The 52,960-nt window shown below is 43.0% G+C and carries 45 protein-coding genes; 33 read left to right on the forward strand and 12 right to left on the reverse strand.

Features of this window, described 5'->3' with window-relative positions; genetic code table 11:
- The first annotated feature begins 493 nt into the window (after window positions 1-493).
- The 3 genes from glyQ to INT03_RS08065 all read left to right on the forward strand — a co-directional run bounded on the left by glyQ (window position 494) and on the right by INT03_RS08065 (window position 4,137).
- Window positions 494-1,483 (forward strand): glycine--tRNA ligase subunit alpha, encoded by a 990-nt coding sequence (glyQ, locus tag INT03_RS08055; protein ID WP_193008671.1) that lies wholly within the window; start codon window positions 494-496, stop codon window positions 1,481-1,483.
- Between the two features lie 9 nt (window positions 1,484-1,492).
- Entirely contained in the window at window positions 1,493-3,586 is a 2,094-nt protein-coding gene (glyS, locus tag INT03_RS08060; RefSeq protein WP_193008540.1) for a glycine--tRNA ligase subunit beta, read from the forward strand.
- A gap of 254 nt (window positions 3,587-3,840) precedes the next feature.
- A complete protein-coding gene (locus tag INT03_RS08065) occupies window positions 3,841-4,137 on the forward strand; it encodes a hypothetical protein (RefSeq protein WP_228244528.1) in 297 nt (98 codons plus the stop codon).
- Window positions 4,138-4,219: 82 nt separating this feature from the next.
- On the opposite strand, the gene INT03_RS08070 is transcribed toward INT03_RS08065, so the two are convergent.
- Together INT03_RS08070 and INT03_RS08075 are read right to left on the reverse strand one after the other, a co-directional pair.
- On the reverse strand, window positions 4,220-4,651 hold the full coding sequence (locus INT03_RS08070; RefSeq protein ID WP_055124735.1) for a cell division protein ZapA: 432 nt from the start codon (window positions 4,649-4,651) through the stop codon (window positions 4,220-4,222).
- A gap of 109 nt (window positions 4,652-4,760) precedes the next feature.
- A complete protein-coding gene (locus INT03_RS08075) occupies window positions 4,761-5,201 on the reverse strand; it encodes a hypothetical protein (RefSeq protein WP_055124734.1) in 441 nt (146 codons plus the stop codon).
- A gap of 246 nt (window positions 5,202-5,447) precedes the next feature.
- On the opposite strand from INT03_RS08075, the gene INT03_RS08080 reads away from it, so the two are divergent.
- The 5 genes from INT03_RS08080 (at window position 5,448) to INT03_RS08100 (ending at window position 10,793) form a co-directional block, all read left to right on the forward strand.
- On the forward strand, window positions 5,448-6,101 hold the full coding sequence (locus tag INT03_RS08080) for a UPF0149 family protein (protein ID WP_193008541.1): 654 nt from the start codon (window positions 5,448-5,450) through the stop codon (window positions 6,099-6,101).
- 299 nt (window positions 6,102-6,400) lie between these two features.
- Complete coding sequence (locus INT03_RS08085; protein WP_193008542.1) at window positions 6,401-6,883, forward strand: nucleoside deaminase; 483 nt, start codon at window positions 6,401-6,403, stop codon at window positions 6,881-6,883.
- A gap of 135 nt (window positions 6,884-7,018) precedes the next feature.
- Entirely contained in the window at window positions 7,019-8,251 is a 1,233-nt protein-coding gene (gene argE, locus INT03_RS08090; protein ID WP_193008543.1) for an acetylornithine deacetylase, read from the forward strand.
- 133 nt (window positions 8,252-8,384) lie between these two features.
- Complete coding sequence (locus INT03_RS08095; RefSeq protein WP_193008544.1) at window positions 8,385-9,119, forward strand: LysE family translocator; 735 nt, start codon at window positions 8,385-8,387, stop codon at window positions 9,117-9,119.
- A gap of 363 nt (window positions 9,120-9,482) precedes the next feature.
- The gene (locus INT03_RS08100; protein WP_193008545.1) at window positions 9,483-10,793 is read left to right on the forward strand and encodes a DUF711 family protein; all 1,311 of its coding nucleotides are present in this window, start codon (window positions 9,483-9,485) and stop codon (window positions 10,791-10,793) included.
- A gap of 178 nt (window positions 10,794-10,971) precedes the next feature.
- Here the strand turns inward: INT03_RS08100 and miaB are convergent, their stop codons facing one another.
- Window positions 10,972-12,462 carry a tRNA (N6-isopentenyl adenosine(37)-C2)-methylthiotransferase MiaB gene (miaB, locus tag INT03_RS08105; RefSeq protein WP_193008546.1) on the reverse strand — a complete coding sequence of 497 codons (1,491 nt, stop codon included), beginning with the start codon at window positions 12,460-12,462 and terminating at the stop codon, window positions 10,972-10,974.
- Window positions 12,463-12,848: 386 nt separating this feature from the next.
- On the opposite strand from miaB, the gene INT03_RS08110 reads away from it, so the two are divergent.
- The 4 genes from INT03_RS08110 (at window position 12,849) to INT03_RS08125 (ending at window position 17,997) form a co-directional block, all read left to right on the forward strand.
- Complete coding sequence (locus INT03_RS08110) at window positions 12,849-14,987, forward strand: lytic transglycosylase domain-containing protein (RefSeq protein WP_193008547.1); 2,139 nt, start codon at window positions 12,849-12,851, stop codon at window positions 14,985-14,987.
- A 539-nt stretch (window positions 14,988-15,526) separates the two neighbouring features.
- The gene (locus INT03_RS08115) at window positions 15,527-16,168 is read left to right on the forward strand and encodes a hypothetical protein (RefSeq protein WP_193008548.1); all 642 of its coding nucleotides are present in this window, start codon (window positions 15,527-15,529) and stop codon (window positions 16,166-16,168) included.
- 372 nt (window positions 16,169-16,540) lie between these two features.
- Window positions 16,541-17,530 (forward strand): malate dehydrogenase, encoded by a 990-nt coding sequence (locus INT03_RS08120; protein ID WP_193008549.1) that lies wholly within the window; start codon window positions 16,541-16,543, stop codon window positions 17,528-17,530.
- A gap of 227 nt (window positions 17,531-17,757) precedes the next feature.
- Window positions 17,758-17,997 (forward strand): DUF2789 domain-containing protein, encoded by a 240-nt coding sequence (locus INT03_RS08125; protein WP_193008550.1) that lies wholly within the window; start codon window positions 17,758-17,760, stop codon window positions 17,995-17,997.
- A 98-nt stretch (window positions 17,998-18,095) separates the two neighbouring features.
- On the opposite strand, the gene ribF is transcribed toward INT03_RS08125, so the two are convergent.
- Window positions 18,096-19,136: a riboflavin biosynthesis protein RibF gene (gene ribF / locus INT03_RS08130; protein WP_193008551.1), complete on the reverse strand. Its 1,041-nt coding sequence runs from the start codon at window positions 19,134-19,136 to the stop codon at window positions 18,096-18,098.
- 263 nt (window positions 19,137-19,399) lie between these two features.
- On the opposite strand from ribF, the gene INT03_RS08135 reads away from it, so the two are divergent.
- Entirely contained in the window at window positions 19,400-19,999 is a 600-nt protein-coding gene (locus tag INT03_RS08135) for a GNAT family N-acetyltransferase (RefSeq protein ID WP_193008552.1), read from the forward strand.
- Window positions 20,000-20,111: 112 nt separating this feature from the next.
- Here INT03_RS08135 and INT03_RS08140 read toward each other — a convergent pair whose 3' ends face one another.
- The 3 genes from INT03_RS08140 to ampD all read right to left on the reverse strand — a co-directional run bounded on the left by INT03_RS08140 (window position 20,112) and on the right by ampD (window position 23,167).
- Window positions 20,112-20,723, reverse strand: a complete 612-nt coding sequence (locus INT03_RS08140; protein WP_193008553.1) for a hypothetical protein — start codon at window positions 20,721-20,723, stop codon at window positions 20,112-20,114.
- Window positions 20,724-20,834: 111 nt separating this feature from the next.
- Window positions 20,835-22,385, reverse strand: a complete 1,551-nt coding sequence (murJ, locus tag INT03_RS08145) for a murein biosynthesis integral membrane protein MurJ (RefSeq protein ID WP_193008554.1) — start codon at window positions 22,383-22,385, stop codon at window positions 20,835-20,837.
- A gap of 194 nt (window positions 22,386-22,579) precedes the next feature.
- Entirely contained in the window at window positions 22,580-23,167 is a 588-nt protein-coding gene (ampD, locus tag INT03_RS08150) for a 1,6-anhydro-N-acetylmuramyl-L-alanine amidase AmpD (protein WP_193008555.1), read from the reverse strand.
- Window positions 23,168-23,440: 273 nt separating this feature from the next.
- Here ampD and INT03_RS08155 point away from each other — a divergent pair, with 273 nt between their 5' ends.
- The 12 genes from INT03_RS08155 (at window position 23,441) to lpxC (ending at window position 38,893) form a co-directional block, all read left to right on the forward strand.
- Entirely contained in the window at window positions 23,441-25,543 is a 2,103-nt protein-coding gene (locus INT03_RS08155) for a DUF4105 domain-containing protein (RefSeq protein WP_193008556.1), read from the forward strand.
- 83 nt (window positions 25,544-25,626) lie between these two features.
- Window positions 25,627-26,472 (forward strand): SDR family oxidoreductase, encoded by an 846-nt coding sequence (locus INT03_RS08160; protein WP_193008557.1) that lies wholly within the window; start codon window positions 25,627-25,629, stop codon window positions 26,470-26,472.
- A 63-nt stretch (window positions 26,473-26,535) separates the two neighbouring features.
- The gene (locus tag INT03_RS08165; RefSeq protein WP_193008558.1) at window positions 26,536-27,534 is read left to right on the forward strand and encodes a hypothetical protein; all 999 of its coding nucleotides are present in this window, start codon (window positions 26,536-26,538) and stop codon (window positions 27,532-27,534) included.
- 61 nt (window positions 27,535-27,595) lie between these two features.
- Window positions 27,596-28,318 (forward strand): orotate phosphoribosyltransferase, encoded by a 723-nt coding sequence (pyrE, locus tag INT03_RS08170; RefSeq protein WP_404643255.1) that lies wholly within the window; start codon window positions 27,596-27,598, stop codon window positions 28,316-28,318.
- Window positions 28,319-28,376: 58 nt separating this feature from the next.
- Window positions 28,377-29,360: a glutathione synthase gene (gene gshB / locus INT03_RS08175; RefSeq protein ID WP_193008559.1), complete on the forward strand. Its 984-nt coding sequence runs from the start codon at window positions 28,377-28,379 to the stop codon at window positions 29,358-29,360.
- Between the two features lie 338 nt (window positions 29,361-29,698).
- Complete coding sequence (gene murG / locus INT03_RS08180) at window positions 29,699-30,784, forward strand: undecaprenyldiphospho-muramoylpentapeptide beta-N-acetylglucosaminyltransferase (RefSeq protein ID WP_193008560.1); 1,086 nt, start codon at window positions 29,699-29,701, stop codon at window positions 30,782-30,784.
- An 83-nt stretch (window positions 30,785-30,867) separates the two neighbouring features.
- The gene (gene murC / locus INT03_RS08185) at window positions 30,868-32,307 is read left to right on the forward strand and encodes a UDP-N-acetylmuramate--L-alanine ligase (RefSeq protein WP_193008561.1); all 1,440 of its coding nucleotides are present in this window, start codon (window positions 30,868-30,870) and stop codon (window positions 32,305-32,307) included.
- A gap of 26 nt (window positions 32,308-32,333) precedes the next feature.
- Complete coding sequence (locus tag INT03_RS08190; protein WP_193008562.1) at window positions 32,334-33,338, forward strand: D-alanine--D-alanine ligase; 1,005 nt, start codon at window positions 32,334-32,336, stop codon at window positions 33,336-33,338.
- Window positions 33,339-33,902: 564 nt separating this feature from the next.
- The gene (locus INT03_RS08195) at window positions 33,903-34,697 is read left to right on the forward strand and encodes a cell division protein FtsQ/DivIB (RefSeq protein WP_193008563.1); all 795 of its coding nucleotides are present in this window, start codon (window positions 33,903-33,905) and stop codon (window positions 34,695-34,697) included.
- Between the two features lie 171 nt (window positions 34,698-34,868).
- Window positions 34,869-36,161, forward strand: a complete 1,293-nt coding sequence (ftsA, locus tag INT03_RS08200) for a cell division protein FtsA (RefSeq protein ID WP_198329470.1) — start codon at window positions 34,869-34,871, stop codon at window positions 36,159-36,161.
- Window positions 36,162-36,396: 235 nt separating this feature from the next.
- Window positions 36,397-37,602 (forward strand): cell division protein FtsZ, encoded by a 1,206-nt coding sequence (ftsZ, locus tag INT03_RS08205; protein WP_045454113.1) that lies wholly within the window; start codon window positions 36,397-36,399, stop codon window positions 37,600-37,602.
- A 373-nt stretch (window positions 37,603-37,975) separates the two neighbouring features.
- Window positions 37,976-38,893, forward strand: coding sequence for a UDP-3-O-acyl-N-acetylglucosamine deacetylase (lpxC, locus tag INT03_RS08210; protein ID WP_055124715.1), 918 nt, complete (start codon window positions 37,976-37,978; stop codon window positions 38,891-38,893).
- A gap of 298 nt (window positions 38,894-39,191) precedes the next feature.
- Here lpxC and INT03_RS08215 read toward each other — a convergent pair whose 3' ends face one another.
- The gene (locus INT03_RS08215; RefSeq protein ID WP_193008564.1) at window positions 39,192-39,707 is read right to left on the reverse strand and encodes a hypothetical protein; all 516 of its coding nucleotides are present in this window, start codon (window positions 39,705-39,707) and stop codon (window positions 39,192-39,194) included.
- 262 nt (window positions 39,708-39,969) lie between these two features.
- Between INT03_RS08215 and INT03_RS08220 the strand changes: the two genes are divergently transcribed.
- On the forward strand, window positions 39,970-40,698 hold the full coding sequence (locus tag INT03_RS08220) for a CHAP domain-containing protein (protein WP_045444182.1): 729 nt from the start codon (window positions 39,970-39,972) through the stop codon (window positions 40,696-40,698).
- A gap of 113 nt (window positions 40,699-40,811) precedes the next feature.
- On the opposite strand, the gene INT03_RS08225 is transcribed toward INT03_RS08220, so the two are convergent.
- Together INT03_RS08225 and INT03_RS08230 are read right to left on the reverse strand one after the other, a co-directional pair.
- On the reverse strand, window positions 40,812-41,540 hold the full coding sequence (locus INT03_RS08225) for a hypothetical protein (RefSeq protein WP_193008565.1): 729 nt from the start codon (window positions 41,538-41,540) through the stop codon (window positions 40,812-40,814).
- A 228-nt stretch (window positions 41,541-41,768) separates the two neighbouring features.
- Window positions 41,769-42,077: a YhbY family RNA-binding protein gene (locus INT03_RS08230; protein ID WP_045444184.1), complete on the reverse strand. Its 309-nt coding sequence runs from the start codon at window positions 42,075-42,077 to the stop codon at window positions 41,769-41,771.
- A 343-nt stretch (window positions 42,078-42,420) separates the two neighbouring features.
- On the opposite strand from INT03_RS08230, the gene INT03_RS08235 reads away from it, so the two are divergent.
- From INT03_RS08235 to INT03_RS08265, 7 genes are all read left to right on the forward strand, one after another.
- A complete protein-coding gene (locus INT03_RS08235; RefSeq protein WP_193008566.1) occupies window positions 42,421-43,053 on the forward strand; it encodes an RlmE family RNA methyltransferase in 633 nt (210 codons plus the stop codon).
- A 400-nt stretch (window positions 43,054-43,453) separates the two neighbouring features.
- On the forward strand, window positions 43,454-45,349 hold the full coding sequence (gene ftsH, locus INT03_RS08240; RefSeq protein WP_055124711.1) for an ATP-dependent zinc metalloprotease FtsH: 1,896 nt from the start codon (window positions 43,454-43,456) through the stop codon (window positions 45,347-45,349).
- 187 nt (window positions 45,350-45,536) lie between these two features.
- A complete protein-coding gene (folP, locus tag INT03_RS08245) occupies window positions 45,537-46,433 on the forward strand; it encodes a dihydropteroate synthase (RefSeq protein ID WP_193008567.1) in 897 nt (298 codons plus the stop codon).
- Window positions 46,434-46,462: 29 nt separating this feature from the next.
- Complete coding sequence (locus INT03_RS08250; protein ID WP_045444191.1) at window positions 46,463-46,744, forward strand: succinate dehydrogenase assembly factor 2; 282 nt, start codon at window positions 46,463-46,465, stop codon at window positions 46,742-46,744.
- A gap of 93 nt (window positions 46,745-46,837) precedes the next feature.
- Window positions 46,838-47,281: a protein YgfX gene (locus tag INT03_RS08255; RefSeq protein WP_193008568.1), complete on the forward strand. Its 444-nt coding sequence runs from the start codon at window positions 46,838-46,840 to the stop codon at window positions 47,279-47,281.
- Window positions 47,282-47,583: 302 nt separating this feature from the next.
- A complete protein-coding gene (locus INT03_RS08260) occupies window positions 47,584-48,327 on the forward strand; it encodes a YidB family protein (protein WP_193008569.1) in 744 nt (247 codons plus the stop codon).
- Window positions 48,328-48,634: 307 nt separating this feature from the next.
- Window positions 48,635-50,092, forward strand: a complete 1,458-nt coding sequence (locus tag INT03_RS08265) for an anion permease (RefSeq protein WP_193008570.1) — start codon at window positions 48,635-48,637, stop codon at window positions 50,090-50,092.
- Window positions 50,093-50,156: 64 nt separating this feature from the next.
- Here the strand turns inward: INT03_RS08265 and INT03_RS08270 are convergent, their stop codons facing one another.
- Together INT03_RS08270 and recA are read right to left on the reverse strand one after the other, a co-directional pair.
- On the reverse strand, window positions 50,157-51,275 hold the full coding sequence (locus tag INT03_RS08270) for a regulatory protein RecX (protein WP_193008571.1): 1,119 nt from the start codon (window positions 51,273-51,275) through the stop codon (window positions 50,157-50,159).
- 57 nt (window positions 51,276-51,332) lie between these two features.
- Window positions 51,333-52,385 carry a recombinase RecA gene (gene recA / locus INT03_RS08275; protein WP_055124705.1) on the reverse strand — a complete coding sequence of 351 codons (1,053 nt, stop codon included), beginning with the start codon at window positions 52,383-52,385 and terminating at the stop codon, window positions 51,333-51,335.
- Between the last annotated feature and the right edge of the window lie 575 nt (window positions 52,386-52,960).

Consider the following 52,960-nt stretch of genomic DNA (forward strand, 5'->3'; position numbering starts at 1 on the left):
AGATTCGGGTGCGTTGCACTTCGATGTTGAATCCAAGCAGCTTAATAGCAGTATTGTTTTGATAGAAATAATATAGAGATTAGCTCAGATAGATTTTTACCAAAAAAAAGAATAGCAGTTCGACTAAAAAACAAAAAGCCTGACTCATCAGGATACCAAAGACATACCTTTCCTCCTGCCCAGATGCTCGCGCATTTGGGTATTTTTTTATCTGCTACTTTTGTGCCTCCTATATTGCAGCAGTTTGATTATAAATGAGCCTTATAACGACTGGTTTAGGTCTGCAGCATAAATTTAATTGATGTAAATATAGATAAAATGGTCAATTTTTAGTAAGGTGAGCAGGCAAATAGAGTCGTTGCCGAATAGGCTATACGAGTGCTATCAAAACTTTATTTATAAATATCCATTCCACAGTGGCTTTACTATGAAAACCCAAACTATGACATCCCAAGCGACAACTCCGATGATAGAAAATACAGACCCTCAACCGATGACGTTTCAGGATTTAATCCTAACCCTACAGAATTATTGGGCCGATAAGGGCTGCGTTATTTTGCAGCCTTATGATATGGAAGTCGGCGCGGGTACTTTTCACACCGCGACATTTTTACGCTCGTTAGGTCCTGAGCGTTGGAATGCTGCCTATGTGCAGCCATCACGTCGTCCAACCGATGGTCGCTACGGTGATAACCCCAACCGCTTGCAGCATTATTATCAGTTTCAAGTGGTGCTAAAGCCAAATCCACCCAATATCCAAGAGCTGTATTTGGACTCGCTAAGAGCCATTGGTATTGATCCATTGGTGCACGATGTGCGTTTTGTTGAAGATAACTGGGAGTCGCCAACGCTGGGTGCGTGGGGACTAGGCTGGGAGATTTGGCTCAACGGTATGGAAGTGACGCAATTTACGTACTTCCAGCAAGTAGGCGGTCTTGAGTGCTTCCCAGTGACCGGCGAGATTACGTACGGTCTTGAGCGCTTGGCAATGTATGTGCAAGGCGTCGATAGCGTTTATGATTTGGTCTGGGCAGATGGTGAATTTGGTCGTGTCACGTATGGCGATGTCTTCCATCAAAACGAAGTGGAACAGTCTACTTATAACTTTGAGCACGCCGATGTGCCGATGATGGGTCAGATGTTTGATTTTTATGAGCAGCAAGCAGATAAATTGGTTGCCGAAGGTTTGCCATTACCTGCCTATGAGATGGTACTAAAAGCCTCACATGCTTTTAATTTACTTGATGCTCGTGGTGCGATTTCAGTGACCGAACGTCAGCGTTTTATCCTACGTGTGCGTACGCTTGCCCGTAAGGTTGCCATTGGTTACGTCGAAGCACGCGCTAAGTTAGGCTTTCCATTAGCGGATGAGGCGCATCGTCAAGACGCGCTTGATAAGTATCTGCCAAAAGAAGAAGCCGCTGAGAATACAGAAATCAATCAAGCTATTGATAACAACCAATCTACTAATAACAATAAATAGGAGCATCCCATGAGTACTATTCTATTTGAACTGGGGTGTGAAGAGCTACCTCCAAAAAGCCTAAAACCTCTACGTGATGCGCTACAAGCAAGCGTGATAGCGCAGTTAACTGAAGCTGATATTACCTTTGATAGTATCAAAGCCTTTGCCGCACCGCGTCGTTTGGCGCTTCAAATTCAGGGCATTAGCGATAAGCAGCCGGATCGTAGCGAGCAAAAGCGCGGTCCTGCGATTAAAGCCGCGTTTGATGCGGAAGGTAATCCAACACGTGCAGCGATGGGTTTTGCGAAAGGCTTAGGTATTGAAGCCAGTGAGCTGATAACGATTAACACCGACAAAGGTGATTATGTCGGTTATGAGCAAGTCATTCATGGTCAAGCAACTACTGAACTGTTAGCTACCATTTTTCAGACTGCACTAGACAATCTACCGATTGCTAAGCGTATGCGCTCAGGTGCCAGCCGCAATGAATTTGTGCGTCCAGTCCAGTGGGCGGTATTGATGCAAGATAGTGCTGTCATTGATGCCATTATCCAAGGTCATCAGACGGGCACACAAACCCGTGGTCATCGCTTCCATAGTCCTGATTATCACGAGATTGCGCACGCCAATGACTACGAAGAATTACTAGGCAGTTTAAAAGTCGTGGCTGATTTTGATAAGCGTCAAATGCTGATCAAAAACCAAGTCAAAGCGCTAGCAGATGAAGTTAATGCTGATGCTATCGTGCCGCAAGATTTGTTGGATGAAGTCACCGCATTGGTTGATTTTCCCATTGCACTGCGAGCAAGCTTTGAGCCGCGTTTTTTACAAGTGCCGCAAGAAGCGCTTATCTCTACCATGCAAGCGGATCAAAAGTATTTTTGCTTAACTGATAAAGCAGGCAAGTTGCAGCCTTACTTTATTTTTATTACCAACATTGAGTCAAAAGATCCCAATCAAATTATCGAAGGTAATGAGAAAGTCGTACGTCCACGTTTGGCCGATGCCGAGTTTTTCTTCTTACAAGATCAAAAACAGCCATTATTTGCGTTGACAGAAAGCCTCAAAACTCGTGTCTTCCAAGACAAGCTGGGTACGATTTGGGAAAAATCTGAGCGTATTGCCAAGCTTGCCGCCTTTATTGCCGCCTTGATGCAACAGCAGGGTCAGCAGATTGATATCGATGAAACGGTGCGTGCGGGTATTTTGTCAAAAGCTGATTTGGCAAGCTCATTGGTCGGTGAATATCCTGAATTACAAGGCATCGCAGGCACTTATTATGCGCGTCTGAATAATGAGCCAGAAGCAGTCGCGGCAAGTTTAGAAGAGCAATATTTGCCCAAGTTCAGCGGTGACGTATTACCACAGACGCCAATTGGCATTTGCTTAGCATTAGCCGACCGTTTAGATACGCTTGTTGGTATTTTTGCCATTGACCAAGCGCCGACAGGGTCAAAAGATCCGTTCAGTTTACGTCGTTCAGCCATCGGTATCTTGCGTATTTTGATCGAAAAGCAATTGCCAATTAATCTGGTTGCGCTCGTTGAACAAGCAATCAAAGGCTATAGTGACGCTGAAGGCAGCAAGATTGAAAAAATGGGTGATACGTTTACTCAGGTCATGGCATTCTTAAACTCGCGCTATCGGGCGATGTATACCGAACAGGGCGTGAGCGTCGATACCATTCAGGCAGTGCAAGCGATTAACCCGCATATGCCGCTCGATTTTGATCAGCGTATTCGCGCGGTACAAGCCTTTAGCGAATTGTCACAAGCTTCAATGCTTGCTGATTCAAACAAGCGTGTCGCCAATATATTGGCTAAGTCAGAAGTGAGTGTCGCTGATACTGTGGATGAAGCGCTATTGTCTGAATCTGCCGAGCAAAGTTTATATGCAAGTGTGCTGCAAGCGCAGACGGCGGTTAAACCGCTGCTAGAACAAGCTGATTACACACAAGTATTGCAAACGCTTGCTAGCTTAGATGAGCCGCTGACGCAATTCTTTGATAATGTGATGGTCAACAGTGAAGACGCCGCCCTTAAAAACAACCGCTTAGCGCTGCTTAAGCAAGTACGCGCACTGTTTTTAACCGTCGCTGATATCAGTGAGTTGCAGCTATAGTTTCACTAATATAGATCGCTCACTTTATTATTTTCTATTTAATATAAAAACTGGCCCGCTATGGCCAGTTTTTTACGCCATATCATGGCATTTATTGATAAATTATCATGATAAATGGATGGACAATTAACTCGCTAAAGCATAGCACTATCGTCAGTATTGATGGTTAAGTTATACTGTTCAGACGTATTGAATAATCCGCCAAACGGCTTTTATCATTCATAGCGCTTACTCATATTTAAAGGAGCACTGCCGTGTTTGCTGTTATCATTATCATCATCGTTATTTGGATAGTAATGTGGGGGTTTTATAAATTTATGTACCCGCGTGCGCCCAAAAGCATGATGCCAAAAAAAGGGGATGTGATTACACCGCGTCAGTGCAATTTTTGTGGCAACAGCTTAGCTGAATACCGCGGCGTCCTTGAAACCAAGCCCAACTTGGCTGCAAATAGTGAGAGTGCCATTGGCGAAAACCAAACATTGTTTTTTTGCAATTATGAGCATCAAGCAGATTTTCATGCAGGTAAGGTTTATAACCCTGACGTATAAATAATTAGATTATGGCTTGGGCATAAAAAAGTGCTTGGCTCATCAGAGCGAAGCGCTTATTGTTTCGTCGCGTAATATGCGCTTATAAAACAGACTGTGCGTCTTTCATAATTTTATTTAATAGCGCTTCAGATTGTTTGTCTTGCTGTAGTCGATCTTCATCGCTTCTTTGATTGGTGTGTATTTTTTCATACAAATTCAAGCAGCACAATACTAAGATACTTTCTTGACTGAGGCTTGGCGCATCTCGTTTGAGATCTAGTGCATGGTTATTGATATACGAGACAGCTGAGAGCAGCTCTTCTTGTTCGTGTACTGGGCAATAAATAGGATAAGTGACACCCGCAATTGCAATATCAACCTTTTTGATTTGTGGTTCAGGGATAGTGGTTTTCACAGTAGCACTCGACGTATTTGAACCAGTTGCAGCGACTGGTTGTGGTTTAGAAGAAATATTCTGCTGTTGGCCATTTTGTGGCTTTTTTTCTATAGAGTTTTTGTGGTCATCGGTCATGATAAATCCTACAATGTCTGGTCAGTAAAATGAGTAATATAAAATATTACCGTTTTGATTTTGTCGGTTTCATTAGCAAGTAGTAATGATCGCTCATTGCCATCACTGATCAGCCTTCTACTTGATCGATGTGGGTTAAGCGTTTTAATACAACTTGTGTACGCTCTGCTGCCAATTGATTCTTTTTCTGCAGCTCACTGTTTTGCTGTTTAATATCGCTATATTGCTGCTTTAATTCATTGTTTTGTTGCTGTAGCTGGCTGTTTTGTTGTTGCAATTGGCTGACCTGTTTTTGCAGTTTGTCTTGCTCTTCGCCTATCATATGATGCGCTTCAGCCAAGCTTTGATAGCGCTTGTCGAGATCGTTCAATTGTTTTTTGGCACCGTCGCGTTCGCTATGACTAGTGTTGAGCTTGGTCGTTAATGCTGCAAGCTCTTGAGGGTCGCTAACAGGATGCTGTTTGAGGCTGCTAAGTTCAGCACTGACAAGCTGATACTGTTTTTTGATGTCGAGTATCATTTTTTCTAATATTCTAAGTTGATCATACATAGTCAGTTTTTATCCTTAACAAGTAAGCGTGAATGAATTTTGTTCTCTGCGTTTAATAATGCCATAGGTGACCGCATAATATCTATATCAACAAAGTAATTACCTATATTAGGTGTTGTTTGTTTATTTTTATTAGCCATGGTTTGATTGATAATATCAAGCGATGTCTCACACCTATTTTATTCGTCTATTTTTATTTTTTAAGCAATATTTTTTAAGCAATAATCAATCACTAGGATCTTTATTATGAATGACAATATATCTGGCTGGAATACATGGCTGACTGCTTTTGATGACTGGACTGACGTGTCTATCAGCGAAGTGCACGGCTTGATGACAGGGCTGATGACGGCCTGTAATGCGCCTGATGAGCAAGTATGGGCTAAGGTATTTGAGGAGCTCAGTTTTGCGCCGTTACCTGACGAGGCATTGACACTGTTAACAGAAGAAGCGGAAGACACTGTTTTTCAGCTTAAAGACAAAGACGATGCTTATTCTTACACGCCATTAGTACCAGATGATGAACATGATTTGTACGAGCGCGTGATGGCATTGAAACAGTGGGCAAATGGTTTTATGACGGGCTTTGGGATTACCGACTGTGGTCTCAGTGGTGACGAAAATGAGATGCTGTCTGATTTGGCTAAAATCGGTGGTATTCGCTTAGAAGATGATGAAAACTTTGAAGGTGGCGAAGAGTCTTATCTGCATATTTATGAGTTTGCGCGCATGGTGCCAGTGAGCTTTGCCACCCGCAAGCGTAAACCTGTTAAAGATATTGCCCTGATTGCTGGACTGGCTATCGGTGCCAAAACCACCAAAGAGCTGCAGGCAGAAGGCAAGTTACCAAAGCCAATGCCGCCAGTCGTTGATGCGATGAATCAAAACCGTCCTTCATAATAAAGACGCTATCGTAAGAAGCAATCTGTCGTAAAAGCCAACTTATCATCCATGCTAGGGCGTACCCCTAATCTAAGCGAAAACTACTAAATGGGTTAAAAATAGTTAAATCTTGCAAAACTACGTCAAATAGCTGGTTAATATCCCGATATTATCTGCGCTATTTTCCTGATTCGGCTATCATTTATCTCATTTTTATCACCATTTTCAAAATGAGAACACGCCCGAGTATTTTCTAAAAAGATATGAGAGATTTTAAGAGTCATTACTGGCGCTTAGATAATAGAAGGGAGATTATGATGATCACCGACAATGATATGATGTGTTTGCGCCGCTGCGTAGAGCTTGCTACTGAAGCGCTAGAGGCGGGCGATGAGCCATTTGGTAGCGTATTGGTCGACGACGATGGTCATGTGCTGCATGAAGATCGTAACCGAGCCAATACGGTCGATGCTACTTATCATCCTGAAATTGCCGTTGCAAAATGGGCAGCAGCAAATATGACAGCGGAGGCGCGCGCTAACGCTGTGGTTTATACCTCGGGCGAGCATTGTGCCATGTGTTCGGCCGCGCATGCGTGGGCAGGGCTTGGTCGTATCGTTTATGTCAGCTCATCAAAACAGTTGGATGAATGGATGCAGGAGATGGGCGTAAAATCCTCATCACCGATCAATTCATTAAGTATTCAAGAAGTGGCTCCGAACATACCAGTACAAGGTCCGATTGCAGGCTTAGATGCAGAAGTAAAGGCGCTGCAACAGCGCGCATTTCAAAGATGCTAACGCTTTCTATTTTTACCATTCCAGAAATTACAGTAGCGAAAAACGAGTGCGAGTACTACATCTAGTAGGCTTGGAAAATTTAACATCGCTAACCGTATTTCTAAAATCGGTATTATATCGTGATAAGGATATTTCATGACTTCGAACAATAATAATCAGCTCAAAAATACGTCTTACCCTGCGCATAGTATCGATTGGCTTACACGCTTGATTGCTTTTGATACGGTCAGTCGCCATTCAAATTTAGCCTTGATTGAAGATGTGCAAGCGTACTGTGAACAATTAGGTTTGATAGTAGATTTGACTTTTAATGAAGCCAAAAACAAGGCCAATCTATTCGTTACTGTGCCAGTAGGCAAAAACTTTGATGAAGTAAATCATGGTCTGGTGCTGTCTGGTCATACCGATGTGGTGCCAGTTGATGGTCAAGACTGGGCGTCAGATCCATTCACTGCGACGATACGTGGCGATAAGCTATACGGGCGCGGTGCGTGTGATATGAAAGGTTTTATCGCTTGTGCATTGACGTTATTACCACGCGCTGTGCAATTATCAAATAGCGGTCAGTTACGTCGTCCACTGCATTTGGCATTGTCATTCGATGAAGAAGTGGGCTGTTTGGGTGCGCCATTGATACTGGCAGATTTGAAAGCTCGTGGTATCACACCTGATTATTGTATCGTCGGTGAGCCAACCAATATGACGATGGTTGTGGCACATAAAGGCATTGCCGTTTATCGTTGCCGCGTCCATGGTAAGTCTGCGCATTCGTCATTGACCGCCCAAGGTGTCAATGCTATCAGCTATGCCAGTCGTTTGATTGGTTATGTTGATGAGTTGGCAGAAGAATTGAGCCATCGTGATGGTGCTCTTGAAGATGGGGACGCGCTATTCGATGTGCCTTATTCCACATTGTCTGTAGGCACGATTCGAGGTGGTACCGCGACCAATATTGTGCCTAATCTATGCGAGTTTACCTTTGACTATCGTAACCTGCCGCATATGACGCAAGAGGATATTCTTGCACCGATTCAAGCGAAAGTGGCAGAATTAAATGCCCAGATGCAAGCACGTGCTGCCGATACTGGCATTGAGCTGATGCAAGAAGAAAGCGTACCGGCAATGACTGATAACGACAGTGCTGAATTGCAATCGTTAATAGCCGCTCTGACTGGAGATAAAGAGCGTCATAAAGTGGCTTATGCAACTGAGGGCGGGCAATTTACCAATGCTGGCATCCCAACGATTATCTGCGGTCCCGGTAGTATTGAGCAAGCACATAAAGCCGATGAATATGTCGAGCTGAGTGAAATTGAGCGCTGTGATGGTTTTTTACAGAAATTGCTAAACAGCTGCACAAGTAAATAATATATAAAAATACCAGACATAAGTATATAATGTGAGTAAGTATAAATAATACCGCCTAAATGGCGGTATTATTTTTTGGTAATGTAGCGACTCGTGTGAGAGCTGCTGATATACACATAGTAGGGGTTGGTCGATGTCTTGGCATCTGTTTGCAGTATTCTTTGCAAGTACGTTTTTTATTTCAGCGACCCCAGGTCCCAATATGCTGCTCGCGTTTCAGTATGGCATGAACTATGGCGTAAAGCGCACATTGTGGACGCTGGCAGGACTGAGCCTTGGGTTGTTTATTTTGCTGCTATCGACACTACTTGGACTCGATGTGATCAGTCGCCAGTCGCCTTGGTTGTTGACAGTCATTAAAGCAGTGGGTGCGGCGTATTTAATCTATCTGGGTATTAGCTCTTGGCGCGATGTAGGCGATGGCAGCTTGATGAGTGATGCTCGTGAAATGAGCGAAGAAGTCGCGGCTGAATATTCTATTTCTGGCAGTGAAGATACAGCTGGTACACCGCAGCCACGTTCGCTCTCAAGCGCAGCGGTGAGAATCTCGCCAAGCAATGTAACCTTGTTCCGTACAGGTGTTTGGGTATCGCTATCTAACCCCAAAGCCATCTTATTTTTTGCAGCTTTCTTCCCCAAATTTATCAATTTTAGTGCGCCGTTATGGCCGCAGTATATTATGCTGACTTGTGGGCTGTTTTTGAGCGAGACGATTTGGCAGCTGATTTATACCATTGGCGGTAAAAAGCTGGCTAGTTGGCTTGATGTTGGTGAGCGTTTGGCATGGCTCAATCGCGGATGCGGGGTGATATTTATTTTAATTGCCGCGGCGTTATTGGCTGAGGTTTTAAATGGTTTTTTGGTTTAAACGTCTTTGTCAGCAATTTAGCAAGCATTGTACTTATATACTACAGCTCCTTATTAAAAACTGATAATTAGAGAGGTTTTATATAAAGGATATTTCGTAAAAAACAAAATTGTAATGCAGTTTTTTACGATTCGCAAGGTTTAGATAACCAACTTATAGGGATTTATACCAAGAAAGTATCTATCTCAAGTCGATGAGTTACATTTTATCGGTACTGTCCACATGAGCTTGAAAAAATAACTCATTCTAAGGCTAACACTCTATGTATAATCGTAAAATAAAATTAGCATCGAGTAGTATATCGATAAATGTCCAGTTATTATAAGTTATTTTTTTGACTTAGATTAATAAACGGAGAAAACCATGAATGATAGTCCTGATACTAACCAACCATTCAGTTTAGAGACGCTGCTAGACTTTGATATGCAAGAAAAATTAAAAGATAAAAATCTTTGCAAAGTACGCACAGTAACTACATTTATCAATTTAGATTTGGACATGACAACATGGCATGCTGTGTTGGAAGAGGCTATTAAGCACTGTGAAAAAATAGTCGCAGGTTTAGATAATGAAGGCTATACCGTACAATCAATACGTATAGTAACCAACCCGTTTGGTGAGTATCTAGATACTTCAAAGGTGTTAACTGCTGCCACTGGATTGGCTACCATCACTGATATTTTAGCGACGCTCAATAAAGGTAAAAATGGTCTGCGGGTTCGCTTTGCAATAGGAGAGGCTAAGACAGCACAAGAAATTAGCATTTTGCCCGAGCTTATTGCTCAATATGGCGATTTGTGCAATGCTTGTGTGAATGTCACCGCTAATGATATCGGTATCTTAGATAATGCATTGATTGAGCAATGTGCGAGCGCGGTACAAAATATTGCTAAACTCACACCTAGAGGGGAAGGTAATTTCAACTTTACGGTAAATTTTAACTGTGATGAATTTATTCCTTACTTTCCAGCGAGCTATCATAGCGGTGAGGTGAATAAAGGCTTCGTTATTGGTCTTGAAACGCCTGATTTATTGGTAAAAACTTTGCAGCAGGTACGTAAGCAATCCAGCTTTGATTCTGCTAGTTATCAGCAACGTCAGCGCATTGCCTTTGATGCTTTGAGCGTAGCATTACAGTATCATATCGATAATGTCGATAGCTGCGTGAAACGACTTAACGCAGCCTCAGGGTGGAATTATCTAGGTATGGACACTTCACCCGCACCTTCTAAAGATTGTCATTCAATGGTTAAGGTTTACAAACTGCTTGGCGTTCCTTATTTTGGCGCTTCGGGTACGGTTGAAATATCGGCTTTATTAACGAAAGTTTTTAAATCTATTACAGGTATCGATATTATTGGGTTTTCAGGATTGATGTTGGCAGTCACTGAGGATAAAGGATTAGCGCAAGCCACTATCGATAATGAGTTTGACATACCTATGTTATTAACCAATAGCGCTGTCTGCGGCATTGGTCTTGATACAGTTCCTATTCCGGGGGATACACCTATCGATAAACTATGTGCCTTGATGCGAGATACGGGCACTATGGCTTATCGATTAAACAAACCTTTGACGGTCAGAGTGTTTCCGATACTAGAGCTTAAGGCTGGTGATATGACTCAATTTCAGAGTAGAGACTTATGTAATTGCGCTGTATTAGCTGTGCCTTGAATTTAAGCACTAGTATTTATGATTTGTAACATCTATCTCGTTGAATCAGGGGGTTACGTTTTATTGGTACTCTTTACATGAGACTGAAAAAATAAACTCACCTACAAAGCCAAATAAAAAGCCGCTCCCTACTTAAATAGAGAGCGGTTTTTTCATTTATACAGTTTTTTATAAAGGGTTAAGCCAAAACCTCAACCAGCTCGCCTTTTACCATATGCGGACTGACAAAATCAGTCACACGTACACTGACGATTTTACCCAGTAGCTCATCTACTTTATCAACGTCAAAAGGGAACATCACGGTACGGGTATTGTCCGCCGTGCCGATTAAGCAGTCAGGGTGACGATTGGCCACTTGCTCAACCAAGACGCGAGTCGTAGTGCCGACCATTTCATGGGTTTTGGCAAGGGTTGAATCGATAATAACCTGTTGAAATTCTGCCAAGCGTGCCTTTTTAGTTGCGAAACTCACATCATCAGGCAATTCTGCCGCCGGCGTACCCGGACGCTTAGAATAGATAAAGCTGTAAGAATGATCGAAATTCAACTCTTTTGCCAAGTTCAAGGTATCTAGGAAATCTTGATCCGTCTCACCAGGGAAGCCAATGATAAAGTCGCTCGATAAGTGAATATCAGGACGAATGGCTTTGAGCTTATTAATCTGATTGATATAAACATCGATTGTATGGTTGCGCTTCATCGCTGCCAAGATAGCATTTGAGCCACTTTGAACAGGCAGATGCAAGTGAGAAACCAGCTCTGGCAATTGTGCATAGGCATCAATAATGTCATCAGTGAACTCTAGCGGATGGCTGGTCGTATAGCGAATACGCTCAACACCATCGACATGCGAGACATAATGTAACAGCTCAGCGAAACGGCAAATACTGCCATCGTCTTTTTCACCGCGATAGCCGTTGACGTTTTGACCCAATAGGTTGATTTCACGCACGCCTTGCGCCGCTAAGCTATCAATCTCAGCCAATACGTCATCGAGTGGGCGTGACAATTCTTCACCGCGGGTATAAGGCACCACGCAAAATGAGCAATACTTTGAGCAACCTTCCATGATAGAGACAAAGGCTTTAAAGCCTTCTACTCTTGGCTCAGGTAAAAAGTCGAATTTTTCAATACTTGGGAAGGATACGTCAACTGTGCCGATGCGATTTTTTGGTGCGATTTCACGCTGCTCATGTGATTGATCATACAGCTCTGGCAAACGGTGTAATGTCTGCGGGCCAAATACCATATCAACATAAGGCGCGCGCTTTTGAATGTTATCGCCTTCTTGTGAGGCAACACAGCCACCGACACCGATCACAAGATCAGGACGCTTTTCTTTTAGTTTGCGCCAGCGACCCAATTCTGAAAATACCTTTTCTTGCGCTTTTTCGCGGATAGAGCAGGTATTCATCAGCAGCACATCGGCTTCATCGATATCATGCGTGACTTCCATACCATGGGAATCACCGAGCACATCCAGCATTTTGCCAGAATCATAGACGTTCATCTGACAGCCCTGCGTAGTGACAAAGACTTTCTTAGTCGCTGTTTTGACAGGTGCTTGGGCTGAACTTGATTCTTTGAGTGCAGTGACAGCAGGCGCAGTAGCGGTTGTTTCAGCGACAGCAGTGTCATCGATGCGGGGATTAAATACAGTAACACTCATAAGGATAAGTCCATGATTGACTAAAATATAGCGTGATAGGTGATTAACGGGTGGCGTATTTTATCACAACCCTATGACAATGTGAAAAATTAGCAGCGTCAATTGTTGGTCGTTATGATAAATTATTTATAACAGTATCAATTATTTACTGCTGCTAGTAACGCGTTTGGCAAAAATTATGGCTTGCTATCACTTCTATGTTACACCGTGCTATCGTATTTATTAACAAAAGGTAAAGGTGATGGTTGAAAGTGCAACGAGTATAGTATGATGAATGCGACCATATTAGCGCGATTAATTAAATCGCGATTTACGCCGTTTTGGCATTGTTATGCTAAATATATTATTTAGCCAAATCATTTGGACACATTACAAAGAGAGTCAGTATGACAAAGCCGCAGGTTGCTCATAGCATCAAGGATAGAGAATCTATTAAGCAAAATGAAGATGCAAAACGATTGAAAGCAAGGACGCTACGAGTCAGTGCGTTAAGTTTGGCGACAGCAATGAGTGCGCTAGGATTGTCACAGGTGGCTTGTGCTGAGCTGACGTGGGGCGAAGAGGACAGTTATCAGCAAGAAGGCAGCTATCAACAAAACAGTGGCTATCAGTCAGACAATGGTGTGAGCTCATTTACAGCAGCGGCAATTGCGGCAGAACGCGGTGATGTCAGTGCCTTATACAATTATGAGCAAGCGATGAGCGGCGGTTTGTTTGCCATGTATCCCACTTATTGGCGGATGAATTTAGATCTTAATTCGCAAAGTTCGGCGGCAGTATCACAGTTTGTGCGTCAATATCCAAATACGGTAATGGCAGAAAAGCTGGTGGCCGATTTTGCTGAGACCAAAGCAGGCTCCAATGATTACGCCTCAGTACGCCAAGTTGCGAATTTGATTACCAATGCGGATGCCAGTGAGCGCTGTGCGGTTGCGCTTGGGTTCAATAATGGCGGCGATACTATGCGGGCTATGGCAGCCAAGTCTGAAGTTTGGTTGACGACCAAAAAGCAGCCAGCCTTGTGTGACCAGCTCGCGATGGAGATGAATAATAACGCGCTGATTAGCAATGAGGATCGTGCGGCTCGGCTCAAGCGTATGCTACGTAAAGGCAAAACGGGTGACATTATGGCATTGTCATCACGTTTAGGAACGCCCATTGCTTATTCAGCATTGAGTGAGATTCAACTGAATCCGTCTGCTTTTTTTAGCCGTTTTAGTCGAGAACCTGCCAGTCAAAACAATCAATACCTATATCTATATGCTATGGGACGCGTTGCTGACAAGTCTTACCGTGAAGCTGCATTACAGTTAGATTTTGATGTTAAGCAAGACAATCAGCGTTCAGTTAAATTGTTGAATGCGGAGACTCGTCGCTATGCGTATCGCATCCTTGGGGTGCAACGTATGAATCATAATACGGATGATGGTTTTAATGCTGAGGCGGTTGACTGGTTCCGCAATAGCCTAGACGAAGATTTTAATTTTGAAGAAGCCGAAGATTATGCCATGGCAGCGATTCGCTTTAGCCGCTGGGATGATGTGGTCGAAGCCATCTCAAAAATGGAGGCTGAAACCCAAAAAAGTGACCAGTGGCAATATTGGCTGGCTCGCGCTTACGAGCAATCAAGCGATGCAAACAAGCGTAATACTGCTAAAAAAATGTATCAAAACTTGGCAAAAAATAATGACTATTATGGCTTAATGGCAAAGGATAAAGTGGGTCAGCGCTTTGATGCCAGTCGTTTGGGTGGTAATAACTTACCGAATGTCAGTACCGCTGATCGCGCACGTGTCATGCAAGATGCCAACTTTGCACGTGCTTTTGCTCTATATAATGCTGACGCCAGCCGTGCCTATGCCAATCGTGAATGGAACTGGGCAGTAAAGCAGGCGCGCGACAAGCGTGATGATAACTTGATTATTGCCGCTGCTCGTCAAGCCTATGATATGGGCTGGCTCGACCGAGCAATTTATGCCGTTGATAATACTGATAGAGTAGACAGCTTAGCGTTATCACATCCGATGCCGCATCAAGATGCAGTCGTACGTTATAGTCAGTCTGCTGGTATCGATCCTGCTTGGGCTTATGGCATTATGCGTCAAGAAAGTCGTTTTGTTGCATCAGCACGCTCAAACGTTGGTGCCAGTGGTTTGATGCAGGTGATGCCTGACACAGCAAAATATATTGCTCGAAATTTAGGTGAGACCTATAGCGCCAGCCGTGCCAATAGTGGCGATACCAATATTCGTTATGGCACGTGGTATATGGGTGATATTTTCGGTAAGCTAAACCGTCAACCTGTGTTGGCAACGGCTGGTTATAATGCGGGTCCGAACAATGCCAAGCGTTGGCAACCAGTATATGGTTCGCTCGCAGCCGACCAGTACGTCGAGTCGATTGCCTTTCCTGAAACCCGTAATTACGTCAAGCACGTGATGGAAAATGCCACCATTTATAGCAGTCTATTAGGTCGTAGTCAGCCTATTAGCCAGCGCATGGGCACGATACCTGCCGCGTTCTAAAATGCTAATGTATAAACCAAAAAAACCATTCGTGAGCAATCATTAATGGTTTTTTCATGTCACTTTATGTCACTTTTGATCGTGCAATCAAAACTAGTTTTGTCTTGACGCGATGCCTAATTCGACGCCCAACCTCGCTGATGATGACATGCTAACGTTGCGATATTTTTGTACTATTGATGCTATCATTAGCTTATGTTTACGTTTCTGCTATAGATTAAAAAAAACGTTTTGCTACCATTGCATCAATTAGTGTCTTTTATACGTGCTTATAATAAGTGCTTATCAATCAACGCACACATTTTTGTTAGCTCTATTCTTAGTTTTATCAGTGTTTATACGTCGAACACTATTAGCTAAACGATAGCCCATGTTTTTATCATTGCTAGATGCCTTCAGCCCCTATGATCAAAAAATATTTCAATCTGTCCCTGTTATTAAAAGTTAGGCATCAGTCATCTATTCAGCAGATGCAGGTGCGCTCGCTATCTACTCTGACGCCAGATTTAAACCAATCAAGCTCGATAACTAATACATCTATGGATAAACTAAATAAGACGCTAAGTATCGGTGCATTAGTGATATTGCAAGGCGTTATGATGATGCCGGTACATGCCGCGAGCGCTGTTAAGAGCGGACAGCGTGTGTTGATGATTGAGATGACGCCAGCATTGTGTAGCATACAGCCGACACGTGCCCGCATGCGTCAATGCTTGGAAGGTTATTCGTTGACAGTATCAGGTCTGGATATGGGCTATGGTGAGCGCTGCGGACGCGGTAGTGAGCCACGTCTGACACCGTTACAGTTAAAAGTCGTCAACCGTATTATGCCTGATACGACAGTACGTAGCCAAGCTTGGCAGCGTTATGGGGCGTGTAGTCCACTTAGTGCCAGTAGTTATTTTCGCCAGATTACCAATTACGCTGGCGCATTAAAGCTGCCTAATGAGCTTAATACGGGTAATAGCTATACAGTTTCTAAATCTCGATTTATCAGTCAAATGACCCAGCTTAACAGTGGCATGTCCTCAAACAGTATTGATTTGATTTGCCAAGCGGGCAGTCGTCGTCAATCAACATTGACAGATATCCATATTTGTTATGAAGGGAGCGAATTTGGCACATGTCATAATGTTGTGAATAATTGTGGCAGTAAATTCGTCATTTCAGGTGGGAAATAGTTTTTTTAGCCCATTTAAATGCTTATTGTTTGAATTGAGGACACGCCCTAATAATACTCGCTTATTTTAAGTGTTGTATCCACTGTATACAACGCTTCTCAATGCTGTTATCAGCTGCCTTTTATTGCTTTCTAGCACTTTATCCGTATAGGTTTACAGTAGATATAAAAATCCTCCCGTATAAAATGTAACAATATAATCGGTGGTCGGCGTCTTATTGTCTCTAGACGATTTGCTGAACGAAGTGCTACACTAGCTCTCGGTTTATGACTGCTATATTCAGTAGGCAAGTCGCTATTTACAACGATAGTCATCCATTAGAACCATCAATCAGAATCATGAATTATCTAATCTATAATTAGGGAGTATTCAATGTCAATGAAACAGCCTTTACGTGTTGCCGTCACTGGTGCCGCTGGTAATATCAGCTATGCTATGTTATTTCGTATTGCATCTGGCGAGATGCTAGGTAAAGATCAGCCAGTTATTTTGCAATTGCTTGAAATCGCTCCAGCACTTGACGCCCTAAAGGGTGTGGTCATGGAATTAGAAGATTGTGCATTCCCTTTATTAGCAGGTATTGTGCAGACTGATGATGCGACGGTTGCATTCAAAGATGTTGACTATGCTCTGCTAGTCGGTTCACGTCCTCGTGGTCCAGGTATGGAACGTAAAGATTTGCTAGAAGCCAACGCTGCGATTTTCTCAGCACAAGGTAAAGCATTGAATGACGTTGCAAGCCGTGACGTAAAAGTATTGGTTGTCGGTAACCCTGCCAACACCAACGCCCTTATCGCTCAGCGTAATGCACCAGATCTTGATCCACGTAACTTCACTGCGATGACTCGTCTAGATCATAACCGTGCCATGGCACAGTTGGCTGGCAAAACTGACAGCACAGTAAATGACGTGAAAAAAATGATCATCTGGGGCAACCATTCATCAACGCAGTATCCTGATCTGACTGCTGCTACTGTCAACGGTAAGCCTGCATTAGATTTGGTTGATCGCGAATGGTACGAAGCGACTTATATCCCAGAAGTACAACAACGTGGCGCTGCAATCATTAAAGCACGCGGTGCATCATCTGCCGCTTCTGCTGCCAACGCGGCCATTGCACACGTACGTACGTGGGCATTGGGTACTGATGAGAATGATTGGGTATCGATGGGCGTTTATTCAAACGGCGAATACGGTATCGCAAAAGGTTTAATCTACTCATTCCCATGCACGTGCACTAACGGCGATTGGTCTATCGTAGATGGCGTTGATGTGTCATCAAATTTCTCTAAAGAGAAAATGGCAGCGACTGAGCAAGAGCTTAGCGAAGAGCGTGATGCAGTAGCACACCTGCTTCCATAAGCCGCCAATGTCACAATGTCATCATGTCATAAAACTGTTATATAGAAATTGATCTAAAAAAGCCCTCTAATGTAGAGGGTTTTTTTGTGTCTTGTCTGCCTATCCAAATACAATTGATAACGTTAGATACACGTTGATTAACAGCTATTAAAATAAAGCTTGCTACAATAAATGTGTCAATTTAGATAATAAACACAAAGACACTCGTACCATTTAAGGAGAAAAACATGTTGGGTGAACCAGAATACAATATGAATGAATTATTTGCACAGTTGGGACTTGATAGCTCAGATGCAGCGATTGACAGTTTTATTGAAAATAATCAGTTGGATAAAGAAGAGAAGTTGATAGAAGCGAGAATTTGGACAGACAATCAGCGTGCTTTTCTACAAGAAGAATGGGAAAAAGATGCGGAATGGGTAGAGGTCATCGATGACTTAAACGTACGTATGCATCCAGATGCTTAGAAAAACCCCATTAAATAAAAACCCACTAACGTTATAAACGCTGTGGGTTTTTTTATAAATTATAGATATCGAGGGTCGCATTTAAGCTTAATAGCAACCTAAATGGGCTGCTGCTCTCGCCACTCAATTAATGCTTTTACATCATTATGGATGCCTGTTTTTAATGCTTCTAAGCCATCATAATGTCGTTCACCATGTAAATAATGCAAAAATCGAACCTGTAAAGTTAATCCATATAAATCGGCATTTAATTCTGGAAAATGAACTTCCAAACGCCAATCATGTTGTTTATCGACAGAGGGTCTAGTGCCGATATTGGCTGTCCCAAAGAGGCTATTGGAACGTAATCCTGAGATACCTGATTTGCCATCTATAGCAAGTGCCGATAAGCCATCAGCAATCACTTGCCCATCCTCGTCGAGGCTAACGACATCAACAGCAAAGATACCATGCAGGGCAGGCTTTAAACGCTGTAGGTCAATATTCGCAGTAGGAAAGTCCATGGTGCGACCTATTTTATCACCACCAACGACCATTCCTGTAATCGCATAATCGCGACCAAGTAGCACATTAGCAGCGTCAATATCACCAGCCAATAGTAAGTCTCGAACGCGAGTAGAGCTGATACGTGCCGCTTTACCACTATCATCGATGACGGTATGTAGGTTGGTTACATCTAAGCCATAATTCCGTAAAAACTGACTGTCGCCAGTACGGTCATGACCAAATTTGAAGTCATCACCCAACACCAACGCTTTGACATTTAAGCGCAGGGCTAAAAGATCCGCAAATGCTTGGGCGGATAGCGAGCGAAATTCTGCATCAAATCCTGCCACAATCAAGGTCTCAACGCCATATTCTGCTAACAAAGCTTGTTTTTCAGCGAGATTGGTGAGGCGAGCAGGCGCAGTGGCTGGCGCAAAAAATTCACGAGGCTGTGGCTCAAATATCATGACAGCAGAACCAAGATTTTGTGCATGCGCAATATCACGGACTTGTTCAAGCATCGCTTGATGACCAAGATGGACACCATCGAAGTTACCGATAGTGAGCACACAGGGCACTAAATCTACTGGACTAGTATTTGCAGTCAAATTACTTGGCGAGGCAATCAGTTGCTCAAGAAAATAGGTGTTCATAAATTTTCAGCTATGATAGATAAAACCAGATAAAAAACACACCCGTACCAAAATCAATGTGTTTAAAATCAGCCATTATAAAGTAAAATGACCATACTAACATCCTATAGTCTACTGACAATAAAAGTATGGCGCTATCCGCTCTGTCATCTTAAAATACCGTGATGTTTGTCCACATGCTTTTGTAATAACCCTCTGTATAGAAGGATCATCTTGCAACAATTATCACTCATAGACTATTAATTAATAATTACGGAGAACTTATGCCCGTTGCTGCCTTGAATGCTGTACCAACTGTTTTGTTAGAACACTATCTCACTGATGAGTTTGTCGTGCAGCGTGCAAGTAGAGACGACTTGTCAGAGATTTTGGTGATTTATAATCAGACTATTGCAGGTAAACAAGCCACTGCCAATCTCACCCCAGTGACCTGTGAAGAGCGTGCAGATTGGTTTGATGAGCATATAAACAGTCCGACGCGTCCTATTTATGTCGTAAAAGCGATGCATAAGACCACGCAGAATGCAGCGAAAACAGAGACAGCAACAATCGTCGCTTGGGGTAGCTTTAGCGATTTATATGCACGACCGGCTTATCATATCAGCACTGAGATTAGTATCTACTTGCATCAGGATTATCACGGTCAAGGATTGGGCAGTTTATTGACATGCTGGATGTTGACACAAGCGCCAAGCCTAGGCATTCATAATGTGATCGCGCTTATTTTTGCGCACAATCAGCCAAGCTTAGGATTGTTCCGTAAGCTTGGTTTTGAGCAATGGGGATATATGCCAAAAGTGTGTGATATGCAAGGCTTTATCGCTGATGTTGTGATGCTTGGCAAGCCGGTGTCGTCAGATTAATATTAAATTTAAATTTAAATTGGTATCAAATAAAATTATTGAAGATAGTTCAAGTGACTTAAGCTAAAATAACTTAAGCTAAAGTGATTTTAAATGAGGACAGCAAAGCGTCTTACCCTAGGATTTTCCATTGACCTTCAATTTTTTGCAGCTCATAAGTCAACGGTGCAGGCGCACTTTGTCCTTTTAGCATCAGCTCCCCAATGATGGTGGCACGGGTTTTATCATCACTGTATTTAGTATCGGTGATAGTGACGCCATCGACGGTTTGCTGAAAGGCATACTGGGTTTTAGCCAGCTCTTCTTCGAAGTTTGCCATATCTACTTTATAATATTTAGCGGCTTCCTTTACCTCGCCATAATACAGGCTATCTAATGCTCGTTTGACAGTATCTTCCGGTGTACCAGCTTGGGTTGTATTGGTTACGAGGCTTTTTTGCTTGGTCGCAGAGGTAACTGGGTCAATATCATCACTATCAATAGCCGTTTCATCGTTACCACTGTCAGCCGCCTGCTCACTTTCCACAGCTAATGTTTGATTAGTAGTATCGTTTTCAGCATCAATGCTTTTATCAGAACTGCCTTCAGCGATGGCTGCCGTATCTTCGGCACTATTAGCTGTCTTATCGTTATCGCTACAAGCACTTAAAAGCAGTCCAGTACTAAGGACACCAGCAGTCAGGATAGTTGGTAAGCGTAGCAAGGTTACTCGTTTGGTTATCATTATTAGCCCTCAGATTTCATTTATTCGTTAATGGTTAATTATGGCAACTATCCGCGTCATTCACTATCCATTCTCTTACTAAGCTTGTTTTGGTTTCGTAAGTGAAGCTGCTTAACCATGCTTTAGCTGGCGCGGACGGAAACCAGTGGCTAGTAATACCACGCCATAAACCAGTGCTCCCACGGTACACATAATGAGCAAAGCGGCGATACGTCGCCATTGAGCCTCATCGCTAGGGAAATAAGGCAGCATGACATAAAGTACGCCAATCATAGCGCTAGTCGCAATCGCAAACTGGGTGAATAGTTTTTTCCAATGACTGCCAAAGCGGAAAATATTACGTTTATGTAAGAAATAATATAATAAGCCTGCGTTAACAAAGGCCGCGCCCGTGGTTGCTAATGCCAAGCCGCCATGTAGTGGAATCTCTAAGAAATAAAATATACCGATAAAAATGACACTAAAAATCATATTGGCAAAGACAGAAATGATACCGATTTTTACGGGTGTTCTGGTATCTTGACGGGCAAAAAAAGCAGGGGCAAAGATTTTAATAAGCATAAAGCCTAAAATACCACCAGCCATACTACGTAATGCGAGCGAACTCATCTGCGCATCGCGTAAGGTAAATTCACCGCGCAAAAACAGCGCTTGCATCAGTACATCGGCAAGTATAAACAACGCTGCTGATGCAGGAACACCGACTAAAATGATTAAGCGTGCCGCCCAATCGATGGTCTTTTTAAAACTAACATCGTCTTTTTGCGCCTCGCTTTTTGATAAACTGGGCAAAATGACTGTACCGATTGCCACGCCAATCAAGCCTAATGGCAGCTCACTCATACGCTCTGCGGCATACAGCCAAGAAACCGAGCCGCCAATCATCAATGACGCAAAAATGGTATTGAGCAGCAGATTAATCTGAGTGACAGAGACGCCAAAGATGGCAGGCAGCATGAGTTTTAAAATACGGCGAACGCCTTCATGCTGAAAGTCGACTTTGGGTGCGACCAGCAGCTTTTGTTGCCATAGCTGCGGCAGCTGTAGTAAGAATTGCAACAATCCTGCGATAGCGACCGCATAGCCTAGTGCCATGATAGGAACATCGAACATAGGGGCAAAAATTAGCGCGCCACCAATCATACATAGGTTCAATAACACGGGTGCAAAAGCAGGCGCAGCAAAGCGTCCGTAGCTTTGTAAAATGCCACTGGCAAAGGCGGTCATAGAAATAAATAGCAAATAAGGAAAGGTCAGACGCAGTAATTCAGCGGTAATAGCAAATTTACCTGGTTGGTCGGCAAAACCAGGCGCGAATAAAGTCACGACCCACGGTGCCATTAAAATAACAACCACAGTAAGCATCGACAAAATTAACAGCAGAGCGCCTGAAGTACGACTGACTAAGATTTGTACCTGCTGCAAACTATATTTTTCTTTGTATTCAGATAGCACAGGGACGAAGGCTTGACTAAAGGCACCTTCTGCAAATAAACGCCGCAAAAAGTTTGGAATTTTGAAGGCGACCAAAAAGGCATCCATCAGACCACCAGCGCCAAAGACGCCTAACAATACGACATCGCGTACCAGACCTAAGATACGAGATAGCATGGTCATACTACTGACCACCATGGTTGAACGAAATAACCGACTTTTTGCCATGAGAACCTATTGTGCTAATTTGTTTAATGAAGGTTGTTTACTGATGGTTGTCTACTAAGTTGCTGCTATCAAAAAACTGATGGATTATAGCATTTTCATAATCGAGATAAATGGATTGGATGTGGAATATAATGCATACAGTTAACTGTTAATAGAGCTTGTAACAGGATTGACAAAATAATTATCCATACGACTTAACCCTCAAGAATGTTGGCGACCATCTCACGCAATTTTGACCATTCAAAATAATCACCGGGATCTGTTTTGCGACCAGGGGCAATATCGCTATGACCTGTTAGATGACGACGAGTTTTGGGGTAGGCGGCATAAATGGCACAGACTATTTTTGCAAGTACCTCATATTGTGCGGCGGTGAAGGACACAAAATCAGACCCTTCAAGCTCAATACCGATGCTATAATCATTACATTCAGGGCGACCCAAGTAGCTAGAGCGTCCAGCATGCCACGCGCGCTCATTAAAATTGACAAATTGAGTCATCGTGCCATCACGCTCGATGAATAAGTGAGCCGAAACCTCCGCGTCTTTAATCGTTTGAAAATAGGGATGCGCCGCCCAGTCTAGCTGATTGGTAAATAATGCTTTAACGTAATGGATGCCGTCAGTATCAGACGCTCCGAACTCGTTCGGAGGTAGGCTGATATTATGAATAACAATAGTATCAATACTCATATCTGTTGGTCGCAGATTGCAGTTTGGTGATGCAAGGTATGTGGCGGCAGATAATCTGCCATCGTTAATCTTTATTGGTGTTATGGACATAATATTCTCTTTTATCATGATATTAATAAGTGGGCATTGACCGCTGGTTGCTAGCCATTTTTATCAATCAATAGCCATTCTGATAATAGCTACCTTGATAACAGTAGCTTTGATAGTAACAACTTTGATAACAGCCACTTTAACTAAGATATTTCAATGATCTAGCTCGTATATGGCTTTTGAGGTTATTTTAGTGAACGATTCAATCGGCATTATCAACCAGCCATCAATCACGCTATCGGCGTATGAATAATAACGTGCGAGGTTTACCCCATGTCTCTAAAGCCTAATTTTTTATCTGTAGATTGTACCCTAACTACTATGAGTCAACGAGCGCGTTTACCACTTGCTATTGCAGGATTGCTACTCTCTGCACAAACGCAAGCTTTTTTGCCAACCCCAGCATCATTAGTAACGACAGGGGCATTAGCGCCTACGCCGCAAGCTACTGCAATTGCTAATAATACGCCAGATAATGACGCTCCAGAAGATACCCAAGGGCTAGAAAAAAGCAACGCTGAGCAATTATTAGCCAAGTGGCGTGAGCAAGCAGCAACACAAAATTTAGCCCAAGATACGACATGGCGACGTTTATTATATTTTTTTGATGATCAAAAGAATTTGATTGGTAAGAAAAAAGACACCAGCATGGTTGATGAGGCTGACTTTTTTTTGAGTGAGCATGGTCGGCAAGACTCGAATGCCGAGCTTGATGCGTTACTCGTCGCCCTCGCTAATGAGATAGCGACAACGAATAACCGTACTGTCAAAAAAAATACTGCCAATAATTCGGTATTATGCCGTTTCCCAGCGCGTGTACAATGGTTGACCGATACATTAAACATTGATAAGGCGACGCTACAAGTTGACTGTCCGGAGTTGAATGAATGGATGCAAAAGATTGCCCCTGAGCAGCTATCTATCATGTTTGCCCAAGAGTATTTAGACAATCCTTTATCAGCCTTTGCTCATACGTTATTGCGTATTGACTCAAAAGCCAGTGTGGCTGATCCGAGCCAGATTCATCACGCGGTTGCGCTGAATTATACGGTTGGTGGTAATCCAAAAGACAATTTTGTGGTGTATGCCATCAAGTCAATGACCGGCGGTTATGACAATCTCATTGAAATTGACCCTTATCCCGCAAGGCTGGCGAAATATCTGCAAGAAGACGAGCGTGACGCATGGACGTATCAATTGGATTTGACACCAGCGGAAGTGCAGCAGATTATGTTGCACGTTTGGGAAACCAAAGATTTAAAATTGCCGTATTACTTCACCACAGATAACTGTGCGTCTGAGATTTTACGCTTAATTGATGTGGTGCGTCCGCAGCAGCACTTATTGAGTCAGCTGCCTTATGCGGTTATTCCTTCAGATGTCGTGCAGTTGCTTGATGATGAAGGCTTACTTGCCAGCACCAACTATACCCCTGCTGATAGCACTTTACGCCAAGCGCAGTTGAATAAGGTCAAAGAGCAGCGCGAGCAATTCGGCTATCACAACAGCGCAAAACAGACGATTAATGAGGTTAAATCTGCCCAACTCAATACGGTTTCGAGCATGTCAGCTGATGGACAGACGTTATTGCAGCCTGATATAGCAGTATCAGATAACAATCCAATAGACAGACATCCGCTGCAACTGGCTCATATGGGACTAGGGCAGCGCGGTGATAATAACTATATCGATTTGGGCTTACGAGCGGGCTATCATGATATTCTCGATCGTCCCTCAGGATTCCCACAGTTTTTTGACTTAGAAGGCGCATCTGCGACTTTGCGCCTGTACGACACCGATAATGACAAAGCCAATCAGCCAAACAGTGTGGTTTTGCAAAATGTGACATTGATTCGTGGGCGCTCATTTAATCCGGTCAATTCTGCCAAAAAAGGCAAAACGTGGGGCGCTAGCATCGAGGCGACGCGTGTGAATGATGGCTCCCAGCAAGACGGTCGCGATCATTTAGTTGGGAGCTTGGGCTATGAATCAGGTTGGTCATGGGCATTTGGCACGCCTCGCACAGGTACAGGCGAGATGCCGCCGCAGCTATGCTATACCTTTTTGTCCGGCACAGCGCAAGCAGGGCGCGGTATCAATAAAGGCTTTCGCGTTGGTGCTGGCGTCAATGCAGGCTGTCGTTATCAGATTAACAATCAGTTACGCGCGCAGGCTGAATTGCAACTGCCATATTGGTATCATGGCAGCAGCGATGAGTCTAATGCCCGTGGTCATTATTGGCAGCCGATATCGACATTAGGGCTACAATACGATATCGATAAAAAACAAGCATTACGCATTAATGCCAACTATGAATGGCAAGATCGTGTTGATGCCAATGAAGACGTACAGCTGTCGTACAGACGCTATTTTTAACATTTATTACTGAAAAAATGTATAGATTATTAAAAAGATGTATGGGTAGTCATTAGAAATGGCGTTCGAATAAAGGATAAATGATGAGTACGCAAAATTTATTGATTATTGGTCAAGGTGATATTGGTTTGCCAGTCAGCAACCAGCTGGCACAGGACGGCTTGAATGTCACAGGTTTGGCTCGTGGTGAGCGCCATCATTACTCTTTGGATGATAACGCTGAATTTATGCAAGCCGATGCATTGACTCTGACGGCTGAGCAGCTGCGAGATTTTACGGCGATAGCAATTATCGTTACCCCCGATGATTATTCGACCAGTGGCTATCATAATAGCTACTTAGCAATTAGCCAGCATTTGGCAACGCTTGCGGACAAACTCACCAACCTTTCACGCATTGTCTTTATTTCGTCAACGGGTGTTTATGGGCAAGATAACGGCGAATGGATTGATGACAATACTGCGCCTGTGCCGCCAAAACGCGAAGCATCGCAGGTGATATTGCAATCAGAACAAGTCCTGCAACAAGGCTTTGGTGATAAAGCCATTATCATTCGTCCAAGCGGTATTTATGGACGCGTGCGTCTCATGCGTCTGCGCAAAGCCCGCGAACCACAAAAGGAAGCAGTGGCAGCCGCGCATTGGAGCAATCGGATTATGGATCGCGATTTGGTCGCTATCATCGCTAACGTACTGACTATCGATGCGCCCAAGCCCCTTTATATTGCTACTGATTATGCGCCAGTCACGACTTTTGAGTTGGGCGTTTGGTTAAGTCAGCAGATAAATGAAACGCCTCCTGCTCTTGACGATAAAAAAGTAGCGGTTACGGGAAAACGCTTGCACAGTAATATTCCATTAGCTTGGTTGGCATATCCTGATTGGCAAGTCGGTTACCGTGATATTTTGCGCCATCAAGAACAACATTAAGAGTAATATGCCAGTTTGATTTAATTAGAATTATTTTTATATTTTATAGCTTATGGAGATTTCATGACCCAGCCTTCTACTTCTGACACTCATTTACCCAGTGCTGATCTTACAGCAGCAGGCGGTACAATTTCAGAAGGCAATGCTGAGCAGTCGTCTATTTTGCCAGATAGTACCCAACCTGCGATTGTACATCCTAATTTTGACCCGAGTCGCTTGGCACTTGATCCTGCCAGACCCTTGAGCGATATTCCAGAGCCTGCTAGGCGATTAAATGGTCAATTGCAACGACTTTATGGTCGCTCTGCGCGTTTTTATCAGCCTAAAGAACACAGCTTGTCAAAATGGTCGCTGATTGCTTCAGAAGTATTGGGCGAGCATCTGTCATTAATGCGAGCAGCAGAGCTTGTCGAGTTTCCAGACAGCTTTTATCACAATCACAGCGCGCAACCATTATTATCATCATTAAATGGTATGACTTTGCTCGACATGGCTGATATTCAGCAGGCGCTTCGTGCTTATCCAAAACTGCATCGTTACGGTTTTGCACTGAATGGCTCTTCTGTAAGTACCGATACGAGCGTTAGTAGTAATGCTAAAAACAAACAGGCTTCTTTCCGTGCATTGACCAAACGTTATAACCCAGATGAGTTGCTCAACAGTGTTTACGCCGAAGATTGGCAGGTGGTGTTGCAGCCGCAACAATTTGAGACAGGTGAGGGCAGTTTGGCTACTGACATTATGGCGTGTAGCGTTGCTGTTCATGCATTGAGGCAGTGCGAGACACGCAAAAGTATCAATCACCGCTACAGCGCCGCGCAAATCTGTCAGCACATACGCAGTTATCTGCTGAGTCAAATCATTTGTGAGCCATCGCAGCGCCATGCCTACCGTCAAATACGCATTTTCACAGGACATGTTATTGTTGCCGCGTATCATTTAGGTTGGGAGATACAAGTGAGTGATGACGGTCAGTGTTATTTTAATCTCTCATCGCGCAGTGGCCTATTGACTCGTTATCCTAACATGCAGGATTACGACATCAATGGTTGGTCAAGCTGATCAATAATGCGTACAATAACGCCAATTTTTTGCTCTTCTTTTTGTCAATAGGAACGCTTCCATGCTTAATGCCTCAATGCCTAATGCGCAACACCCTTCTTTCTCCTCACATCAATTTATCCAACTGGCTTTAGACAATCAAGTTCTCAAATTTGGCGAGTTTGTCCTCAAGTCTGGTCGCATCAGTCCGTATTTTTTTAATGCAGGCTTGCTGGCGTCGGGTGAGATGTTGTCGTTGCTCGCGTGTGGTTATGCTGATGCCTTGGCTGAGCAAATGGCTGCTAGTCATAACGGTACAGATGAGCAGGAGCTGGTGATATTTGGGGCAGCGTATAAGGGTATTCCTTTTGTGGCAGCAACCGCGCAAGCCTTATGGATTCATCATGGTATCAATGCCAAGTGGGGCTATAATCGTAAAGAAGCTAAAACTCATGGCGAAGGTGGCAACTTAGTAGGCGCTGACGTTAGTGGTAAAGCAGTCTGGGTACTCGATGATGTCATTACCGCTGGTACGGCGATGCGTGAAGTGGTTGAGATTTTAGAGCAAGCGGGCGCTAGCGTTGCCGGTATTATCGTTGCCCTTGACCGTAAAGAAAAAGGTCAGGCTGAGCATTCTGCTATTCAAGAGTTGGCGTCGACATTAGAGGTACCAGTGCGCGCACTCGTCGATATCGATGATTTAATCAGTTATTTGGCAGATGACCATGGCGTACAAAGCGATCAGCATAAAGATGCAACCCAACTTGCCAAGATGCAACATTATCGCGCGCAGTACGGCGTATAGTTGGGCACTGAGTTCGAAGCTGTTCTATATTAATAATATAACGTAAGTGAGCCTTATCATGAGCCAAGAAAATCAAAAAAAATCGTTAAACATACTCGTTATTATGGATCCTATCGAGCAGGTTAATTATAAAAAAGACACGACCCTTGCGATGATGTGGTCGGCACAAGACCGTGGGCACAGCCTTGGCTATTGTCAGATTCATGATTTATGGTTGAATCGTGGGCAACTGATGGTTGATACGCAGCCAGTGACCGTCAAGCGTGATCCTGAAGATTTTTATACATTAGGCGATAAAGCGACAGCGCCAATCAGCGACTATGACGTGGTGTTGATGCGTAAAGATCCGCCGTTTGACATGCGTTTTATTTATGCCACTTATATGCTTGATCATGCCAAAGCGGCAGGCGTGCTAGTGGTCAATGACCCACAAGCGATACGTGATTGTAATGAAAAGCTATTTGCCACGTGGTTTAGCGATTATATGAGCCCAACGATCGTGACCAGTAAACAGGCGCATATTCGCAAGTTTATCGCTGAGCAGCAAGACGTCATTGTTAAGCCATTAGATGGTATGGGCGGTACGGGGATTTTTCGTTTGACCGCAGATAGTCCAAATATCGGCGTCACGCTTGAGATTTTAACTGAGCTTGAAACCCTGCCGATTATGGCACAGCGTTATTTACCAGAGATCAAAGAAGGCGATAAGCGCGTGTTGATCGTTGATGGTGAAGTGGTCGATTATAGCTTGGCGCGTATTCCTACCAAAGGCGAGACCCGTGGTAATCTTGCGGCGGGTGGTAGCGGTGTTGCGATGCCGCTCACCGATGTCGAACGTCAAGTGGCAGAAGTCGTGGCACCTATTGTTAAAGAAAAAGGTCTCATGTTCGTCGGGCTCGACTTAATCGGCGGTCGTATTACCGAGATTAATGTCACCAGCCCAACGTGTGTACGTGAGATTGATGACCAATGCGGTACAGATATTGCGACGGACTTTATCATCGCCATTGAGAATAAAGTAGCAGTTTGCGCAACGCTGTAAGGATAGAGTGATTTATCACTAAGCTATGCGCACAATACTTAAAAAACACTGTGCTAAGATAGATTGATAAACAGCATCTTTTCATAGCGCATAGAAAGGCGATAAAACGTCATTTATAAACGATGCTTTTATGATTTTTCGATAGTATTTATAAAAGCCAAGTCGTGATTGCTCGCGGCTTGGATTTTTGTTATTGACAGTGCATAAAGTGCTATATATCAGCCAACGATTTACACTATACTATGCGAGATTTTATAGGGTCATTATTGGCTGATGACTAAGATGATCATAGGATAATAAGTCCTTCATATAAATAAAGAAAAGATAGGCAGGCGTTCATGAAAGCACCGCATATATTAATGATGGCCGCGGGTACTGGCGGGCATGTGTTCCCAGCACTGGCAGTGGCTGAGGAATTGACTCAGCGTGGTGCGGTTATTCATTGGCTAGGAACGCCAAATGGTATGGAAAATGGCTTGGTTGCACCGACTGGTTATCCTTTTCATGCGATTGAGATGCAGGGTTTACGCGGTAAAGGAATCGGGCGTTTATTGAAGTTGCCAGTGACTTTATTGTCAGCGACGATGGCAGCTATAAAGGTGATTCGTAGTAATCAAATTGACATAGTTGTCGGTTTTGGTGGTTATGTGACAGCGCCTGGCGGTATCGCTGCACGTCTGACCAATACGCCTCTGATTATCCATGAACAAAATGCCATTGCAGGCATGAGTAATCGCTACCTATCCAAGATTGCAACCAAGGTGCTGCAAGCATTTGAGGATACCTTTGCCAATAGTGCACAGGATGCTAAGCTTGAAACGGTGGGTAACCCAGTACGCAATGCTATCACTGGTGTCTCTGAACCGACGGTGCGTTATGATGTTAATGACAACTCACCGCTCAAATTGTTGGTGGTGGGTGGCTCACTTGGTGCACGAGCCTTAAACGACACTGTGCCAAAAGCGCTGGTATTGCTCAATCAGCCTTTTGAAGTGCGTCACCAATGCGGGCGTAACAATGAGGCTGCCACACAAGCGGCTTACGATGAGCAAGACTTGAGTATGCACAAGTTTGTGGTACAGCCTTTTATCGACGATATGGCCGCCGCTTATAATTGGGCAGATATTATTGTTTGCCGAGCAGGCGCATTGACGGTTACGGAAATCCAGAACGTCGGTATTGCCGCAATTTTTGTACCGCTGCCGCATGCGGTAGATGACCATCAGACTGCTAATGCCCGCACGTTAACCTCACACGATGCGGCGATTTTGTTACCGCAGTCTGAGTTGACAGCGCAGCGTTTGAGCAATGAGCTTGCTGCCCTTAATCGAGAGAAGTGCCTAGCGATGGCCAAAAAAGGCCATGCCCTTGCCAATCGAAGTGCGAGCAAGCAAGTTGCTGATATTATCTGGCAAACGCTGTAGCCTACATTCTTATAGCTGACTGTTTTTATTGCCAATTATTTTGATACACTAAATTTTATTAGCCTTTAATAAAGAGAATCCCTATGTCTAACCCTGCGAAAGCTCTACCTAAGCGTTTGATTGAAATACCAGAAATGCGTCGTATTCAGCATTTGCATTTTGTCGGTATTGGTGGCTCGGGGATGTGCGGTATCGCGGAGGTGATGAACAATCAAGGTTATCAAGTAAGTGGTTCTGATATCGCTGAGAGCTTAGTAACCAAACGTTTGGCACAGATTGGTATTGATATTGCGATCGGTCATGACTCCAAAAATATTGCCAATGCTGATGTCATCGTTGTATCGTCAGCGATTGATCGCAGCAACCCTGAAGTAAAAGCGGCATTAGAAGCACGTTTGCCAGTGGTACGCCGTGCCGATATGCTGGGCGAGTTGATGCGTTATCGTCACGGTATCGCTGTTGCTGGTGCTCACGGCAAAACCACCACGACCAGTTTGTTGACTACCATGATGGCAGAAGGGCAACTCGATCCTACCTACGTGATTGGCGGTAAGCTGAATGCATCTGGTAAAAATGCTGCACTGGGTAGCAGTCGTTTCTTGGTGGCAGAAGCCGATGAGTCTGATGCGTCGTTTTTATCGTTACATCCGATGGCCGCGATTGTCACCAATATCGATCAAGACCATATGGAAACGTATGAGAATAGTTTTGATAAATTAAAAGCCGCTTATATTCAGTTTTTACAAAACATGCCATTCTACGGTTTGGCGGTGGTCTGCGGTGACGACCCAGAATTGTATGCCATGATTGATGATATTGGTCGTCCCGTACTGACTTTTGGACTTGAGCCTTTTAACGACGTTCAAGCCATCGACTTGGTAACGGAAGGTACGAAAACTCACTTCACGGTACTGCGCCGTGACCGTGAGCCTTTACGTTTGACCCTCAATATTCCTGGTACTCACAACGTTTACAATGCACTTGCTGCTATTACTATGGCGACTGATGAAGGGGTCGATGACGAAGCGATCAAACGCGCTCTGCAAAAATTTGAAGGCGTTGGTCGCCGTTTTGAGCAGCATGCCTCTGTCAATCTTGATGATGGTAATGTTTTATTGATTGACGATTATGGTCATCACCCAAAAGAAGTCGATGCCACCATTAAAGCGGCGCGTCAAAGTTTCCCTGAACGTCGTTTGGTAATGATGTTTCAGCCGCATCGTTATAGTCGTACCCGTGATTGCTTCGATGATTTTGTTGAAGTACTCTCCAGCGTTGATGAATTATTATTATTAGACGTATATTCAGCAGGTGAAAGCCCAATTACTGGCGCTGATACCAAGTCATTGGCACGTAGTATTCGGTTGCGCGGTGAAGTTGAACCGACGATTATTGACAAGGACAATTTAGCTCCTGTCATGCAGCGTTTATTAAAAGCCAATGACATGCTCATTACTCAAGGTGCAGGTAATGTAGGGCAGATCGCTGTCGACTTGGCTGCCAATAACCTTTACATTAAGTAAGCTAAAAAATTCTAGGAACGATCTTCATGACGACTGATACTAAAGAAAATACCAGCACTCAAAATTCAGATAATTTAGAGAGCAATGATGCCACTTTAAACACGACGACCAGTGATGCAAAAGATGCCAGACAGTTTGGTAAAGTGGCGGTTGTCTACGGCGGCAGTAGCAATGAACGCAGCGTGTCATTAGACAGTGGTGCTGCCGTATTGCAGGCGCTACAAAACCAAGGCGTTGATGCCACTCATTTCGACCCTAAGCATCAAGACATAACAGAGCTACGTGAGTATGACCGCGTGTTTAACGTGTTGCATGGTCGCGGCGGCGAGGATGGTTTATTGCAAGGTGTGCTGCAATGGTTTGATATTCCGCAGACGGGTTCAGGCATTCTGGCATCAGCGCTGGGTATGGATAAGGTTCGTACCAAGCAATTGTGGCAGGGTTGTGGGTTAGCAACCGCGCCATTTTCATTGTTAACAGCTGAGACTGACTGGCAGCAAGTGGTCAACATGCTAGGTTTACCACTTATTATCAAGCCTGTTCATGAAGGCTCGAGTATTGGTATGACCAAGGTCAACAATCTTGACGAGTTGCCAGCGGCTTATGCAACGGCGGTACAGTGCGGTGATGCGGTCATGGCTGAGCGCTGGATTACCGGTCGCGAGTTTACAATCGTCATTATCGACGATGAAGCCTATCCAGTCATTCGTCTTGAACCTGCTGATATTACCAACTTCTACGATTTTGAAGCCAAGTATAATCGTAATGATACCAGTTACTATATCCCCTGTGGTCTGAGCGCTGCTGACGAAAAGCATTTACAAGATCTGAGCCTTGCAGCGTTCCGTGCCGTTGATGCCAAAGGCTGGGGACGCATCGATGCTATGCAAGATGAAGCAGGCAACTTCTGGTTGCTTGAAATCAATACAGTGCCAGGCATGACCAGCCATAGCTTGGTTCCGATGGCAGCCAAGGCTCGAGGCATGGACTTCGATGCATTGTGCTGGCATATTTTAGCGCAGACATTATAGTGACTGGTATAGCAGTTATTGCTTAAATAGTTATTTAGCAATGCTACTTTTTAACATTGCTCATTTTTTAGTATTGTTCATAATGCTATTGATATTTATTAAGGCAGTTGTCATTAATAGGCTGTCTTAATAAACCAGTGATAAAACTTATGAATGATTAGAGTTAAATTTTTCTTATAGCCTGAGAATACTACTAGACTAGAACGGGTTAATGTATCACTAGAGCTGCTATACCACAGCGTCATGTAAACTTGTGTAAATTCGTTGTCACTAGTAGGGGTTAAGCTATTGTTTAACCATAAAATACGTTAATATTGTAATTATAGGTCTGTTTTAGTGATATTTCTGTTTTCTATGAATTTAGCCCATAAGTTATTCATAAATTAAGAAAAATGTTACGTTTAAATGAGCATTACGTTTAAATGAGCATAATGTCATCCTATAAATCGTTTTAGTAAAATATTTTGATAATATGTCAACTTAATAGGCTTCTGCAAAAATATGCAGAGTTACATTTATAAATAGCATGATCAGTTTTATGCAAATATAGGGACAAAGGTCGTTATGGCTCAAACTGTCAACGAGGTAACTGACTTGATGAGTGATAAAACCCGTCGCCCAAACTCTAAGTTCCAAGTACCGACTTCGCTCAAATATTTTTTTATGGTATTGGTACTAGGGTTGCTCGTACTGATATTGATAATGGGTGGAAAATCGTTGCGTGATGCACCGCCAGCTTCTATCCATGTGAATAATCAGGGTTTAACAGTTACCCAGTATCGCGCATTGCAACAGGTTATGAATCAACAAAAGGTAAGCAGCTTTTTTACCTCTGATTTGCAAGCGTTAAGAGATATTACGACGGGTCTGGCTTGGGTTGATCAGGTCAGTATTTCTCGTGATTGGCAACGGGGCATAGTCGTTACTGCATTACCTAAGCAAGCGGTTGCTAATTTTGGTACAGAGCGTTTGGTGGATGCAAAAGGTGCGGTTTTTGTCCCTGCTGATAGTAAAGATCTGACGCAAGAACGCTTCGCCACCTTACAAGGTGAGATAACGCAAGCCCCAGTTATCATGCAGCAGATGCAGCAAGTTAACGACTGGTATGCGCCACTTGGTATGCAAGTCGAAGATATTATTCTGTCACCAAGAATGACTTGGCTGATTCGTTTTGACAATGGACTGCGTGTGATTGTTGATAACGAGAATACTGCGCAAAAGCTGCTGAGTTTAAGTCAGCTGCTCGGCAATCAGTTAAGTGAGCGTCGAGGCGAAATACAGTCTGTAGATTTGCGCTATAAAAATGGTTTTACCATTGCTTGGGATATGGCACAGCCAAAAATTGATGCAGCAAAATAACGATAGATAGATAGATAGCATAAGCAAAAACTGGTTAGCATTTTAGTTTGAGCTATTTTGATAGTTTGTAGCACAGAATATACAACATCATAGCGTGTTGATAACGCTTTTTTTAATGATCTAATGGAGACGTCATTTGGTCTCCTGTTTAGCGATAATTTGTCTGGTACCATGAAAAATACTGAAAATCTGGTTGTTGTCCATCTAAGTGCCACGGCAGTCTATGTCGTCATTGGTAACGTTGTCTCTGCAAAAGACATCCGTATTCTGGGCGTGGGACAAGTCAAAAATAGCGATTTTTACCAAGGTCAAATAAAACACCGTGAACGTCTACAAGGTGCTATTAAACAAGCCATTCAAGAAGCAGAAGATACTGCCAATTGCCGCGTGCATAGTGTGTGGTTGACCTTAGCGACACCGGAATTATCGAGCAAAAATAGTGCAGGCGAGGTACGTGTAGAAGATGAGGCGGTACGTGCCAAAGATATGGTGCAGGCGTTGTCTAATGCCAAGTCACGCGATCTATCTTCAGACTATTATCTAATGCATTGCTGTCAGCAGGGTATCTATGTTGATGATCAAGATTTCATGGTGGATGATGCGATCGAAATGATGGCGCATAATATTACTGTGATGTATCACATGATGATGATGCCCGTTGCTAGTCGTCAGAATATCCAAAAATTACTGCAAAGCTGTGATGTTGGTATTGACCACATTGTATTTGATGCAGTAACGAGTGCTGAATATAGTTTGATGAGTGACGAGCGCCAGCAAGGGGTCTGTTTGGTAGATATTGGTGCTAGTACGACCAGTATTTGCGTTTATAAAGAAAACAAGCTCATATTTACCCATTGTATCGCGACAGGCAGCCACGAAGTAACGATGGATATCTCAGCTGATTTTGGTATCTCCATGATTGAAGCTGAAAAGCTGAAAAAAACCCATGGTACTGTCGATGTCAATAGTGTGGATCCTAGCTCATTCTTTATCTTTAAACCACAAGGAACAGGTGACGAGATTAATATTGGTATCTATAATCTAGCCCGTATTATTGAAGCGCGCTATGTGCAGATATTTACGGAAGTTGCTCGTCAATTACATGAGGCCGATCTCATCGGTTATATCGACAAAGGTATCGTGCTTACAGGTGGCGGTACGGCGATTAAAGGTATGATACCCTTTACCAAAAAATTGCTCAAAATGCCCGTAGTATTAACCAATACTCATCCTGCTATTAGTGCTCATAATCATTTTGATAATGATGAGTCATTTAAGCAGCTAAACAGTCAAGTAAATGATCGTGCTTATCAAACGGCATTTGGTACACTATTATATAGTCAAAGCGAGCAGTTTCGCCGTAGTGAAAAAAGCGAGCCTGAAGCGATTCAAAAAAATCGAGTCACTGGTGTTTTTCAAAGTGCAGGGCAGCGTTTTGCTAGTGTACTCAAAAAGATATTATAATCTGTTAGCAAAACATACTTATATTAAGCAGCATAAGAGTATGCAGCTATATAATAGGCAAGAATACGAAAAGTAACACCCTGTACTATACTGGCATATTTTGGCTAGCACAATTATCTAAGCCATTGCCCTGTTTTATTTAAATACAATTATATATAGTAAGTCGATAGCGCGCCATATAAGTGTGTTACCAAGTATCGACCATCACGCTATCTGCAACTGGAGAAACCTTTTTATGTCAAAATACACCATGCCAGATGATAACCAGCCTCAAAATAACGGCCAAGCAAGCTTCACTGTATTCGGTGTTGGTGGTGGTGGCGGTAATGCGGTTGAACATATGGTACAACAAGGGATTAGAGGTGTAACGTTCGTCTGTGCTAACACGGATAAACAAGCGCTTGATCGTTTAACTGCACCGCATAAATTGCAACTTGGCGCAAAAACGAATCGCGGTTTGGGCGCAGGGGCGAACCCAGAAGTTGGGCGTGAAGCAGCAGAAAGCGAAGAAGAAGCCATCCGTGCATTGCTCGAACATTCAGACATGGTGTTCATCACTGCCGGTATGGGTGGTGGTACGGGCACAGGTGCAGCGCCTGTGGTTGCTCGTATTGCTAAAGAAATGGAAGTGTTGACGGTAGCGGTTGTTACGACGCCATTTAAGTTTGAAGGTGGCAAACGTATCAAGGCTGCTAAAGCTGGTATTGAGCAATTGACTAACTTTGTTGATTCTATCATTACGATTCCGAATGATAAGTTGATGAGTGTCTATGGCAATATTTCTATGCAAGATGCCTTTAAAAAAGCGGACGATGTGTTGTTACATGCGGTTCAAGGTATTGCTGAAACTATCGCTAGTGAAGGTATGATCAATATCGACTTTAACGATATCCGCACTGCTATGACTGCCAAAGGTCATGCGATGATGGGTATTGGTCGTGCTAGCGGCGATGATCGTGCGCGTCAAGCAACTGAGAAAGCCATCAGATCACCATTACTTGATGACTTGCGTTTAGAAAATGCAAAAGGTCTATTAGTTAACGTGATTTCTTCTGAATCACTCTCATTAGATGAGATGAGCAAAATCAGTGTTATTGTCGAAGAAATTACAGATATTGACGATGCTCATATTTTCTATGGTTCAGTGATTGATGAAAAAATGGGTGATGACTTACATGTCACTGTTATTGCAACGGGTCTGACGTTAGATGAAAACGCTGGGCAAGAGCCAGAAGTAGTCGAGGCACCAGTTCCTTCTGTCAATAGTACTCAGCCTGTTGACCCTAACGTGCATACCAGTGCTTTAAACAGCCAGAAGCAATCGCAAGCTCAGATGTATCAAGAAACGGCTAGTGCTACTCGCTCAAGCGCGCCTCAAGAGCAGGCGAAAACCAAAACCAATAGCATTCAAGACTATCTAAAACGTCAACAAAATAAATAATATTTTCAGATTTTTAGATTCAAAAAAAGCCAGTACTAAGTTGCTGGCTTTTTTGTGCCTATAGAAAATGTCCATATATTAGCAAACTGATTCAGCTATGAGTGCGCTCTATTTATAAGAGTCGCCTCTCGATGCGAAAATAATCATTAATAAATAGGCGTATAAAACAATTTATGATTGTAACATTTGGCTGTTATTTCCCTGTTTTAACAGAGGCAATGTGATCAATAAGACATGAGAACCATCAAAATTTATTGACGATAAGTGTTATCAATCAAGGAGATAAGGAAATTAGCGAGTTTTAACTATGGCGAACTAGGGGCGGGTAATGATACACTATGGCAATTGTAACAAAATATGTGAGAAGACAGCCATGAACCAAAGAACCATAAAAACTGCTATTGCTGTTACAGGTATTGGTCTCCATAGTGGTCAGCCTGTTGACTTAGAGTTTCATCCGCAACCTATTGATACAGGTATTGTTTTCGAGCGTTCTGATATCGAAGGCAGTCAGCCGATTCCAGCCAGTGCTTTTTTAGTACAAGACACTATGATGTCGTCAAACCTAGTGTTTGGTGGCACACGTGTGGGGACGGTCGAGCATTTGCTTAGTGCCATTGCAGGACTTGGCGTGGATAACCTTTTAATTCGTGTATCGGCCTCAGAGATACCGATTATGGATGGTAGTGCCGCTCCTTTTGTAGCGTTGCTGCTTGACGCAGGATTCTGTGAACAAGATGCTTTAAAGAAGTTTATAAAAATCGTCAGACCTGTAAGAGTAAAAGTAGACGATAAATGGGCAGAACTGCGTCCTTATGAAGGGTTTGAGCTAAATTTTGAGATTGATTTTGATCATCCTGCTATCGACAAAGATTTTCAGCATGCCCAGTTGCAGTTTTCGACGCAAAACTTCATTGAGCAATTGAGTTCAGCCCGTACTTTTGGATTTTTACGAGATATAGAAGCCTTACGTCAGAATAATTTGGCGTTAGGAGGCAGTATGGATAATGCTATTGTTATTGATGAGGCAAATATTCTTAACGAAGAAGGTCTGCGTTTTAATGATGAGTTCGTTCGCCATAAAATTTTGGATGCTTTAGGTGATTTATATTTGATTGGCTATCCGATTTTGGGTCGCTTTAATGCTTATAAATCTGGTCACGCGTTAAACAATTTATTGGTACGTGAGATACTATCTGACCATAATAATTTTGAAATTGTAACTTTTGATGACAATGTAACATGCCCAATTCAGTATTTACCTCTCGAAGGTTTGACTGTTGAAGGATGAATACAGGAATATACACGAAGTATCGAAACATTTACGCAATATTACATAATCCGGCTGTAATTACATTCTAATAATATTCGTTTTTTTGAATGTATTGTTCAGATTATTTTAACAATTCTGCTCTAGAGTAGAGAATATCAAAGCTGTGGATAGTTTTTCAATCATCTGTTGGTGACGTTCATAATGTGAACGGAGCTAGCAGGTGATTTTTTTTGTTTGCGTCATTACAAAATCGCAGCGTTATCAGCTGATTTTTACGGTTTTGTTTACACAACTTTACATAGTAACGTTAATAATTTCAATGATTTGCCAGACGTAAAAGTGCTTTTTTGAGATTTTCATCAGTGGTGACATGCTCTGCGGCCTGTGATATAGTCCGCTTTGTATTTTGGCTAAGAGCCTGATTTTCATTGGCTTTACTAGATTTTGAAAAAGTTGCTGATACTGCTGATAGTTGTTTAGATGAATGATTATCAGCTGAATTTTTAGCGACGACGACGCGAATTTGCTTGAGTTGTTTAAATGTAATTGACTGCTCTGTTAAGACTTGCAAATAAGCGCTCTGTAAATAGCGAATATGATTGGCAGCAGTCATTGAGCCCACACTGAGTATTAATTGCTCGGAGGTGAGGCCTACGACCCAACAGGTATTAAGAATTTCTTCAGGTAGACAATCTACCAATAGCTCTTTTACCTCATTAGTCGCTTCTATGTATAGCCGCATATTGTCAGCAAGCGTTCGGGGTAGTGCGCTACCAGCAAAAGCTTGATGGTCGATAAGTTGGGCAAGCCGATTTGGCTGTTTTTTTGACATCGTGATGACTCATCTAATAGGTGACAAAATCGATATTCATAATTGACATGCTAAAAGCAATTGATACTGAACGATTTGCGAGACAGTGAACTAAGCGGAATATGCTATTAACTGATAATACCAGCATTAGTCACTACAGAAGAAATAGCGGGCTGTTTTAACAAGGATTTTATCATGTTTTGTAATGATCATCTCCTCTAAACTAATTGATGCTTTGTCACGGATGACGAGCGGTCTTGTATTAACAATAGGTAGTAAATTTATGAAACAAGCTTTATTAATTTTGTCAGTATTGGGAATGGGTATAGCACAGACAAGTGGTGCTGTCGAAACAACCTTTCAACCAAATAATACCTTGAGTCATACCATCACTAATATCTCTGCTTCTGCGAACTACGGTTCTAGCCGCAATATCTATAGCACTAACAGTGGTGCCCATGTATATAGCAACGATGAGATCAGTCAAGCCATTGATAATTTAAGTGCGCATGCCAAGCAAAAAGAATACCAGCTTGCTTCGCTTACTAGCCGTTTGTCTTATGAGCAGCGTCAGCAGCAATCAAGCCGCGCTCCTGATCGTAATTCTGCTCCTGCTATCGCAGCGGCAAGTGCATCGCGAGTAGCGTTATCTAGAAGCTCTGGCTACTGTGCTCGCTATGTACGTAAAGCGCTACAATCAGCAGGTTACGAATTTACGCCTAACCCTTCAGCTTATCAGTATGCCTCTCGCGGCACACTTGCTCAAGCAGGTTTTACCAAGATCAGTAATGATATGCAGCCACAAGTGGGTGATGTCGTTGTCTATAATCGTACGTCAAACCGTCCACATGGTCATATCCAGATCTTTGATGGTAACGATTGGGTATCTGATTTCCGCCAAAACAGCATTAGCCCATACAGTGGCACTTACAGCTATACGACATGGCGTGATTCGCAATATGTCGATGATGCATCAGACCGTGGTATTTACCTCGCGATGGCTGACAAATAGTAGCCAGTTAGATGTAACCTAAGTTAAAAGTTTTCTCCAAATCCAGTAATGCCTTTATAGCGTTGCTGGTTTTTTTTGCGCTTGGAGTTGTGATGCTCAATTTAAAAGTAGAGTTAAAGCTCAAATCTCGGCCAGTGGCTACGATTGTGAAAGTCAGGCGGGGAGGCGTGGTTTGGTGCAAAATATAAAGCAATCTCACCAAACCATAGAATAACGCAAGGATTTATTTGCTCAATCATAGTATTTGCGATGGCGTACTGCTTATTGGATCGTTGGATTACTGGTACATTAAAGCTGCGCTCATAATGATGAGGTTTTTTTGCTACTGATGGATTATTAGATAAAGGGTTCTCCACGTACCTTAATGTTGGCGTTACATCGTTTATCCAATTAATAAACGCGCGCGATTGTCCATCAGCTGCATATAAGGGTGTTGGCGGTAAGGTCGCAGGATTACGATAGCTCTCAAATTGATATAGCGCGTAACGACCGTCTGGATTGGCATTAATCTCGATATAGGGCGTTGCCTTTTGAGCATCCGTTAGATTTTCATCATTTATCAGACGACCAGCGATAAAACATTCAAGGCAAGTCTCTTCCCACAAGTAATCATCGAATTTTACTTGCGCTTGCTGCCACATTGACCAGTTTAGCTGCTTTGCTAGCAGTTGGTTGGGCAGGGTGAGTTGATAGGTTAGCTGTAAGTATAGTGATGGCTGTCGAATAATCTGAGCACTCACATTTATACAGATGCGCTGTAACGCATCTACTGTTACACCCAGTTGCTGCGCATCGTTTACTATGGTTTCGGTGGCCACACAGAGATTGAATGATTGATTCATAAATTAAGACCCGACAATAAAAATATAGAAGTAACCATAAGAAAAGTTGTACCGACTAAGCGAGCTAATATTACACGCTAAGTAAATTTAAAACGAGCAGACAACATAAAAGCCGCGAGCAAGATGCATCGCGGCTTTCACATTTATCGTCACCATGTGGCTATGATTTGAGTTGATATGGCATACCATACCATCACATCACTCAAACCAGCTGGTCATCACATATTATTATGCATGACGTGCTAAGTTAGACAATTTTGGGTTGGCGTTTGGATTTTTACGTAGTAACAATGCCATACGACCAATAGAATGAACCAAAGACGCGTTAGCCGCTTTGGCAAGTTCCGCACCGATGACATCACGCTCTTCTTTTGTGCCAGCAGGCAGTTTTACTTTGATGAGCTCATGATCTGATAGCGCGCGATCAATCTCTTCAGTAATGGTTGGGGTAATACCTTTGTTGCCAATCATGACGATAGGTTTGAGGTCGTGACCAATGCCTCTTAGGCGTTTGATGGTAGCGTTATCGAGTTGCATAGAATTCCTAGGTGTTGGTAAAAATAAAAGACAGTGCTATTAAGAGCAGTTGACGACCATTATAGATAATCTGTGGTCATCTTGCATGAGATCAGCAGGATTTTGCACGATTTTACGTGATGAAAATGTTAAACTGAATGTTTGGGCACATTATAAACGCTACTGTCTGATAAATCAGTGTTTTAACCAATAGAATTTAGTCAGTTTAAGACTGCAAATGTATAAAAATCTTGATTGATAGCATATTCGAATGAATTTAAACCATATCGAAAGTGCTTCATAAATCTTTTAGCTACTTCACTAATATGTATGAATGTTTTGCAAAGCAATAGGAGCAGGTATTTTGGCCACGCGTATCGAAAATAAAAAACTGTCAAAGAGTAGTAGCGCTTGGATGAAAGAGCATATTGACGATCATTACGTGCAAAAAGCGCAAAAAGATGGCTATCGTGCCCGTGCCGCCTATAAACTATTAGAAATTAATGAAAAGACCAATATTATTAAAAAAGGCATGACGGTTGTAGATTTGGGCAGTGCTCCGGGCAGTTGGTCTCAAGTGGCAGGTCAGCTAGTAGGTGAAAAAGGCATTTTGATTGCCTCTGATATTCTGCCGATGGATACATTGCCTGATGTGACCTTTATTCAAGGCGACTTTCGCGAAGCAGAAGTATTTGATGCGATAATGACAGAGGTTGGTGATAGGCAGGTCGATGTAGTGCTGTCCGATATGGCACCAAATACGGCAGGAAACAGCGCAATCGATCAGCCACGTATGATGTATTTATGCGAGCTGGCAGTGGACTTCGCGCTTGCAACCTTACCAGAAGGTGGCGCACTTATTATGAAAGTGTTTCAGGGTGAAGGCACACAAGAATTACGCAAGCAGATGCAGCAGGATTTTAGTAAAATCCGTAGTATCAAGCCGGGTGCATCACGACCACGGTCAAAAGAGATGTTTTGGATAGCGATTAAATAATCATAACGTCGTTATTTCACAGCCATTGTAAGCGAGATAATGTGTCACCATAACATAGTCTCATGAGCGCATTGAACCCGCTACAATCGTTAACTGAATAATAGCGAAACCTGCTTGAATTATGCAGGTTAGCACCACATATCATGGTATATTAACTTTGTTTCAAGCATATGTTTTAGGCAAAGTCGTCTGACAATAAGCGCCTGATGTGCTCATCTACGATAGATATATAGGTCATTGATATTTATAACTTGTGAAAGCGGCCCCTATGCAGCATTTGAGTTGTATGAGTCGAATCATAAGTTTTGGCTATGAATATATCTACTAAAAAATGAGCGATACGTTTATAGACGTCACGTGTTTAATAAACACACCAATAAGTAAGGGATGGGAATAACTAGTGAGCGACATGGTAAAAAATACCTTATTGTGGCTGGTGGTAATCGGCGTTTTGGTGCTGGTGTTTAGCGGCTTTGATCAATCATCTGAGCCGGATAGCCTTAACTACTCTGAGTTTGTGACCGCTGTGTCAGAAAACCAAGTAGCCAGCGTTGAAATCGATGGCGAGCAAATCACCGGCGAAAAGAAAAATGGTTCATCTTTTGAGACCATTAGACCAGCTGTGTCAGATGATGAGCTGATGCCATTGCTGCGTGAGAACCAAGTCGAAGTCCAAGGGACTGCCCCAAAACGCCAAAGCGTCTTGATGCAATTACTGATAGCCAGTTTCCCAATTCTATTGATTATTGGTCTGTTTTTATTCTTCATGCGTAACATGCAAGGCGGCGCTGGCGGTAAGGGCGGCGGCCCTATGAGCTTTGGTAAGTCAAAAGCTAAAATGCTGACTGAAGACCAAATCAAGGTGAACTTTGAAGATGTTGCTGGTTGTGAAGAGGCCAAAGAAGAAGTGGTTGAAGTGGTCGAGTTTTTACGCGACCCTGATAAATTTACCAAGCTTGGTGCGACGATTCCACGTGGTATCTTAATGGTAGGTCCTCCAGGTACCGGTAAAACCTTGTTAGCCAGAGCCATTGCTGGTGAAGCTAAAGTGCCGTTCTTCTCAATCTCAGGTTCTGATTTTGTTGAGATGTTTGTCGGTGTTGGCGCCTCACGTGTACGCGATATGTTCGAACAGGCTAAAAAGAGCGCGCCTTGCATCATCTTTATTGATGAAATTGATGCGGTCGGTCGTCATCGTGGCTCTGGTATGGGCGGCGGTAATGATGAGCGTGAGCAGACACTGAACCAATTATTGGTTGAAATGGATGGTTTTGAAGGCAATGAAGGCGTGATCGTCATTGCAGCGACCAACCGTGCGGATGTGCTTGATAAAGCGCTATTGCGTCCAGGTCGTTTTGACCGTCAGGTACAAGTAGGCTTGCCAGATATCAAAGGCCGTGAACAAATTCTTAAAGTGCATTTGAGAAAGCTGCCGAATACTATCGGTGTGGATGCCAATGCATTGGCTCGCGGTACACCAGGTTTCAGTGGTGCGCAGCTGGCCAACCTTGTCAACGAAGCGGCATTGTTTGCAGCACGTCGCAACAAGACCAGCGTTGACATGAATGACTTTGAAGATGCAAAAGACAAGCTATATATGGGTCCTGAGCGTAAATCAATGGTCATCCGTGAAGAGGAGCGCCGTGCTACTGCTTATCATGAAGCAGGTCACGCCTTAGTCGCTGAGCTACTACCAGGTACCGATCCTGTGCATAAAGTAACGATCATGCCGCGTGGTTTTGCGCTTGGGGTTACTTGGCAGTTGCCAGAGCATGACCAAACCAGTATGTATAAATCAAAAATGCTGAGCGATATTGCTATCTTATTCGGCGGTCGTATCGCTGAAGAAGTCTTTATCAATCAAATGTCGACGGGTGCTTCTAACGACTTCGAACGTGCAACCAAGATGGCTCGCGCCATGGTGACGAAGTACGGTATGTCTGATGCGCTTGGTATTATGGTTTATGAAGATGAGGACAGCTCGCAAGGCTATTTTGGCTCTAGCAGTCGTACGATTTCAGAAGCCACGCAACAAAAGGTCGATGAAGAAGTTCGCCGTATGTTAGAGGAGCAATATGATATCGCGCGTGAATTGATTGAAGGCAATCAAGAAAAAATGCATGCGATGGTAGATGCTCTAATGAAGTGGGAAACGATTGACCGTGATCAGTTGCAAGATATCTTAGCAGGTGAAGACCCACGTCCACCTAGAGTTTATCAGCACAATGAAGTCAACTTATCGAAAAATGATATTAAAACAACCAATTCAACACCGCCACCGTTACCAGCGATGTAGTTGTCAGTTGATTCATATCCAATAGAAAAAGCCCTTTATCATAAAGGGCTTTTTTGTTGTCCATATTTCGTGAAGGGTTTAGTACAGAATAGAGTTTACTGGTATCATAAGCACAACGCATAACAAGCACAGTGCATAACAAGCAGTCTGCAATAATTAGAACGTTTTGATGAGAGATAATTTGGTTATGTCCTTATTTCAGCCCTTACCCAGCTATAAGATATCAAGTTGTGATAAAACACTAGATCTATCGCAGCCTCATATTATGGGTATTCTTAATGTCACACCCGATTCGTTTTCAGACGGTGGACAGTTCAACGTGGTAGATAAGGCTGTTGCGCATTGTCAGCAAATGATAGAAGAAGGTGCGACTATTATCGACATTGGCGGTGAGTCTACTCGCCCCAATGCGGATGCTGTGGGCACTGCTGAAGAGATGCAGCGTGTTGTGCCAGTGGTTCGAGCCATTAGGCAGCAATGCGGGGAGGATATTTGGCTATCCATTGATACCAGTAATCCAGAGGTTATGAAAGCGGCTTTTGACGCTGGTGCTGATATTTGGAATGATGTACGCGCACTCAAACGCGAGGGTGCAGCAGTACTAGCGGCTGAGCTTGATATACCAGTCATGCTCATGCATATGCGCGGCGAGCCAACAACGATGAATAATTTGGCACACTATGACGATGTCATTAGTGACGTAAGGGCTGAGCTATTATCGCGTATTGACGAAGTAACAAGAATCGGTGTCAAGCGTGAGAAAATCATTATCGACCCAGGCTTTGGTTTTGCGAAAGATTATGAGCATCATTGCGCACTATTAAGCCAGCTTAGCAGTCTACAAGCGCTTGGTTTACCGATGATGTTTGGCATTTCGCGCAAACGTTTTTTAGCGGAAGTACTAAGTAAGAGTGGCGTCGAAGTCGTTACTACTACTAACGCGGTAGATCGTGATGTGGTAGGTACGGCGGCTGGTATCTTTGCCCTACAGCAAGGCGCTGGCATTATACGCACCCATAATGTGGCGATGATGCAGCAAGCAGTCGCCTTATGGCGTCAATTATCCGCGCATAATTATCCTTAATCCCAATTTAAAATGATGAGAGTACTTTTATGACCACCCCGATTCAGCCAGAACCAACCAATGAACAGCGCCGCATTATCTATCAAGCACGCCGCGGATTAAAAGAGTTAGACTTTTATATTGACCTTTATGTCAAAGAGATTTACTTAACGGCAGAGCCTGCTGAACAAGAGACATTTGCAGAAATGCTGACTCATGAAGACCCTGATTTGTTGGATTATTTCACCAATCAAAATCGTCCAGAAAATGAAGAAATATGGGCGTTAGTCAATAAAATCAAGACATGGCGTCATACCAAAGATTTGACTTAAAGACTGATTTAGGTATAAGAAATGGTTGTCCAGAGTTGGTTTAGCTAGGCCTAAGTAATATAATGGTCTGCCGTTTTTTTTTGGTGATAAAATATGACCTTGGCAAATTCGTTGCGTATTGATACGGCTATTCGGCCTGCCAGCTATTTGCGTTTGCTGCTTTATAGTGGGTTGACCGCCGTCATGGTTGTACTGGCATGGCTTGCTTCTTTACTGTTATGGCAATATGTGCTTATTTTAACCGTTACCGCCGCGGTGATTATTTATTTAACATTATCACGGCCCATACTGCTGCACCTGAGCCAACCACCACTTAGCTATCGTGTTGATCAACATTGGCAGCTACTGCTCCGTACGGGTCGCGGTGATGAGCTATGGCAGGCACAATTAATCGCTGTCTCTGGATATCGATGGGCGATAAGCTTTGAATTTAATGTTATAGAGCCTTATCAGCGCTCTTTATCAGTGACCATCTTTCGAGATCAAGTGAGCCCTGAACAATGGCGAGAGTTGAATATTTTGGCTAGATTGTATTGAATACTTATAAATAGTGCTTATTAGTACCATGGTTGAATGTTCAATATGCCTAACATAAACGCCGAAAATACGAGTTAAGGAAGTATTTTTTTATAGTTTCCAATGAGAGGTTTTTTCCACGAATTTACGAACGCCTACATGTCATAACAAAACACCTATCTGGATAGCGAAAGAGATTTGTTATATTGCAAGAGAATTATGAATCGCATAAGTAAATCACGCTGTTGCTTAATATATTAAATTAGCAGCGAAGTTTTTAGCGGTTTATAGATAATAAATAATATGACAAAAAGGAATCGAGAATGAGCTTATTAGGGAATTTGGTTAGTCAGGTGGCCCGTCGTGCGATGGATCCTGAAGATGCGCAGCGTAATCCTGTAAATCAACGCATTGATCCACGTTGTACAGGTGGTCTTGGGGATATATTGGGTAGCGTGCTCGGCGGTGGTAGTCAAACTGGTGGCTACAATCCACGCCAGTATGATCGTCAGCCAGACAATGGTTTTGGCTTAGATGATATTCTCGGTGGGTTAACAGGCGGTGGACTCACTGGTGGCAATCAAAGTGGCGGCGTCAATTCTAATGCCGGCGGTCTTGGAGACATATTAGGCAGTGTGCTAGGTGGTCAAGCCATGGGTGGTCAAACGAGAAAATCTGGATTCGGTGGTAAAGGTATGCTAATCGCTGCACTTATGCCAATGGTACTAAGCTGGATCAAACGCAATGGCGGCTTGAGTGGTGCATTATCGAAAATCACAGGTATGGGTTATGAAAACCAAGCGCGTTCTTGGATGAGTAACCAGCAAGACAATGACAACCTTGATCCAAATGATATCAGTCAGTTGTTCGATGAAAATGAGATTCAGCAGGTTGCAGCACATACTGGTGCTAATGACGTAGAAGTCCGTCAAGGTCTTGCTGAATTGCTGCCAGAAGTAATGAATCAGCTGACACCAAGTGGCAATTTGGATAATGAATCTGAAGCCAATGAAGAGATTGATCAAATCATTAATCAACTATCTAGTCGACTAGGTGCGTTAAAATAAATTTATCTTTTAAAGAAAGTCGCAATCGTTAATGCCACAAAGTTAATACCATAAAAAAGAGTACGTTATCCAACGTGCTCTTTTTTATGGCTGTTAGTTTAACCCTACTATTGGTACTCAATTACTGAATATTTACTCTTTATTCTAAATAGATATGTTAAAAATGGTGAATAATAGAAAAATAATTCTATAAATCTTATAAGATGGTCATATGATTCATTGAGTCTTTTGTCGCAGTGGCTACTTTGATGATCCTTTATATAATATGACTGCGTGATGGTATAAGCATTTATAAGGATACTTAATCATGCCATTTAAGCCTATTCAAGCAGCGGTTGCCATTTTGGTCGGCTTGATCATTTGGTTTGTGATACCAGTGCCTACTGGCGTTACGCCTGAAGCATGGCACATGCTGGCGTTATTCATCGCCACTATTGTCGCCATCATCGGCAAAGTATTACCCATTGGTGCCATTGCTATCATTGCTGTCACCCTAGTCGCACTGACAGGCGTGACTAGTGATAGCCCAGCACAAGCCATTAGCGATGCACTATCAAGCTACTCAAGTCCGTTGATTTGGCTAATTGGTATTGCAGTCATGATATCGCGTGGCTTGATAAAAACGGGTTTGGGTCGACGTATTGCCTATTATTTTATTTCTATTTTTGGTAAAAAAACCATCGGCGTGGCTTATTCTTTGACTGCGGCTGAATTGATGATAGCACCCATTACGCCCTCTAATACGGCACGTGGCGGCGGTATTATTCATCCTATTATGAAGTCTATCGCGCAAAGCTTTCACTCAACACCTGAGGAAGGCACCCAAAATAAGATTGGTCGATATTTGGCGATGGTGAACTATCATGCCAACCCGATTACCTCTGGAATGTTTATCACGGCTACTGCGCCCAACCCTCTGGTTGTAGATTTGGTGAATAAAGCCACGGGCGGTGATATTCAGCTGTCATGGACCACTTGGGCAGTGGCGATGTTTGTACCTGGCATGCTATGTCTGCTTGTGATGCCGTTAGTCATTTATATAATTTATCCACCTGATGTTAAAATCACGCCCGATGCAAAAGGTTTTGCCAAGGAAAATTTAGCAGAAATGGGAAAAATAAGTAGCCAAGAAAAAATCATGCTCGGAGTATTTGCTCTGATGCTGTTATTGTGGGCGAATATTCCCGCATTGATGTTAGGTAAGCAATATAGCGTTGATGCTACCACCACAGCATTTATTGGTTTGACGACCTTAATATTGACTGGGGTACTGACTTGGGACGATATTTTAAAAGAGAAGTCAGCATGGGATACCATTATTTGGTTTGGCGCCCTTATTATGATGGCCGCTTATCTTAATAAGCTTGGACTGATAAGCTGGTTCTCTGGCAATATCGAATCGATGATTGGCACGACTGGGCTTGGCTGGATCGGTGCTGTGACTATTTTGACCCTAGTATACTTATATATCCATTACTTCTTTGCTAGTACCACGGCTCACATTACTGCACTATTTGCAGCATTTTATGCGGTGGGTTTAAGCTTGGGCGCACCGCCGATGTTATATGCGCTTATCTTAGCCGCAGCGGGCAATATCATGATGACGCTTACGCATTATGCAACTGGTACTGCGCCAGTCATTTTTAACTCTGGCTATGTGACGTTAAGAGAGTGGTGGAGTATTGGCGCAATAATGAGTGTGGTCAATTTAGTTATTTGGATCGGTGCTGGTTTGATTTGGTGGAAAGTGCTCGGCTATTATTAATAGATCGCTCAAGTCATATTGTTTTATGTACAGATGGATGTATTTAAAAAAAGGTGAGGGTGGGTTAAAAGCGCTCATCTAATGTGTCTAATGTATAATTGAGCGCGGCAAAACAGATATCGCTCTGAAAGCCTCGATATTGCAAAAACCGTAGCTGCTTTGCTTTGTCTTTTTGTTCAGTGGGTATGTCATCGCCGTACTTCTTAGTGCGGGCTGTGACCGCCAGTTTGAGCCAATCGACACCATCTACCAGATTATCTGCACTATCATCTACAAACTCCCTAAACTCTTCTGACTCTGCATTTGCCATATCGATTAACTCATCGATATTACTGGGCATGGTAATTTTTTTACGATAAAACTCTTGCTTGATACGCCCACGTCCCCGACCTTTACGGATACTTTCACGAATGAGCATGAGCGTCGTGCGATAATCACTTTGGTAGCCTTTTTCCTCAAATTCATCGAGTAGCGCATCAATTTTATCTGGGGCTTGCTCCTTATCAATAAGCTTTTGCTTAAGCTCAGCCTTGCCGTACTCACGGCGCGATAAATAATAAAAAGCTAACCAACGTAAACGACTTTCGGCTTTGATCTCATCTATTTCTGCTTGTCGTTGTTCAGGCGTGCGCAAATAGGCTTTAAGAGCAGCGGGTAGGTTATCCATCTGACTGTCGACTGTGCTATGCACAGAAGTGTTGGTAATCGCAGCATCGGTTGTATACTGTGATTCTTTGTTAAATTCATTATCAGTAGCTGCACTATCGTCTGGTTCACCATGAATATTTTGTTTAACTTCAGCCAGCATCTCTTTGATACTTTGCGCTTCTGGTTGCTGATAAGCAGGCACGTCACTAGGCTCAGGGCTAAAGTTAGCCGCTGGGTGAAAACGTTTTTTACGTTTCTTGGTTTGAGCAGAATTTTTATTGGTAGAAGATTGAGCCTCAACAAATTCTACTGCAAATTCAGCATCGTCAGATAATGAATGGTTTTCACGATAGTAAGTTGAATGCTTACGTGTCTTAGTTGTTTTTTTAAGGTCGCCTTGATAGGAATGCTGAGAAAATTTGGAGGATTCAGAGTGTTTGGAAGATTTGGACGGTTTTTTTGATTTGATAGCTGAAATACTCGCTGAATCGGCATCGGATTCAGCGAGTATTTCAGCTAAGGTTTTAATGTTCATAACAATTTAATTTTCATAACAAGTCATGATTATTAATAGCGGTGAATAATTGCGCCGTTATTGTACAGGGTCAGAGACCAACGCTTCATTGGCTTTATCTTCGGCTTTGGTCTCTTTCTTTGATCCAAGCTTTTCTTCACGGATTTTAGCTTCGATTTCTTGCGCAATCGCAGGGTTTTCTTTTAAGAACAGCACAGAATTGGCTTTACCTTGACCGATTTTTTCATCGCCATAACTATACCAAGAGCCTGCTTTGCCAACGGCTCCAATTTCAACACCCAAGTCAATCACTTCGGCTAAGTGGTTGGTACCTTCACCATAAGTAATTTCAAACTCTGCTTGGCGGAAAGGCGGTGCCATTTTGTTTTTGATGACTTTGACCCGGGTTTGGTTACCGATGATTTCATCACCGTTTTTGACTGCACCAATACGGCGGATATCCATACGCACTGAGGCGTAGAATTTGAGCGCGTTACCACCAGTCGTGGTCTCAGGGCTACCAAACATCACACCAATTTTCATACGAATTTGGTTGATAAATACCACCATACAGTTAGAGCGTTTGGCGTTACCAGTGATTTTACGTAGGGCTTGGCTCATCAGACGTGCTTGCAGACCCATATGTGAGTCGCCCATCTCGCCTTCAATCTCTGCGCGCGGCGTCAAGGCAGCAACTGAGTCAATGACAATCATATCGATAGCACCAGAGCGCACCAACATGTCGGTTATTTCAAGTGCTTGCTCACCATTATCAGGCTGAGACAGCAATAGCTCGTCAGTGTTTACACCAAGTTTGCGCGCATAAACAGGGTCAAGCGCATGCTCAGCATCAATAAAGGCGCAGGTGCCGCCTTGTTTTTGACATTCTGCAATCGCCTGTAGCGTCATGGTCGTTTTACCTGAGCTTTCTGGGCCATAAATCTCTACGATACGGCCTTTTGGTAGACCACCAATGCCAAGTGCAATGTCCAGACCCAACGAACCTGTTGATACTACATCGACATCCATAATAGCTGAGTCGTCACCTAAATGCATGATGGTATTCTTACCAAACTGCTTTTCGATTTGACCGAGTGCTGCTTTAAGGGCTTTGGCTTTATTGTCGTCCATACTGGATTCCTTGTCTTCAATCATTGGTTAAAACTATAAATTTGGTATGATAAATAAAATGTTTGTAGCTATGAAGGTTAACGGCTCAATAGTGCTGATGGCTATCTAAATAATAGGCAGCGTTCGTTCAATGTCTATCTAGGATGAATGGGCTAGGGTATCGATGGTGTAGACAGTAATATAGGATATCACTCTACTATACAGTAAAATCCAATAACGATAAAAGTAAAATTAAGTTCATAATCAGCGCCAACAGATGTAATTTGTAGGTAACATTATGCTCGTTAAGCCTTAACTGTTTCCTAAAGTGCGGTTGATTAGATAAGGTAATTATAACAAAAACCAAGGAATATATAGAGGATTCAATGATGCTAAACGACACTAACTGTCGCATTGTATATAAGTGATAACTTGTGTAATCTAGTTGCTGAATATATCCTAATTTTGGATAGGATAATGCTGCCCTTTGTCAATAGCATTAAAAGTTGTCCACAACAAATAAAGCGTCTAAATTTAGCTTTTGTGAAACATCAGTGAGGATTAATTTAATTTAAAAATATATTGAAAATAAATTA

The organism is Psychrobacter sp. PG1 (assembly GCF_014897815.1).
GTDB lineage: Bacteria > Pseudomonadota > Gammaproteobacteria > Pseudomonadales > Moraxellaceae > Psychrobacter.

Coding starts and splice junctions, on each gene's coding strand:
- glyQ (WP_193008671.1), top strand. CDS start 494: ATGACGTTTCAGGATTTAATCCTAACCCTACAGAATTATTGGGCCGAT.
- glyS (WP_193008540.1), top strand. CDS start 1,493: ATGAGTACTATTCTATTTGAACTGGGGTGTGAAGAGCTACCTCCAAAA.
- INT03_RS08070 (WP_055124735.1), bottom strand. CDS start 4,651: ATGACCGATGACCACAAAAACTCTATAGAAAAAAAGCCACAAAATGGC.
- INT03_RS08075 (WP_055124734.1), bottom strand. CDS start 5,201: ATGTATGATCAACTTAGAATATTAGAAAAAATGATACTCGACATCAAA.
- INT03_RS08080 (WP_193008541.1), top strand. CDS start 5,448: ATGAATGACAATATATCTGGCTGGAATACATGGCTGACTGCTTTTGAT.
- INT03_RS08085 (WP_193008542.1), top strand. CDS start 6,401: ATGATCACCGACAATGATATGATGTGTTTGCGCCGCTGCGTAGAGCTT.
- argE (WP_193008543.1), top strand. CDS start 7,019: ATGACTTCGAACAATAATAATCAGCTCAAAAATACGTCTTACCCTGCG.
- INT03_RS08095 (WP_193008544.1), top strand. CDS start 8,385: ATGTCTTGGCATCTGTTTGCAGTATTCTTTGCAAGTACGTTTTTTATT.
- INT03_RS08100 (WP_193008545.1), top strand. CDS start 9,483: ATGAATGATAGTCCTGATACTAACCAACCATTCAGTTTAGAGACGCTG.
- miaB (WP_193008546.1), bottom strand. CDS start 12,462: ATGAGTGTTACTGTATTTAATCCCCGCATCGATGACACTGCTGTCGCT.
- INT03_RS08110 (WP_193008547.1), top strand. CDS start 12,849: ATGACAAAGCCGCAGGTTGCTCATAGCATCAAGGATAGAGAATCTATT.
- INT03_RS08115 (WP_193008548.1), top strand. CDS start 15,527: ATGGATAAACTAAATAAGACGCTAAGTATCGGTGCATTAGTGATATTG.
- INT03_RS08120 (WP_193008549.1), top strand. CDS start 16,541: ATGTCAATGAAACAGCCTTTACGTGTTGCCGTCACTGGTGCCGCTGGT.
- INT03_RS08125 (WP_193008550.1), top strand. CDS start 17,758: ATGTTGGGTGAACCAGAATACAATATGAATGAATTATTTGCACAGTTG.
- ribF (WP_193008551.1), bottom strand. CDS start 19,136: ATGAACACCTATTTTCTTGAGCAACTGATTGCCTCGCCAAGTAATTTG.
- INT03_RS08135 (WP_193008552.1), top strand. CDS start 19,400: ATGCCCGTTGCTGCCTTGAATGCTGTACCAACTGTTTTGTTAGAACAC.
- INT03_RS08140 (WP_193008553.1), bottom strand. CDS start 20,723: ATGATAACCAAACGAGTAACCTTGCTACGCTTACCAACTATCCTGACT.
- murJ (WP_193008554.1), bottom strand. CDS start 22,385: ATGGCAAAAAGTCGGTTATTTCGTTCAACCATGGTGGTCAGTAGTATG.
- ampD (WP_193008555.1), bottom strand. CDS start 23,167: ATGTCCATAACACCAATAAAGATTAACGATGGCAGATTATCTGCCGCC.
- INT03_RS08155 (WP_193008556.1), top strand. CDS start 23,441: ATGTCTCTAAAGCCTAATTTTTTATCTGTAGATTGTACCCTAACTACT.
- INT03_RS08160 (WP_193008557.1), top strand. CDS start 25,627: ATGAGTACGCAAAATTTATTGATTATTGGTCAAGGTGATATTGGTTTG.
- INT03_RS08165 (WP_193008558.1), top strand. CDS start 26,536: ATGACCCAGCCTTCTACTTCTGACACTCATTTACCCAGTGCTGATCTT.
- pyrE (WP_404643255.1), top strand. CDS start 27,596: ATGCTTAATGCCTCAATGCCTAATGCGCAACACCCTTCTTTCTCCTCA.
- gshB (WP_193008559.1), top strand. CDS start 28,377: ATGAGCCAAGAAAATCAAAAAAAATCGTTAAACATACTCGTTATTATG.
- murG (WP_193008560.1), top strand. CDS start 29,699: ATGAAAGCACCGCATATATTAATGATGGCCGCGGGTACTGGCGGGCAT.
- murC (WP_193008561.1), top strand. CDS start 30,868: ATGTCTAACCCTGCGAAAGCTCTACCTAAGCGTTTGATTGAAATACCA.
- INT03_RS08190 (WP_193008562.1), top strand. CDS start 32,334: ATGACGACTGATACTAAAGAAAATACCAGCACTCAAAATTCAGATAAT.
- INT03_RS08195 (WP_193008563.1), top strand. CDS start 33,903: ATGGCTCAAACTGTCAACGAGGTAACTGACTTGATGAGTGATAAAACC.
- ftsA (WP_198329470.1), top strand. CDS start 34,869: ATGAAAAATACTGAAAATCTGGTTGTTGTCCATCTAAGTGCCACGGCA.
- ftsZ (WP_045454113.1), top strand. CDS start 36,397: ATGTCAAAATACACCATGCCAGATGATAACCAGCCTCAAAATAACGGC.
- lpxC (WP_055124715.1), top strand. CDS start 37,976: ATGAACCAAAGAACCATAAAAACTGCTATTGCTGTTACAGGTATTGGT.
- INT03_RS08215 (WP_193008564.1), bottom strand. CDS start 39,707: ATGTCAAAAAAACAGCCAAATCGGCTTGCCCAACTTATCGACCATCAA.
- INT03_RS08220 (WP_045444182.1), top strand. CDS start 39,970: ATGAAACAAGCTTTATTAATTTTGTCAGTATTGGGAATGGGTATAGCA.
- INT03_RS08225 (WP_193008565.1), bottom strand. CDS start 41,540: ATGAATCAATCATTCAATCTCTGTGTGGCCACCGAAACCATAGTAAAC.
- INT03_RS08230 (WP_045444184.1), bottom strand. CDS start 42,077: ATGCAACTCGATAACGCTACCATCAAACGCCTAAGAGGCATTGGTCAC.
- folP (WP_193008567.1), top strand. CDS start 45,537: ATGTCCTTATTTCAGCCCTTACCCAGCTATAAGATATCAAGTTGTGAT.
- INT03_RS08250 (WP_045444191.1), top strand. CDS start 46,463: ATGACCACCCCGATTCAGCCAGAACCAACCAATGAACAGCGCCGCATT.
- INT03_RS08255 (WP_193008568.1), top strand. CDS start 46,838: ATGACCTTGGCAAATTCGTTGCGTATTGATACGGCTATTCGGCCTGCC.
- INT03_RS08260 (WP_193008569.1), top strand. CDS start 47,584: ATGAGCTTATTAGGGAATTTGGTTAGTCAGGTGGCCCGTCGTGCGATG.
- INT03_RS08265 (WP_193008570.1), top strand. CDS start 48,635: ATGCCATTTAAGCCTATTCAAGCAGCGGTTGCCATTTTGGTCGGCTTG.
- INT03_RS08270 (WP_193008571.1), bottom strand. CDS start 51,275: ATGAACATTAAAACCTTAGCTGAAATACTCGCTGAATCCGATGCCGAT.
- recA (WP_055124705.1), bottom strand. CDS start 52,385: ATGGACGACAATAAAGCCAAAGCCCTTAAAGCAGCACTCGGTCAAATC.